Source organism: Collinsella sp. AM29-10AC, from assembly GCF_003469085.1.
In the GTDB taxonomy this organism is placed as follows: Bacteria; Actinomycetota; Coriobacteriia; order Coriobacteriales; family Coriobacteriaceae; genus Collinsella.
Window position 1 is genome coordinate 57672 of the sequence record NZ_QSKB01000002.1, and the last position, 57671, is coordinate 115342.

Here is a 57671-nt window from a genome sequence, read left to right on the forward strand (position 1 = left end):
ATGGCGTCGTCGTCGGCGACGATGAGCCAGTAGCCACAGGGCAGCTCGGCCGCCGTGCCCGCGTTGAGGGCCACGGACACGGCGCCAGAGCTCCGGAGGGAACGAGCGAGCTGTGCGCTCAGCGCGCTCGTAAGGTGGGAATCGGTGTTGAGCCGCTCGGCAGCTTCCTGCGCGGTGGTCTGGGAATTGGGCATACCAGCGCTATGCAGCACAGGCAGCACGGCGTCGCGCACGGCGTCGCTTGCCCAGACAAGGTCGGTGGCGATTTTGGCATCGTTGTCGTCATCGATGACGTTGGCGCTAAAGATCTGGTAGGCGTTGTAGCTGCGCGCCACGGTACCGCCCACCGTGATGGATCCGGTCGTACTCGGCGCGGCCTGCGCGGATGCGGGGAACACAACCGCGCAGATGCCGATCAGGAGGGCAAGCAGCGCAAACAAGATCGGGAAGGAGCAAACTTTCTTATTCACGACGCTCACCTCCCTTCGCGCTCGCCTTGCGACGAACGTGCATCCAGGCCGCAGCGACGCAAAGCATCGCCGCGCCGGCAAGGTACGTCAGAGTGACGCCCGACATACCAGAAAGGGGCAAAGAGGTGGAGTAGGTGTTGATGAAGGTGGGGATGGAGGTCGGCTTAGAAGTATCGGATCCGTCGTTGTATTTCACCGGAGTTTGAACGGCTTCGTCGATGGGGTTGCCGTCAGCGTCCTTGGTCTGGGTGTAGGTCACATTCGTGGCAGCGATCGTGCCATCTTTCTGATCCGTCATCGTTACGTCAAGCTTATAGACCGACTGATCGAACTTGTAATGCGAGAAAATCGAACTTTCATTCTTCTCGCACACGTAGTACGTAAAGGTCTTGGAAGCGCCACGGCCCGTAGGATCACCGGCAGTGAAGGGATTCTTCGTGATATCAGAGAGCGAGTACTTAATCCCCTCACCAGACGCATTTAAGAACGAAAGCGTCTGGGACTTGTCGCCATCGACCCAAGTCTTAACCGTCTGAGCGTTGTTGAAGTCCGGGTTATTCGCAAACTCGAGCGTAAACTCCTTCATCTCGCCACCCTTAACGACCTTAGTCGCCTTAGGAGTCCAGGAGCCGCTGGAGGTGTACGGAGTGTACTTGTTGGTGAAGGTCTTTTCCGCGTTGGAGTCGATAATCGAATAATAGCCTTCGCCGTCTCTTTCCATAATGCCCAGCGCTTTTGTTGAACCTCCGGAGCGCCTGGTCGCACTCACGCTTGTAATCGTATAGTTATGGACGTAAAGCGGAACGTTCTGACTTGAATCATCCTTCTTCGGCACATTCATGAGCAAAGTTTCGTTGTCCGTGAGCTGCACCTCGATCTCGTACACAGTGTGGTCGTACTCAATGTCAGAGTCTCCACCGGTCTGTTCGACCAAGTAGTATGTAATCTTGTTAGCCACAACAGTCTTATCTACGAACTGTTCACCAAGGTCAAACGTGATGTTACCTTCAGCGTCATTCTTGGCAGACCCGACTAAGGTGCAGTCACCATCGCTGAAAGAGTCATTTTTCCAAGAAGGCGCCGTCGCAGTATCCGAATCCTTGCGATAAACCGCGAAAGAAAACTGATCTTTTGTGAGCATTTCTTCTTTTTCGGTTTGCTTATTTTTCAGCGCCTTTGACGCCTTTAGCTTAAGGCTTGGGTAGACGTACGTATCCGCAGGCACGCCTAGGTACAGGTCGCCGTTCGACATGATGCCGCCGCCATGGTCCCAGGAATAGTTGCCCGTGATGAAGGTTGTAGCAGCCGCCTGTGCATTATTTGCTTCAGCGTCGCCAACATGAACATCCGAAGTCAATCCGATACTCCGATAAATCTGCACGCCGCCATCGGCAGGAATTTTTATAGCTTCTTTGAGCTCTTTGCTTCCCGAATACTTGGCGTCTCCGCCGCCGAGCATCTTGCCGATTATTGCCGCAAGCGGTTCCTTATGGCCATCCTTTGCCGCAAGGAAGAAATCGGCATGGCCGTTCTCGCGGAACTTCTCCGAGTTGTATGCATCTTGATCTTGATTCTTTTCGCTACCGCCACTTGAAAGATGGGGCTTGCCTTCATTACCACTGTTAGTTGCCGGATCGTAACCGTTGGCATTGTGCTCATCGCCAGCAGCATTGTGCTCAACGCCAGCAGATATATTGCCAAAGATTGCAGTGCCGTCAGTGTTCGTCACCAGCGTCTTGCCCGTCGGGCAGACTGCAACGCCACCACCATAGCCACCGGCGGTATTGCTGCTAATGTACGAGTTGTATACAAATAATCTACCAGCAGTATATTCCTTACCCGCATTCGAGTTTCCCTGGACAAAGATGCCGCCGCCGCCCCAGTCAAAGCGAGACATGCAATGGTTATTCGTAATGTAGACCTTGCTGCTCGTAGTTCCGTTAATCATCGCGTCAACCATCTGGCCCACACGAATGCCGGCACCCTCGGATCGGTTGCTCACATTAGAGGCAATAATTCCTCCCGTGATATTCAGCCACGCCATTCCAGAACGAGAAGACTCCTCATTTCGATCCACATCGGTAACGTAAACGCCGCCACCGGCTTCCTCGGAATAGTTGCCAGTAATCTGGCCGCCGGAAATGGTGACATGGGCGCCGTTATTGGCAGCAAGCCCAGCACCGCCATGGTCACCCCAGCCATCGTGGCCGCAGAACTTAGCCATTCTATTATTCGTGATATAGCCATCAGAAACGGTCACGATGCCGCCCTCGGCCATAATGCCGCCACCGAGTCCCGCGCCGAGTGTGCTATTACCGGAGATTATGCCATTAGTTATGGCAACCTCGGAATAACGGGCATACACACCACCGCCCCTATTAGCGCTGTTGCCGGCAATGACGCCGCCAGTCAGTTTAAGGGTCGAGACGTCGCCTTTCTCGTTGGATACCATAATGCCCGCGCCGTCACCCGAGCCGGAAGCGCCGCAAACGTATCCGCCGCTCATATTGACGGCAGAGCCGTTCTCGGCATAGATGAGGTTGCCGACGTTGCAGTCCTTTTTCTGCGTAATAGCGCCACTTTCGAGGTTAAACGTGCCATGTTGGTAAACGTTAATGAGCCTCATCTTGGAGTTCTTGGTGACTCCAACAATTGCACCCTTAATAGTCGCCTTGTACTCTTTGATCTTCTCAGTGGTACCTACACCACTTGCAGCCGATTCGGTTACGTAATAGGTAAGATCTTCCGGAACTTCATTACCGTCATAAGACATTATTGCCGTCTTGCCATAATTTTCAGGTGTCAGGTGCTCGTCCTTATCTTGCAGCTGCTGGCCGTCGGCAACTTTCTCCGGTACTTTCCCGGAATCCATGACCGTAAGCGTCGCATAATCTGCAACATCGAACAACGGACTGGCACTACTATCGTGCTTAATCTTGAAGCCATTTAAGTCCAAGGTGATCTTGGTGTTTGCCCCTTCAAGCCGAATCTCATCGTCGCACTCAATATCGGCAGTTAGCTTAAAAGTAGCAGCACCGTTTCCATCGCGTAGATCCTTGTTAAGGAGCTTTGACTTCAGATCTGTCCCGCTGCTAATTTCATGAGTCGGTTCATTCTCTGCAGCAAGTGAGATTGCGCCCTCGCCGTTAGCACCGTCATCCGCACCCTTGGCTTCCGCACCATCAGCAGCCGAGTCTGCGTCGACGGTATCCTCGCTCGCGTCATCCTCGGCATCATCACTATTCTGGTTTTCGGCATCCCCGTTAGTAGTGTTTTCTACATCAGTAGACTCACTTGAAGAACCCCCCCCCATCACAGTTTCCTCGGTAGGAGCTGCCTGGGCATCGTTGGCAATGGCCTGCGAGATCGGGGGCATGACGAGCGACAGTACCAGGCTCAAAACGGAGGCTCCGCACAAAACGCCTGCCAGTACACGGCGCGTCGCTTTTTTACTCTGCTTAGATTTGTCTGAATTCGCTTTCATCGATGTCTCCTCCCCAAGAGACCGCGATCTTGCTCTTTCCCTATCAAACGTATCTGCGCAATCTGTAATTGCGCTCGCTAAGTGATGCAATTATAACGATTGTTTAAACATCTGAGCAGCAAAACCGACATTTTTGTGCAAGTTCTTAATTCTCTTGACATTTACTCAGATTTACCTTCGTTTATTCGCTATCTATTTTTTGTTTCTACCGGTAATTAAGTTAGTTATCAGTTTTTTAATAGCATTTTATTTATTTGCACAACCTTTTGCTCAAGAGCAAACATCCTGTGAACGGTCGAAAATCGACCGTGAGCGGTAGGTCATTAACCGGAAGGAATATCCTACCAAACTGATGAGAATATCTTTAACCCACCGATGGTTAGAAGCATGATGTTCAGACAACTATATTTGAATTTTCGTGCAGATTCTAGGTAGCAATTCGCCCAAATCGCCTGAGGCCACCACAAAGATGCCTGCCACCTATTGTGGTGGTTCTTCCCCGGTGCTACAGCAGGTGCTCCTGGATAAAGATCGCGATGCCGTCTTCGTCGTTGCTCGCGGTTACAAAATCGGCGGCGGAGCGAGTGGCATCGCTGCCATTTGCCATGGCCACACCCACGCCGGCGTCAGCCACCATGCAGGTGTCGTTATCGGCATCGCCAAACACGCAGATGTTCTGGAGCTCCATGCCGTTGAGCTCTGCCACGCGCACCAGGCCGCGCGTCTTGGACACGCGCGGATCCATGAACTCGTAGAGCCGCTGCGTGGTCTGCAGAGCCGCCGCCTTAACGGTGTTATCGGCAAACGTCGACGCCCGCTCAATCACCCGCGGCATTACCTCAGGCGCCATGGTAAACATCACCTTGGGCTGTGGCTCGCGCAAAAACTCGGCAAAATCGACCACCTGGTAGGGCACGCCGTCGACGCGCGACAGGTGCTCGACGCACGCGTTGCTCTCGGGCACGTAGAACACGCCGTCTCGGGGGCAGACGGGCGTTGCCGGAAGGTCCGCCATGTGCTTGCAGATGCGCGCGATGGTCTCGCCCGACAGCGGATAGCTCAGCTCGTTGATGTCGTGCGCGCGGTCGATGACCTCGGCACCACCGCAGCCCACGAGCACGTCCACCAAGCCTTCGATGCCCCAGAGCTCGTACATGGCCTCGGTCGCGTGGGCGTCGCGCCCGGTGCACAGGCCAAAGAGCACGCCGCACTCGCGCAGGGCGCGGATCGCCGCCACGGTGCGCGGGGACACCGTGTGCCGGCTCGTGAGCAGCGTACCGTCGATATCGCAGAACACGGCTTTGATGTGGCTGAAGGTGGCGTCCATGGGGGCCTTTCTGAGTTGTGCGGCGGTGTGGGGTGTATTCGCAAACGGCGTACATGGTATACCAAGGCACAGGCGCGGCCCGTCAAAGCAAAAACCACCACAAAGGTGCCTGGCCCCCTTTGTGGGGGAAGTGGCGTTTGTGGGCCAAACCATCACAACATTCGATGTTTTTCGGCAAAATCGCGATTTTCATCGAATGTTGTGATGGTCTTTACTGCCTTGCGGCACGATCAAAATGCCGGCGCCCAAACAGCAGCAACGCCGCGGGGACTGCCGTCACGACCATGCCTGCTCCGATGAGCGTCTGCTGCACGCCAAACGTCGCCGCCAGCCACGGAGCAATCGCCAGCGGGGCCACGCCAGCGAACATATTGCCAAAGCCCATGACCGAATTGACGCGACCAAGCTGCTCGAGCGGCGCCGTCGTTTGCACGATGGTGTTGTGGAACGGGTTGACGACACCCCAAGCTATGCCCAGGGCGACCTGACCGACAAGGGCCACACCCACGTACGGCGTCCCCACATAGAGCAGGCTTCCCAGGCCCACGGACATAAGTGCCACGAGCAGCGTTTTTAGGTTGACCAAGTGCGGCGGCAAGCGGAGCGCGGCCACGGCGCCCAGCACCGCGCCCACACCGCTGGCCGACGAGAGCCAGCCCATCCATTCGACACCGACGTGCAGGACACCGCGGTAGAAGAACGACTCCAGCGGGTCGAAGGCACCGTAGCCAAAGTTTGAAAGGAAAATAATGCAGAACAGCAGGGCAAGGACGCTGTTGGTAAAGACTGTCTTGATGCTGGTCGCGAAGGTGACGCGGGAAGATGTGTTGGGGTCGGGGCTTTGGCTGGCAGTGATTGCCGTTGTACTGCTGTCCGCGGGAGTACTTTCACGCGCGGCGACGCGAACTGCTTGCGGTCTAAAGCCCCAGCCGGCAATAAACGCCAGCACGGTAAAGAGCATCATGAGAACAAACACCGCGCGCGACGACGCAGCAGCCGCGACAAAGCCACCCAGCGTGGGGCCAACGATGATACTCACGTTTGAAAACATGGCGATGGCGGAGTTGATGTCTTTGAGCTCGACAGGATCGTCGGTGAGGTAGGCCGGATAGGACGTGGCGATGGGCTGGGCGAATCCCATCACAAAGCCCAGAAACACCGCGCCGAGCAGGACGACGCCGGTCGCGCTACCAAAGGCGATGATTGCCGTGCCAGTTGCAAGAGCACCGACGATGCTCAGCAAGAAATGGCGGCGCGGACCCCATGCATCGAGCGCAGCACCGCCCGCAAAGGATCCCAGGATCACGAAAACGTTCATGAACAGGACGGCCAGCGATGTCGCGACGACCGAAGCGCCGTCCGCATAGGTGAGCGTTCCGATGACGCCGATAAAGTAGCTGGTCTGAAAACCGGTGTAGATGAGAAAGCGCATCGCCACCAGGCGCTTGGCCTGCGCGGACAGCGATGATTGAGGCTTTGAGAAAAGGGAGGCGAGCATGGAGACTCCTTGTTTCATACGAATGCGGACGGCGGGCATTCGCCACCGTCTGTCAAATCAATCAATCCGCATGAAACATTAAGGACGCATCAAGCCCCTTTTCTCCGTTTTTCGCCCGTCATGAACTACTTGGTAGATTGTAAGGCATGTCCCACACATCTACCAAAGCAAAAACCACCACAAAGGTGCCTGGCCCCTTTGTGGTGGAAGTGACGTCTGCCCAGATAAAACCTGCCAAAACAAACCTGTCCCTTTTTGGCAGGTTTTAGGCCAGATGATCTTGGATGAGGTCGCAGATGGCTCGGGCGTCGTTGATGTTGATGGCTCGGGTCGCAAAGCCGGCGTCGAAGGCCTGACGCGCCAGGGCCTCGTTGCAGGCAAGGGCCAGCGTGTGACCGTCGACCAGATCGAGCGAGCTCTTGCCGCGCAGACGGTCGACACCGGAGCGCGCCACCACGATGTTGTCGAAGCCCTCGGTCTTGTAGCCCTCGATGATCACCACGTCAACATCGTTGTAGCGCGACAGCAGCTCGCGCGCGAGCATCTCGTCCTCCTCGCGCGTATCGGCGTACTCCGCCCAGCGCGTGGCGCAGATGAGTCCCACGTGCTTGGATCCGGCCTGGTGATGGCGCCACGTATCCTTAGCGGGCACATCGATATCAAAGCCATGATGCCCATGATGCTTGAGCGAACCTACGCGCAGGCCGCGGCGTGTGAGCTCGGCGATGACCTTCTCGACGAGTGTGGTCTTGCCCGAGTTTTGGTAGCCGATAAACGCGATCGCGGGAACGGCCGGTGCCGGAGCTGCGGGCGCAACGGCGACGGGTGTGCCCGCGGGTGCATTGCCCGCGGCTCCCACGGCCTCAACAGTAGCGGCCTGGCGTTCGGCACGATCCCACACGCCCGAGCGACCGCCCTCCTTGTGCAGCAGGCGCACGTCGACGATCTCCATGCCGCGATCGACGGCCTTGCACATGTCATAGATGGTCAGACACGCGGCACTCGCGCCGGTCAGGGCCTCCATCTCGATGCCGGTCTTGCCCGTCACACCAGCTGTAACCAGTACGTGAAAGCCAACCTGCCCGTCCACGCGCGCCGGCGCCCAGCCCTCGGGCACGTCCTCGGCCGGCGTCCCCGCCGGAGCGATGGGCGCAATGTCGCACTTGCTCTTGGTAATGAGCAGCGGATGGCACATGGGGATGATGTCGCTCGTGCGCTTGATGGCCATGATGCCCGCCACGCGCGCACAAGCAAGCACATCGCCCTTTTTAGCGCGGTCCTGCAGCACCATGGCCTGCGTCTCGGGGTGCATGAGGATGGTGCCCTCGGCGATGGCAATGCGATGGGTCTCGGCCTTGTCGGACACGTCCACCATACGCACCTCGCCCTTGGCGTCCACGTGCGTGAGCTCGTCGCGACGGGCGTCACGGGCGGGCTCGGTGGCAGCACCGGCAGTCGGCTGCGCGGACGCGTCGGCGTTGCCAGCATTCGCCGCAGCCGTGACTTTGTGGGCAGACATCGCGGCCCTGCGAGCGGCCTTGGTGGCATCGGCGTACCTGCTCTTGGCCATATGATCACCCTCCGATTTGGGACATAAATCGTTGCGTGCCCTCAATTATCGCGTGTTCCTGCGGTTTGTGGGCCACAGCATCGCGCCAAATCGAAAGTACCTGCATATCATCACCACGGCGCAGCGCCTCACGCACCGAATACTCGGCATCGCTGAACAGGCACGGACGCACGTTGCCATCGGCCGTCAGGCGCAGACGGTTGCAGTTCGCACAAAAATGATTGGACATGGCGCTGATGAAGCCGACCGTTCCCGCCGCACCCGGAAAGCGCCAGTAGCGCGCAGGGCCCGCGCCGGCAGGAGCGTCGTTGATGTCGAGCGGCTCGAGGTCGCCCAGTCCCACCGCGGCGGCCCCGGCATTGATGCGCGCCCGCAGCTCGTCGCTCGGCACGGTATCGCTCGCGTCCCACAGCTCGGGATTGAGCGCGGGCGCATGCGGGTCCACAGCGCAATGCGAGCTCGTGCGCTCGTCGCCAATGGGCATGTATTCGATAAAGCGCAGGTGGATGGGGCGGTCGAGCGTGAGCCGCGCAAGGGCCGCCACATCCTGGTTGAGTCGGCGCACCACAACGCAGTTGACCTTAACGGGCTCAAAGCCCCAAGCCAGCGCCGCGTCGATGCCGGCCATGGTCTGCTCGAGCCGACCCAGGCGCGTGATCTTTCCAAACAGCAAGGGGTCGAGCGTGTCGAGCGAGATGTTGACGCGGTTAAGCCCCGCGTCTTTGAGCTGCGGCGCCAGCTTGGGCAGCAAGGCGCCGTTGGTGGTAAGCGAGATGTCCTCGATCTGCGGAATCGCGCGGATGTCGCGAATAAGCGGAATGATACGGCGGCTGACCAGCGGCTCGCCGCCCGTCAGGCGCACGCGGCGAATGCCCTCCCCCGCTACCAAGCGCACAAAGCGGGCGATTTCCTCGGCGCTGAGCAGCTCGTCGTGCGCGCGGGGCGCCACGCCATCGGCCGGCATGCAGTAAATGCAGCGGAAATTGCACTTGTCGGTAACGGCAATACGCAGGTAGTTGATATCGCGGCCAAAGCCGTCATGTTGCACGTGTCCGTCCACGCAGGCCTCCCCTCACGCGGCGTTTTATTCTTCGGAAAACATAATACCCCACGGGAGAATCACGCCGACACCCGTACGACAGGACAGGTCGCTTCGAGCAAAACGAACTTCCCAAGCCCATCCTCAGCACACAAACCATCACAACATTCGATGCTTTTCCCGATTTTGGCAAAAAACGTCGAATGTTGTGATGGTTTGCCTGCCCACGGCACCCCGTAGAAGGACCAAAACGCCCCTAGAGGCCGCCGTCCCAGTGCCGAATCACGAATTCTCGCAGGTCGTTCTGACGTTTCTGGAACGCTTCGCTTCGGTCGCACTTAAGGCCTATCGCAAGCGCGATGGCGTTCATCGCCCGGTGCAATTGCAGCTGATGGGCAAACTGAGTCCCGGTGAGGACGATCATCCTAAAGCCCAGCGCGCTCAGCACGGTCATGCGCTCCGCATCCGACGCGCTGCGCTGTTTATCAAGATGGTCCGAGCCGTTATATTCAATCCCCGTACCGCTCGCAGGTGCATATACGTCGATCTCGAAATACCCGGCCTTTGCGAGATACTTGAACTCGCTGGGAACATCAACCCGATGGTTGAGCTCGATCTTGGCGTATCCCAGCCCTCCCTGGGAACGTTTTGCTACGACCATGATTGCGGTGGCCGTCTCCATGGGCGATCGCGCGCCATCGTGCACGCGCCTGAGCACGGCGGCCGCGCGTATAGCCCCCTGACGAGATCGGTTCTCATTGCAATAGGCAATCAAGTCGGCAACGGTATACCTCTGCCCCATCTCGACATAATCGTCCGTCGACAGATGATTCAAATGGTATCGGGCGCAGATTTCGTAGCCATATTCCAGCTGCTCGGGCTCGCTCATCCACGAACCCGCTTGAACAAAGCACATGGCCTCATCAACCACTAGAAGGCCCTCTGCCACCTCGATAAGATGGCCTGGAGGTACCGGCGCCCCAAACACGTGGCACCTAAATCCAGCCGGCGTCGAGCGCTCAAAATCGAAGTTGACGAGCGTGTCGATATGATCGAGCTCTTCTCGTGGAATACCAAGCGAAACCAGATAGTCGGTAACGATCCCAACTGCCGTTGAAGCCCTCAGTCCCTTGGCATCGAGTCCCAATTTGGGCAGGCTCGCAGTCGGCTCCGCCTCGCTAGCAAGCGAGTCCTCATCGTATAGGCTGCTTGCTCGCGAGAGCGGCTCGGACGGGCGCGCCACGTTGTGGTACAGCCAGGCAGTCTTATGGGACAAGACGATCGGCAGGTCCATGAGCCCTCCAATGGAGTCGGATAACCAACCTTATTCCCCTGCCCACGGGTCCGCACACCTTCGTGCACAAGAAAGCGATTCCACCCGGCCGAGTGGCAGAAAAACCATCACAACATTCGATGCTTTTCTCGATTTTGGCGAAAAACGTCGAATGTTGTGATGGTTTGAGGCTAGGTGAGGGGGCACGGAGGGCTCAAAGCATCGTGCTCGAACGGGTTAATCCAGCTCTTTTAAGCCATGCGCGAGCTGCCAGTATTCGCCGTGCTGAGCGAGCAGCTCTTCGTGCGTGCCGCGCTCGATGATGCGGCCGTGTTCAAGGACCATGATGGCATCGGCGTCGCGGACGGTGGACAGGCGGTGCGCGATCATAAACGTGGTGCGTCCGCGCATGATGCGGTCCATACCGCGCTCGATGAGCTTTTCGGTACGCGTGTCGATGGAGCTCGTGGCCTCGTCCAAGATGAGCACCGGCGGGTCGGCAACGGCCACGCGCGCGATGGCGAGCAGTTGGCGCTGGCCCTGCGACAGGTTGGCGCCGTCGGCCGTGACCGGCGTGTCGTACCCTCTAGGCAGGCGGCGGATAAACGAATCCGCGCAGGCTGCCTCGGCAGCGGCGCGCACTTCCTCGTCGGTCGCGTCGAGCTTGCCAAAGCGGATGTTCTGCGCAATGGTGCCGCTAAACAGGTGCGTGTCCTGCAGCACAATGCCGAGCGACCCACGCAGACTGGCCTTGGCAATGTGCTTGACATCGATGCCGTCGTACGTGATCTCGCCGTCATCGACCTCGTAAAAGCGGTTGATGAGGTTGGTGATGGTCGTCTTTCCGGCGCCCGTCGAGCCCACAAACGCGATTTTTTGCCCCGGCTTGGCAAACAGGTTGAGGTCCGTGAGCACACGGGTGCCCGACACGTAGGAAAAGTCCACGGCATGGAAGCGCACGTCGCCGGCAAGCGGGACCAAGCCGCACGTGAGCTCGGTACCGTCGGCAGCCACCGCACGGCCCGACTCATCAACGGCAGCCACATCATGCAAGTGCCCGTACGCGCCCACGCCCTGGCCCTCGGGAATCTTCCACGCCCACGAGGCGTCGCCCGTCTGCACCAGCTCCACGCAGCCCTCGTCCACCTCAGGCTTAAGGTCCATAGCCGCAAACAGGCGCTCGGCACCGGCCAGCGCATTGAGCAAGAAGTTGCCCAGCTGCGTAAACTGGTTGATGGGCATGGCGGCCTGGCGTACGAAGACCAGATAGCTCGCAAGCGCACCTACGTCGGCGAGTCCCTTGATGCAGAGCATGCCGCCCGCCACGGCGACGACGGCGTAGTTGGCATAGCCGATCACCACGGTCATGGGCACCATCGAGTTGGCGTAGGCTTGCGCGGCGCCACCGGTGCGGCGCAGTTCTTGGTTGCGCACGTCAAAACCAGCCACGTTGGCCTGTTCGTGATTAAAGACCTTGATGACCTTTTGGCCCGAGACCATCTCTTCGATATATCCGTCCAAATCGCCCAGCGACGCCTGCTGAGCGGCAAAAAAGCGCTTGGAACGCATGCCCGAGTAGCGCGCGTACAGCACAATGGCCGCGTCGCACACGAGCGTGATAATCGTGAGCTGCCAGTTGAGGATGATGAGCATAGCCGTGGTGCCGACCATTTGGATGCTCGCCTGAATCACGTTGGCAAAGCTGTTGTTGAGCGCCTCGGAGACGGTGTCGACGTCGTTGGTAAAGAAGCTCATGATGTCGCCCGAGCGCGTGCTGTCAAAATAACTGAGCGGCAGCGTCTGGATGTGCGCGAACAGGTCGCGGCGGATATCGGATACCACGCGCTGGGCCGCACGCACCATAATTTGCGAGTAGCCCAGAGCGGAGAGTACGCCCACGGCGTAGATGATCGCCGTCAGGATGACCTGCTTGGCGAGCAGTTCCTCCCCGCCCGTGGCCAAACCGTTAACGATGGGGCGCACCATGTAGGTGCCGGCGAGGCTCGCGATGGCGGCGACGGAGGCGAGCACGCCCACCGCGAGCAACGAGAACTTGGCATGCCCCATGTAGGAGAGCAAGCGACGCACAGTGCGCTTGAGGTCGGCAGGGCGTGCTTGGGCTGCGGTCTTAGGCATGGCGCTCACCCCCTTCCAAGGGCGATTCGCTGGGGACGGAGGAAAACTGATCGTTCGCGCAGCGATCGTCGCAGCCGTCGCCGGTGTCTGCGTTCCCAGCGAACTCCATCTGCGAGGCATAAATCTCCTGGTAGATGTTGTCGCCCGCCAGCAGCTCCTCATGCGTGCCCACGCCGTGGACACGGCCGTCGTCCAACACAATAATGCGGGCGGCATCCATGACGCTCGCAATGCGCTGCGCAATGACAATCACCGTCGTGTTGGGAATCTGAGCGATATGCTCGCGGATCTTGGCGTCGGTCGCCATATCGACCGCGCTGGTCGAATCGTCAAAGATGAGCACACGCGGATGCTTGAGCAATGTACGCGCGATGCACAGGCGCTGCTTCTGCCCGCCCGAGACACCGGCACCGCCCGGGCCCAGATAGCCGTCAAGGCCGCCGATGCGATCCAGGAACTCGTCCACGCATGCCGCCCGGCAGGCACGCAGGAGCTCCTCGTCGGTGGCATCGGGCGCGCCCCACTGCAGGTTCTCGCGCACGGTACCCGTAAACAGCACGTTCTTTTGCAGCACAATGCCCACCGCGTCGCGCAGGGCAACCAGGTCGTAATCGCGCACATCGCGCCCGCCCACGAGTACGGCGCCTTCGGTGGCGTCGTACAGGCGCGCGATCAGCTGCACAAGCGAACTCTTGCCCGAGCCCGTGCCGCCGAGCACGCCCACCGTGGAGCCTGCCTCAATGCAAAGGTCAATATGCTCGAGCACATCCTCGGCAGCATCCGCGCGGTACTTAAACGACACGTCGCGAAACTCGATGCTTCCGTCGGCCACCCCGTGCACGGCAGCGGCAGCGTCGGGCGCTTGGATAAGCGAACGCTCGTCGAGCACCCGTGAGATGCGCTCCACGCTGGCAAGTGCGCGGGTGAGCAGCAAAAACACGTTGGAAATCATCATGAGCGAGTTCATGATCAGCAGCACATAGCTCATAAAGCCCGTGAGCGAGCCCACGCCGAGCTCGCCGGCAAGAATCATGCGCCCGCCGATCCACAGAATGGAAAGCGCTGCCACGTACATCGACAGCTGAAACACCGGCAGGTTGAGCACGGCGTTGCCAAAGGTCTTCGTCGCGGTGCGCGCAAGCTCGGTATTGACGGCATCGAACTTGGCCTCCTCGTGCTCGGCACGCACGTACGCCTTGACGGCGCGCACGGCGGTGAGGTCCTCCTGCACCACACCGTTGAGATGGTCCATCGAGGTCTGCAGCTGGCGGTAGAGCGGGCTCACGCGCACGGTAATGATACCGAGCACGATGGCGAGCATCGGCAGAATGACGGCAAAGACCGCCGCGAGCTCGCGCGAGAGCGCGAAAGCGTAGACGAGGCCCATGACCAGATTTACCGGCCCGCGCACCATGGGGCGGAAACCGTTACCTACGGCGTTTTGAATCACGGTGATGTCGGTGGTCATGCGAGTGACAAGCGAGCTGGCGTCGTAGTTGTCCAGATTGCCAAAAGCGAGCGTCTGGATCTTGCGATACTCGGCCTCGCGCAGGTTAGCGCCCAGCCCCGAGGCGACGCGAGCAGACGTGCGTGCATAGCCCAAGCCAAGTACCAGCGAACATGCGGCGCATACCAGCATATACGCGCCCTGCAACAGCATGTAGTTGATGTCGCCCGCGGGCACGCCCACGTCGATGATATTTGCCATGATGACCGGGATAAACAGCTCGAGCGCCGTCTCGGCCGTCACAAAGAACACGCCGAGAATGGCATCGCGGCGGTATGCCCCCAGATAGGAAAACAGAATCTTGAGATTGCGCACGCAGGTTCATCCCCCATCAAACGTTGTTCGCAAACCCACGTATTATGGCGCGCCATGCGGCGGTGTCAAGTGTTCCGAAATCGATTTCTGCAAGGCTAGTGCAGGCGCTAAGCTCGCAAGGTGCATCTCTGTATTCAATTGGAAATGAACGCGAGCGCGACTTTTTTCGCCCCGCTGCCAACATAAACCTTGACTCTACAATCGTTGCAGGGTTTTCACTACACTGGTAGCAAAACGAACCCAGCCAGAAAGCCCCGCCCATGGAACACGACCTCACACGCGGCAACGTCCTCAAGACCATCGCGGTCTTTGCCCTGCCTTATATGCTCTCGTACTTTTTGCAGATGCTCTACGGCATGGCCGACCTGTACATGATGGGGCAGTTTAGCGGCGCCGCCGGCATCACCGCCGTGGGCAATGGCGCGCAGACGCTCTATATCATCACTGTGACGCTCGTGGGTCTGGCCATGGGAACGACGGTCATCGTCGGCCACGCCGTGGGCTCGCGCCGCTTCGACCGCGCCGAGGCCGCCATCGGCAACACCATCACGCTCTTTATGGGTGTCTCGGTGGTGCTGGCCGCTGTCTTGCTCGCACTGTGCCCGCAGATCGTGGCGCTCATTGGCACGCCGGCCGAGGCGGTCGAAGGCACCGCCGCCTACCTGCGCATTTGCTTTATCGGCATTCCCTTTATCGCCGCGTACAACATCCTCTCGGCCATCTTTCGCGGGCTGGGCGATTCGCGCTCGCCCATGTACGTGATCGGCGTGGCGTGCATCATCAACATCGCGCTTGATTTTCTGTTTATCGGCCACATGGGGCTCGGCCCCGTGGGCGCCGCACTCGGCACGGTCATCGCACAGACGGCCAGCGTTGCCCTCGCGCTCGTGTGGCTCAAAAGCCGTCGCACGAACATCCACGTTAAGCGCAGCGACCTGCGCCCCCAGCCCGAGGTGCTCGGTAGCATTCTTAAGATCGGCGTGCCCGTGGCCGTGCAGGACGGCTGCATCCAGGTGGCGTTTATGTTCATCACCGTCATCGCCAACCACCGCGGCCTGGTCGACGCCGCCGCCGTGGGCCTAGTCGAGAAGATGATCAGCTTTTTGTTCATTGTGCCGAGTTCCATGGGCGCTACCGTCAGCGCGCTCACGGCGCAAAACGCCGGTGCGGGCAAGGGCGACCGCGCGCGTCAGGTGCTCAAGGATGCCATGACCATCTCGGTGGTGTACGGCTGCCTGGTCACGGTGCTCATGTGGCTGGTGGCACCAGCGTTTATCGGCTTTTTTGCCAAAGACGCCGCGGTGGTCGCCGCCGGTACTGGCTATATGCACAGTTATATTCTCGACGCGATTTTTGCCGGCATCCACATTTGCTTTAGCGGCTTTTTCGCTGCATACGGCAAGAGCTACATCGGCTTTGCGCACAACGTGCTGGCCGTGGCGCTCATTCGCGTGCCCGGTGCATGGCTGCTGTCGAACGCCTATTCCGACACGCTGTTCCCCATGGGTATCGCCTCGCCGTGCGGGTCGATTCTGTCGGCGGCCATCTGCGTGATTGCATTTACCGTGCTCAACCGCCGCGGAACTTTTGACAAGCTGATGGCGTAGCGGGGCAACGCGAGCCTGGCGCCCCTCCCCGGCTCTATTGAAAGGAGCGTTCCTATGGCCGACTCGCCAACTGAACATACCGAGGGCCTGCTCCGCATTGGCGAGGTGGCGCGCCTGCTCAATTTGAGCGTGGGCACACTGCGTCATTACGAGCAGATGGGGCTGTTGGAGCCGGCATATGTCGATCCGGCAAGTGGGTACCGCTACTACGGATCGCGGCAGCTCTCCACCCTCAACACCATCGGCAACCTGCGCGTTCTCGACTTGCCGCTGGCGCAGATTCGCGAGTTTGTCACTACGCGCGATATGGATTTGATACAACGGCAACTGACCAAGCAACAGGAGTTAATTGAGCACAGGCGGCGTGAGTTGGAGCGCATGTCGCGCAAGATTGACCAGCGGCTTGCCTTGCTTCATGGCGCTTTGAATGCTGATCTCGACACCATTAGCGAAATCGAGGAACCCGAACTTCGCTGCGCCACGCTGCACGAGCGCGTCAATCCCACCGACGCCTATTCGCTGGGATGGCATATCCGCCAGCTTCAGCAGGGGCAGCACGAAACCTTTGCCTATCTGGGCAATCTGGGTGTGGGCATCGCGCCCGAACGCCTCGCCGCCGGCGACTTTGATGGCTACGACGAGGTCTTCCTGCTGCTCGATGACACCGATGATTACTTGGGCGACGTTGAGACGCGACCTGCCGCGCGCTGCCTGACCATAAGCTTCCGCGGCACGCACGGGCAAGCAGCCCCGCGCTATAAGCAGCTGCTCGGCTATATGCGCGAGCACAACCTGGCGCCCACCGGGCCTTCGCGCGAGATCGCCCTTATCGATGACATCATCAGCGACGACCCGGCAACCTACGTAACGCAGATCACGGTGCCGGTTGCCCCAGCAAAGTAAGAACCGCTCGGAAGGCATCGTGCTTCCGGGCGGTTCTTCAATTTGGCTATCGATGCCTTACGCCTCAGGCACCTCGCCAGTAGCCAAAATCTGCTCGAGTGCGTCCTCATCCAATACAGGCACGCCCAGCTGCTCGGCTTTGGTGAGCTTGGAGCCCGCTTTGGGGCCGGCGACCAGATAGCTCGTCTTCTTCGACACGCTGCCCGAAACCTTGGCGCCGAGCACCTTGAGCGCCGCGCCTGCCTCGTCGCGCGTGCGGTTGACGAGCGTGCCGGTGAGCACGAAGGTCAGACCCGCAAGCGGCTGTGCGTCGGCGAGCTCGCCCGCCACGCCAGCTTCGGCCGCGGCTTGCGCATGAGCGGCGCCCAAGTCGACCTCGAGCGAAAGGCTCGCTTGGCGCAGACGTTCCAGCACGGCGAGGTTCTCGGGCACGGCCAGGAACTGCTTGACGCTCGCCGCAATCTTGGGACCGATGCCCTCGCACTCGGCGATATCCTCTTCGCTCGCCAAGATGAGCTTGTCGATCGACAGGAATCGCTCGGCGATGACCTCGCCCACGCTCTTGCCCACGTGGCGGATGCCCAGGGCAAACAGCACGCGACCGAGCGGCTGGCTCTTGGACTTGTTGAGCTCGGCGATGATTTTCTCGGCCGTCTTAAGGCCTACCGGAATGGGATCGCCCTTCTTAACGCCCTTTTTGCTGTTGGAGCTGGCGTACACGCGCCCCGTGTCCAGGCCGGCGATGTCGTCGACCGTGAGCTGGTAGAAGTCCGCAACATCGTGGATCAGGCCAGCGGCGATCATCTTGTCGACGATCTCGTCGCCCAGGCCGTCGACGTCCATGCAGCCGCGGCTCACCCAGTGGAGCAGGCGCTCCTTGAGCTGTGCGGGGCAGTCGATGGACACGCAGCGGTAGGCCACCTCGCCATCCTCGTGAACCACGGGGCTGCCGCACACGGGGCAGACCTCGGGCATGTGCCAGTCGACCGAATCGGCCGGGCGCTTGTCGAGCACCGGGCCCACGACCTCGGGGATTACGTCGCCCGCCTTGTGCACGATGATAGTGTCGCCCTCGCGCACGTTCTTGCGGCGGATCTCGTCGATGTTGTGCAGCGTGGCGCGCGCGATGGTGGAGCCGGCGACCGTCACCGGGTCGAACTCGGCGACCGGCGTGAGCACGCCGGTGCGACCCACCTGGATGCGAATCTCGCGCAGGACGGTCTGCTTTTCCTCGGGCGGGAACTTAAAGGCGATGGCCCAACGCGGCGCGCGGGCGGTAAAGCCCAGGTCGAGCTGCTGTTGGAAGCTGTCGACCTTTACGACTACGCCGTCGATGTCGTAGTCCAGGTCACCGCGGTGCTCGAGGGCCTGGGCGCAGAACTCGTGGACCTCGGCCGGCGTGGCGCAGCGGGCCACGTTGGGGTTGACGCTGAAGCCGGCGCTGCGCAGCCAGTCGAGAAATTCGCGCTGGCTGTGGACGTGCAGCGGATCGGTATCGGCAATGGCGTAGATAAAGGTGGCCAGGTCGCGGCGCGCCGTGACCTTGGGGTCCTTTTGGCGCAGGGATCCTGCAGCAGCGTTGCGCGGGTTGGCAAAGGGGTCGCGGCCCTCGGCATCGGCCTCTTCGTTTAGACGGACAAAGCTGCCCTTGGGCATGTAGACCTCACCACGCACTTCGATGGTACGCTCGCGATCGGCGCCCATGTGGGCGAGCGCCGGCTCGGACAGGTGCATGGGCACATCCTTGATGGTACGCACGTTAAGCGACACGTCCTCGCCCGTGGTGCCGTCGCCGCGCGTGGCGGCGCGTACGAAGGTGCCGTTTTGGTAGGTAAGCGCGACGCCCAAGCCGTCGATCTTAAGCTCGCAGGTATAGGTGACGCTGCCGGCACCGAGCGCATCCTCGGCGCGCTGGAGCCACGCGTCAAGTTCGTCCAGATCCATAGCATCGTCCATGGAATACATGCGCGCCATATGTGTGACCGGTGTAAACTGCTCGCTCACGTAGCCGCCCACGCGCTGGGTATAGCTGTCGGGCGTCACCAGGTCGGGGTAGGTCGCCTCGATCTGCTGCAGCTCAACGAGCATTTTGTCGAAGGCGGCGTCCGTGATCTCGGGCGCATCGAGCATGTAGTAGCGGTACGCGTGGTAATCGAGCTCGTGGCGCAGCTCGGCCGCGCGCGCGGCGGCCTGGGCATGGGCGTCGGCCGGCGCAGCGGCATCCGCGCCCGCGGGCGTTTCGGTATCGATGTCCACGCCGTCACCAAACAGGCTCGATTGCTCCATAGCGGCACTCCTTCGCTCGATTTCAAACGGATACTAGAGTACCACCGGTCACCATGGCGCCGAATAGCGGTCTCAAACCGCACCGAATCGGCAGCCGCCGAACCGGGATGGATCGCGCGATCAAACCATGCCCTTGCCATTTCCAAATGATTCGTTTTCCTCTGTCCCAACGGATCAATAGGAAAAGAGGGGGCTGTCCCGCGTTGGCGGAACAGCCCCCCCTCTGGCTCGATATGTGCGAAACGGCTCGTTAGAAACCCTGACCGTTGCCCTGACCCTGGCCCTGCTGGCCAAGCAGCTCCTCCAGATACTGGCGCAGCTGCTCGTCGGTAATACCGCCGTTGCCGGTATCGGTCGCGCTGTCGTTCTGCTGCTGGTTCTGCAGCTCCTCGTCGGAGCCCAGCTCGACCGTGACCTTCTTCTCTTCCTTGCCGCGCATGAGCGTGATCTCGACCTTCTCGCCCACCTCGTGGCTGCGCAGCGCGATGATCAGACCATCGGCGCTCGAAATCTCATCGTCGCCCAGCTTGGTGATGACGTCGCCCTCCTGGATGCCGGCCTTGGCGGCGGGACCGTCCTCGACGACGCTCGCCACGTACGCGCCGCTATCGGTGCTCAACTTGTTGGTGCGGGCGTTGAGCGCGTTGACGCTCGAAAGCGTAGCTCCCAGGTACGGGTGCACCGGCGTCTTACCGTCGATAATCTGGTCGGCAATGTTCTTGGCGTAGTTAACGGGAATAGCAAAGCCCACGCCCGAGCTGGAGCCCGAATAGCTCTCGATGAGCGAGTTGATACCCACAAGCTCGCCGTTATCGTTAACGAGCGCGCCGCCGGAGTTGCCCGGGTTGATGGCGGCATCGGTCTGGATCATGTTGGCATAGATGGTGTTACCGTTGGTAGAGCTCATGGCCGTGGAGCGATACAGCGCCGACACAATGCCCGTGGAGACAGACTGCTCGTTGCCGAACGGCGAGCCGATCGCCATGACCCACTCGCCCACGTTGAGCTTGGAGGAGTCACCGATCTCGATCGGCGTGAGCTTGGAGGCGTCGGCGTCCTTGAGCTTGATGACGGCCAGGTCGCTCGAGGCATCGTTGCCCACGAACTCGGCCTCGTAGGTGGTGCCGTCATCCATGGTAACCACGTACTGGTCATAGCCATCGACCACGTGGTTGTTGGTGAGGATATGGCCCTCGGTATCGAGCACCACGCCCGAACCGACGCTGCCCGAGTTGTCCGACTCGTCGGCAGACTGCGAAAGCGAGCCATTCTGGCTGCCGCTCGAAGTGGCGGTGATGGAAACCACGGAGGGCAGGGCCTTGGCAGAAACGGCCTCGGCCAGCGTGGTGTCCTCGGAATCAATCGTAATCTTTTGCGTCGATGAACCCGAAGCACCCGCCGTCACGGCATTCTTGCCGCCACCGATATTGAGCGTGCCACTCATAATGAGCGCGATGACCAGCAGGGCTCCGCAGGCGCAGCCGGCGAGCGCCGTAATAAAGATCGGCAGCTTTTTGGTCTTAGTCTTGACCACTGTGTGCTTGTTTACAACCTGTTGGCCGCCCAGCGGCTTGCCGGTCTGCGTGTCGTATGCCTGCACGTAGGGAATGTTGCTGTCGGCAGGCGTCGACTCCACCTGCACACGCGGCTGCTGCTGGGTCTCGCCGGCGTTGCCCGCATCCTGGGGACGCTGGGAATCGTTCTCGCTCATGGCTGCGATCCTTTCGTCAAATAACCAAAGGCCCGCCAAACACGTGGCGGGCCATCGTTGTTCACGTTGAGTTGTACCCCAATATGCGGGCGCAAGTGTATGAGAACGCAATCTTTTAGGAAGGCTTAAGTTCTGTTGCAGATTCGAGAGGAACCCGCATCTGCGTCAAAACCATCACAAAGGTGCCTGTCCCCTTTGTGGTGGAAATCTAGTCCTTAAACAGATAGCCCACGCCGCGGACGGTGGTGATGTGCGCCGCGATCTGCGGGCCCACCTTGGAGCGGATGCGTCGAATGTGCACGTCGACGGTGCGCGTGCCGCCGCAGTACTCAAAGCCCCACACGCGGTGCAGCAGCACCTCGCGGCTGTAGGCGCGGTTGGGGTGCGTCGCCAAAAAGCTCAGCAGTGAGTACTCCATCAGCGTCAGGTCGATGGGCTCGTTATCGAGCGTCACCTGGTAGGTAGCCAGGTTAATCTCGAGGTTATCGATATTGAGCACATCGTCGGCGGTAACGGTCTCCTCCTCGCCCATCAGGCGCTGCGCGCGAGCCTTGAGCTCGTTGGGCGTCGCCGTGGGGCATACAAAGTCGGCATGCGCGTGATTGGGCAGGCGCAAGGTACCGAGTGCCTCGTCGTCGACGATCACCAGCATGGGGACGCCGCCGCGATCGTCAAGCCACTTGGCAATCTGATCGATGCGGTCGCTGCGGATGCCATCTGAATCGAGAATCAGCAGGTCAAAGTCGTGCGCCGCAGTTGGCGAATCGGGAGTTGCCAGGCTCACCTCGACACCCAGGGTAGTCGTCAAGCTGCGGGCAAACTCGTGGAAGCGCGTCGTGCGCGCCATGAATAGGGCACTCTTTTCGGACATATCGGCCTCCAAAGAAATGAGCTCAATCGTACTGGAACAAGCCAGCGCGATTAGGAGTTCGCCAGGTAGTGCTTGATCTCCCACTCGGTGATCGTAGACTCAAACTTATGCCACTCGTCGCGCTTCTTTTTGAGGAAGAAGCTGTGAATGTGCTCGCCGAGGGCATCCTTCATAAACTGCGAGTCCTCAAACACGTCAAGCGCCTCTTTGAGCGAGCGCGGCAGCGGCGCGTAGCCGGCCTCGACCATCTGACGGTCGGTAAGCTTGAGCGTCTCGGCCGTTGCCTCGGGCGGGAGCTCCAGCTTGCGCTCGATGCCGTCCAGACCAGCCGCCAGCGTGACGGCGTTGACCAGGTACGGATTGGCCATGGGGTCGGGGCTGCGAAGCTCGATGCGCGTGGACAGCTGCTTGCCGGGCTTGTAAACCGGAATGCGGACCATACTCGCGCGGTTGCGCAGGCCCCACGTGGCGTACTGCGGCACGGAGTCGCCACCCGTGGTGATGCGCTTATACGAGTTGACCGTGGGATTGGTGATGGCGCTGATCTCGCGCGCGTGCGCCAAGATACCGGCCATATAGTGCTTGGCGACGTCGGAGAGATGGTACTTCTCGTCATCCTCGCCCCAAAAGACGTTGTTGCCGTCGTGGTCGAACAGCGACTGGCACAAGAACATAGCGCTGCCGTCCTCGCCCGCCAGCGGCTTGGGCATAAAGGAGGCGTGGCAACCGCTCTCGTAGGCCTGCTGCTTAATGATGAGTTTGGCCGTGGTGATGGCGTCGGACATGCTCAGGGCCTCGGCGTGGCGCAGGCTCATACCGCGCTGCGAGCGGCCGGCGGCGTGGAAGGTGTACTCCACGGGCACGGACATCTTCTCGAGCGTGAGGACCGTGTTGCGACGCAGGTCGCGGGCGGCATCGCTCACCGAAAGATCGAAGTAGCCCACGTTGTCGAGCGGCTCGGGGGTGTGCTCGTCGGGGAAGTAGTAATACTCCAGCTCGGCACCCACGTTGAGCAGATAGCCAGCCTTCTCGGCCTTGCGGAACATGCGGCGCAAGGCATCACGCGGGTCGCCGGCAAACGGCTTGCGATCGGGAGTACACACGTCGCAGAACACGCGCGCGACGCCGTTGTGGCTCGGACGCCACGGCAAAATCTGGAAGGTCGAAGCATCGGGGAACGCCAGCATGTCGGCTTCCTCGGGCGTGGCAAAGCCCTCGATGGCGGAGCCGTCAAAGCCAATACCCTCCTCAAAAGCGACCTCGAGGTCCTCGGGGCTAATGGCAAAGTTCTTGAGGCGGCCGAGAATGTCGACAAACCACAGACGCACAAAGCGGATATCACGCTGCTCTACGGAGCGGAGTACGTAATCGATGTTCTGCTGGTTCATGTCGCTCCCCTTTCTTTCGGGCGGGTTTCGACTGGTCTATATCGCAGATACTATCGCAGAAAAATGTTTCCGCAGGGTTAAAGCGTATCAAGCGCCCAAAAAACGTGCGCGAACAGGCAGTTGCGAACGAGTAGTTAGCGCGAGGTCGAGGCGCGGTGTTCGATGTGGCCGGGGACCTCGATGCGCTTGGGGGCGAGCTTTGCGGCATCGCCCACCGTAGTGGTAACGATGTCGATGCGCTCGGAGAGACGCTCGACTACGCGCTCGGCAATGGTAAGGGTATCTTGCGCGGCCGTGGTCACACCGCCAAAGAGCACGTGGTTCCAGGGGTAATCGTCAAACGTCGCGATCTTGAGACCCGCCGGCAGCGAGGGGCCCAGCTGCGCCAACGCCTCGGTCAGGCGCAGAAAGACCAAACCGTTGACGGCAATGAGGCCGAGCTTTTTACCCGCATAGTCACGGATAGCTCCGTCCAGGCGGCCGACACCCGCGACGCCACCATCGGCCAGGGTGACGACCTCACCCGCAAGGCCGCGGCGCGAAAGCTCGTCGACAAAGGCCTCGGCACGCTCGCGACGCACAGGGCTGTCGTCGCTTGCCTCGGTGAGCAGGCACAGGCGCTCGCTGCCCGCGACAGCCAAGGCATCTACCAGGCCGGCGACCAGCTCACGGTTGTTGGAGGTCACCAGATCGACACCGCCGGCGGCAATATCGCGGTCGAGCAGCACGACGGGCAAGCGTCCCGCTGCCGCGGCGATTGCCTCGTCATTGCCGCCACAGGTGTTGACGACCAGGCCGTCCACGCCGGCATCGATAAGTCTGGTGAGCGACTCTGCCTCCTTGGCGGGGTCGTTGCCACTAATGGCCGTCATGAGCGAGCAGCCGCGCGCGGCGGCACTGGCGGAAAGCCCTTCGAGCATGGCGCTCGAGAACGGGTTGGCGATGTCGGCCAAAATCACGCCGATGAGGTTGGTACGCGAGCTGCGCAGATTGCGCGCGGCGGCACGTGGACGATAGCCGGTGCGCTCGATAACTGCCGCGATGCGAGCGCGGGTTTCCTCGGTCATCTGCCCGGGGCGGTTGTTGAGATAGCGCGAGACCGTGGCCGGGCTCACGCCCGCCTCGGCAGCAATGTCCTTAATCCTCATCTGCGCCATAGCGCACCCCGTTTCCCAATTGTCGGCAGTCTGAGCCATTTTAGGCATTTTTTTAAAAATCCCGCTTGCAAAACGTTGTAGATGAGTATACTACAACTCGAAACGAAACCGATTTCGTAAACCGATTTCGGCAAGCGTTGGCACAGAGGTGCAAAGATGCACCCTACCGTCTTGGCACCTCCGTGCCAACGCCATATCAAAGGTGAACGCACGAGCAAGAAGGAGCTGCGCGACCATGGGTAAAACGGTTCTTACCTTCGGCGAGATCATGATGAGGCTCTCGCCCAAAGATCACCTGCGCATTGAGCAGGCCACCGAGTTTGATGTCCGCTACGGCGGCGCCGAGGCCAACACCGCCCTTTCCCTGGCCTACCAGGGTGACAAGGCCGCTTACGTCTCCGTTGTCCCGGCCAACCGTCTGGGCGAGTGCGCCCTGCGTTCGCTGAAGGTCTACGACGTCGATACCTCGCGCGTCGTGCGCCAGGGCGACCGTCTTGGCTCCTATGTGTTTGAGGTCGGCGCCTCGCAGCGCGGCAACGGCTGCGTCTACGACCGCAAGTACTCTGCCATCAACATGGCCAAGCGCGACGTCTTTGACTGGGACGAGATCCTCAAGGGCATCGACGTCTTCTACTTCTCCGGCGTGACGCCCGCCGTCTCCGACGAGATGGCCGCCGCCAGCAAGGATGCCCTCACCGCCTGCCGCGCCAAAGGCATCACCACCGTGTGCGACGTGAACTATCGCGGCAAGATGTGGTCGCCCGAGAAGTCGCAGGCCACCATGAAGGAACTCCTGCCGCTCGTTGACATCTGCATTGCCAACGACGAGGACGCTCCTGCCGGTCTCGGTATGACCTGCGTCTCCGGCTCCCTTGCCCACGGCATCGAGGAGCGCGACACCTACGTCGAGATGGCCCGTCAGATCTGCGCCGAGTACGGTTGCAAGAAGGTTGCCTCGGTCGTCCGCAACATCTCCTGCGTCGAGCGCTCCATCTGGATGGGCATGCTCTTTGACGCCGAGAGCGGCGAGCACTGGTTCTCCCCTGCTCACGATGTGCACGTGCTCGAGGGCGTTGCCGCCGGCGACGCTTTTAACGCCGGCCTCGTCCATGCCCTCATCAACGACTTCGACCCGCAGGACGCCGTCAACTACGCGATTGCGGCCTCGATCCTCAAGCTCACCATCAAGGGCGATTCCAACCTGGTGACCGCAGACGAGATCGCAGCCGTGGCATCCGCCGCCGACGGTGGCACTCGCGTCGCGCGCTAAGCCGTCCCCATTCCGCGGGCCGCAGCTTTCCATACCCATACCTCTGCGGCCCGCTCCCCGATTCCTCCGGTCGGGCAAAACCACCAGTCCCATTCCGGTTTTGCCTGGCATTTCCTACACGACTGGTCGCGCAGCCGGTTTTGGAATTGCTTGTGACCCCAAGCAGTGCCTCCGATAACCAATCCGGAACCGGCTCATGGCCAATCTTCTTTGGCAATCACGCGCCCGTGCGCGACTCACATCGAAAGGAACACTATGTTCGATCAGTTCTACACCACGCTTGAATCCCTGGGCATCGTGCCGGTCGTCGTGCTCGACAAGGTCGAAGACGCCGCACCGCTCGCCCATGCCCTTATGGCAGCCGGCATGAAGTCCGCCGAGGTCACCTTCCGCACTGCCTGCGCCGCCGAGTGCATCGCCGCCATGGCCGAGGCCGAGCCCGAGATGTGCGTCGGCGCCGGCACTGTCCTGACCGTCGAGCAGGTTGAGCAGGCCCGCACCGCCGGTGCCAAGTTCATCGTCTCGCCGGGTTACAACGAGGACGTCGTGAAGCACTGCATCGACATCGACCTGCCCGTCCTTCCCGGCACCGTGACCCCCTCCGAGGTCACTGCTGCCGAGAATCTGGGCCTCAAGGTCACCAAATTCTTCCCCGCGGCTCAGTATGGCGGCCTCAACACCATCAAGGCCCTCGCTGCTCCGTTTGTCGGTCATCGCTTTATGCCCACCGGCGGCGTGAACACTGCCAACGTCGAGGAGTACCTGAGCTCCTCCGCCATCATCGCCTGCGGTGGCACCTGGATGGTCAAGCCCGCCCTGTTCGCCGACGGCGACCTCTCCAAGGTCGAGCAGATTGCCCGCGAGGCCATGGACGTCGTCAAGAAGGTCCGCGGCTAGGTTTAGCTCTCTATCGTGAAAGGGGGCGTGCCCTAGACCTCGCCCCCTTTCTCTTAAAGCGGCTCGGAAGCGCGCCGTTTCCGTCACGAACAAGAACCAAAACCGTCTTGTATGCTGATAGAACGTGACGGAAGCGACACGCCCCCGAGCCGCTTTGCTTTCCCGGCCAATCAGCCGGCTCAACATAATCCAGTCCACCAAAACAGCTGCGGCACCGTCTGGAGGAATGGACCCTTGCTTCCGGTCTTTTCCTCCAAGCGGCGCCGCAGCCTTTTCATGCCCCGATTGCACCCCCGCACTTGCGGTGAAATACGGACTGCTTACGCCGCCAAAGCCGCAAAACAGTCCCTATTTCACCGCAACTAATAAAGAGGACGAATTAGATTGCCGAGTCTTTGGACAGCTCGAAATAGTCGGGATGCAAGGCGATAACCGGGCCCTGCTCCTCGGGCATTAGATGCAGGTGCGTCTCTGCCAGGTAGCTCGCCGTGTCGGTATCGCCCTTTTTAATGGCCTCGAGAATCCGGCGATGCTGCCGACGAATCGGCTCCCAATCCAGATCCTGCGACACCATACGCAACCAGTTGTATCGCTCAAAATGCGTGTTGACGCTCTTCATCCAATCCCACAACATGTGGCGGCCGGCAATCTCAAAACATGTCTCATGGAACAGGTTGTCCAGATCGAAAAAGCGACGCGTTTCACGATGATCGAGTGACTCGGACTCGGCAAGAATCTGCTCGAGCCGATGCTTTTGCTCGGGCGTGGCGGCAGAGCAGCATTTAATGAGCACGCTTCTCTCGAGTTTCTCGCGCAAGAAACAGGCGTTCTCGGCGCGTTCCATGCTGATCTTAGAGACGTAGGTGCCGCTTTTGGGACGCGTTTCCACCAGCTCCTGCTCACGCAGGCGCACAAAGGACTCGCGAATGGGCGTGCGCCCGATTCCCGTCTCCTTTTCCAGACCAATCGCCGAAAGACGTGTGCCGGGTTTGAGCTCGGCATAGATGATCTTGGAGCGCAACGCGTTGTATGCCTGATCTTGCAGGCTCTGATAAAGCTGATGTTGTTCCATAAAGCCCTCGGATGAAGCTCACGGTTTGTCGAATAACTCCACGTAATACTATCGCATCCCCCATCCCACGGCGATGTTTGAGGGGTAGGGCCGGGATTCGGCTTTTGACCGATAAGTTGTTGCAATTAGGTGAACGTTCACCTAATTTCTTCTATTTCGCTTTGCAAATGGATTCCCATGCGTATACTTAATCTCAACGAAACCGATTTCGTCAAGCCTGGGCAATAGGATGCTAAGACGCACCCTACCATCTTGGCATCCTATTGCCCATGCCATGCCATTTGCTTTCTTCCCGTCTCGTTGAGCCCTTCAGTCCCATTCTGGCACAACGAGACATTCCTAGACGACTGACCATGGGGCCGGCTTTTCTGCCGTTGAGGCAGTGCCTCCGATAACCCTCTTTTTGCCGGCCCAGGTCAGACATTTCTCTTTAAATATCCTTCAATCGAAAGGATGCAGCAGCATGCGACCGCTCATCATCATGCATGGCGAGAAGATCGACTGGCGTCATACCGTCATAAGAATGCTGATGTATCTGGCGGGCGTTGCCGTGCTGGCACTCGGTATGAGCCTCCAGACGGCATCTGGCCTGGGCGTCGCCGCGCTCACGTGCTTTGCCACGACCCTATCCATGCTCACGGGCAAGACGCTCGGCTTTTGGATTACAACTACCTATGTCGCTTACATCGCGGCGCAGCTCGCCATCTTGCGACGCGAATTTCAACCGCGCATTTTGCTCGAGCTTTGCTTTTCAACGCTAATGGGCGGCTTCACCGATCTGTTCATGGCGTTCAACCCGCTGCATCCCACGGCGCTCCCCGCGCAGGTTGCGACCATGCTGCTCTCCCTCGCTATCACCGCATTTGGCGTCAGTCTCGTCGTCAACATGGGCGTTGTCCCCAACGCACCCGACGGCTTGGTGCAGGTCATTGCGGAAAAGCTCAAGCGCCGTTTTGGAGACGTAAAGGTCATGTTCGATTGCTCGCATGTCGCCGCCTCGCTCACGCTGTCGCTGGTATGCATGCACAACTTAGGCGGCTTTGGCGTAACCACCGCCATCTCGGCACTGTTCTTGGGCCACATCATCAACTTCGCCAACAAGCTGTTTGCCCAGCGATTCGTCCGCATGGCGTTTGGCGCCAAATAGCGAACAGCCGCGGAGCAAACGAGGCTCGAGTGCCCGGCATATCGATGTCGCAAATAACGACGCACGCGCTATACGGACGATGAGGAATAGCCCGTCGCAAACCCCGCAAGCGGAGCTATATGTTGCTATAACTTGACATAAATTGGTCCATTGCCAGCCGGCATGCAAAAGGCCCCAAGCCATTCGCGGCTTGGGGCCTGCCTGGTAACACAGGTCTTTCGGACTACGCTCGCTCGTATTTCGTGGCGCGGCCTGTCCCCTGTTTCATGATCGCGTTTCGGCTGAGCAGAGATTCGAGTGCGGACAATGTTCGCGCACGGCTCAGCCCCGTCTGTTTCTCAATCTCACTTCGCGACATAATTCGTCCGCCCGACAAGGCCTTAAGAACCTGAGCCTCTTCTCCAGACCCTTCAAAGGCATCGGTAACGGGCAACGCGACAGCTACCACGCCGCCACGAATATCAAAGACCGGCTGATTAATCGAATCGCGATAGGCACGCCTAATGCGCGCAATTCCCGTTCCAAACTTCTCGATATAGTCCAACTTTAAGAAGACCTCGGCAACGATGGGATTTCTGAGCACGGATATCTGTCCATACAGGTATTGCTCCGTCGTCAAGCCAGCGGGCAACGACCCGGGTGAAGTCACAACGACGCGATCATCATACAGAGCAACCTGAACATTCGCTTGCACGTCCCACGTCCGATGCACTAGAGCGTTTGCAACTGCCTCGCGGAATGCCTCGAGGGGAATCCGGTCGGTCTGAACACGCTCGACACCTTCGATGCGCTCATAACGATAGTAGCGCGCGAACATGGCAACTGCTCTATCAACCTGCTCAATTGCAGACAGGCCCGTCGTCGTCTCACGATCTAAAAGCACGTCCTCGGTGTCGCCAAAACGAACGCAGTCGATGCCCGGAAATTCGTTGTTATCCGCCAATATCGCCGCGGCATTGGTATAGCCATCCTTGCCGAGCAGGCGAAGCGTTCGCATGATATCCGACGTGAGCTCAGAAATGCCTAGATGCTCGATGCACTTGTGTTCGAGCGTATGAAAACTCAGGTCCTGGCGAGCCGAGGTGAGCGCATCGAACGTCAGATTGCTGCCTTCGAGCGTCAGCCTGCCGTACTCAAAACGGTCGACCTCTACCGTCGCCGAATCATTTCGCCTGTAGGCCTTCCCCTTGCTTCGATAGGGCTTGTCCTGCCCCTCGTAAACCGTAAGCGTTACAGTTCCGCGGTTCTCGTCGAGCTCGAGCGTGTAACGAGGCGCAGGATCCAGACTGTCATTAATCATGTTCTCGATGCGCAGACACTCCGCAACCGGGTCAGAAAGACCGACTGCAACACCACCGTCGTCAACGCCAAACTCTATCTTGCCCGTCCCGTAGTTTGCATAGGCGCTCACCGTTTTAAGAAACGTCGGCGTTACGCTTTCCTTGTATTCGACGGTAGGACTCTCTCTGACAACCATACGTACGGTCCTTCTCCTTTTCATGCTCATCTGAACCGTATTATAAGACGAAAAACATTTGCGTACGGCTTAGAATCAGACGCAAACTGTTTTCGTCTTATTTGCGTACGGAAACTAGATACAAATTTCACGTTCATACGACTATTTACCAAACGCATAGTGTTTTCGTCCGGCAATGCGTCCGTAATCCAAACAAAAAGGCCCCGAGCTCGTGTTGAACTCGGGACCTCTTGCGCCGCGCATCTATGAGAGGAGAAATGCGATGCGCACGGGCGCTACTCCATGTAGCAGATATCGCGACGAGCGGCTGCAACCGTTCACCTTTTAAAAGTGAACGTTCACCTGATTCTAGGAAAACCTGACTTTTAATTCCTCCGCTTCTCCTATACTGAACTTGTAATAGAAGCAAGACTTATATAGATGAACGTTTCTTTTGGAAGGATTGTAATGTCTAACCTTATGGACAGCTTCCGCCTAGACGGCAAGGTCGCGCTCGTGACCGGCGCCACTTATGGCATCGGCATGGCCATGGCCGAGGCACTCGGCGAAGCCGGCGCCAGAATCGCCTTTAACGCCCGTCACGCCGACAAAGTCGCCGAGGCCGAGAAGCACTACCGCGAGCTGGGCTTTGATGCTCACGGCTATGTTGCCGACGTCACCGACGAGGCCGTCGTCGCCGAGCTCATCGCCAAGATCGAGGCCGATTTTGGCACCACGCCCGACATCCTGGTCAACAACGCCGGCGTCATCCAGCGCACGCCGATGCTCGACATGAGTGCCGAGGACTTCCGTCGCGTCGTCGATATCGACCTCAACGCCCCGTTTATCGTGTCCAAGGCCTGTCTGCCGGGCATGATCGCCAAGGGTCACGGCAAGATCATCAACATCTGCTCCATGATGAGCGAGCTCGGCCGCGAGACCATCGCCGGCTATGCCGCCGCCAAGGGCGGACTCAAGATGCTCACCAAAAACATCTGCTCCGAGTTTGGCGAGGCCAATATCCAGTGCAACGGCATTGGGCCGGGCTACATCGCCACGCCGCAGACCGCACCGCTGCGCGAGACGCAGCCCGACGGCAGCCGCCACCCGTTTGACCAGTTCATCATTGCCAAGACACCGGCAGCCCGTTGGGGCACGCCCGAGGACCTGAAGGGGCCCGCCGTGTTCCTGGCTTCCGATGCATCGAACTTCGTCAACGGGCACATTCTGTACGTGGACGGCGGCATCCTCGCCTACATCGGCAAACAGCCGCAATAGGCTGCGGCCGCGCGGAGCACGGCACCTTGGCGCTCAAACCGTCGCTCGCGTACCGAAGTACGCTTCGCTCCTCTTTCACGCCAATCTGCCGCACTCCGCGCGCCCTCGCCACCGTCACGCACCAGCCAACACAGGCGCTTCGGTTTGTGCGGAACTCGCGACAGACTTAACTGCCGACCGCCCGTATAGCTCATCGCGGGTTGGCTTTGCCGCCGCCCGCGCACAGAAACAAAAAACTGGAAGATTTAGTTGAAAGGTTAACTCAAATGAAGATCGCTCTAATCAACGAGAATTCTCAGAACTCCAAGAACCCTATGATCGAGGCTGCCCTTAAGAAGGTTGTCGAGCCCATGGGGCACACCGTCTTTAACTATGGCATGTATGCCGACGCCGACTCCAAGCCCCTCACCTACGTGCAGAACGGCATCCTTGCCGCCGTGCTGCTCAACTCCGGCGCCGCCGACTACGTCGTGACCGGCTGCGGCACCGGCGAGGGCGCTATGCTCGCCTGCAACTCCTTCCCCGGCGTGCTGTGCGGCCATGTTGCCGACCCGCTCGACGCCTACACCTTTGCCCAGGTCAACGATGGCAACGCCGTCGCCATGCCCTTCGCCCTCAAGAACGGCTGGGGCCAGGAGCTCAACCTCGAGTACACCTTCGAGAAGCTCTTTGGCTTTGGCTCGGGCAACGGCTACCCCGCCGAGCGCGTTGAGCCCGAGCAGCGCAACAAGAAGATCCTCGACGGCGTGCGCGCTGTGACCATGCGTCCGCTCGTCGACGTCCTGGGCGAGATCGATCAGGATCTGGTGAAGGGCGCCCTCGCTGGTGAGCACTTCCAGGAGTACTTCTTTGCCAACGCCACCGACGAGGCCATCATCGCCAAGGTCAAGGAGATCTTGGGCCTGTAATAAGGCCCACGGGGCGCACCGACCCCCAACAAACCGCCAAGCAAAAGGCGCCGCGACAATCCATGTGTCGCGGCGCCTTTTTTGATTGCTATCGCTTGAGCCACCGCAAGGCGGCCGCTCCCCTATTTGCCAAGAGCCTACAGCTCGCAGGCGACCTTGTAGCCGTCGCCGATGGCGTCGCGGATGTTACCGCACTTTTGGGCATCGCCCAGCACGTGGGTGGCAACGCCGGCAGCGGCAAGGTCATCGGCAAGCTTGGTGTTGGGGCGATAGCCCATGGCAAGCACCAGCGTGTCGGCATCGGCGATAGTGTGGACCTCGCCGTCCTTTTCGTAACTGATGGTGTCCTCGGTGATCTCGGTCACCTTGGCCTCGGTCAGCACGTGAACGCCCTTGGAGAGCATGCGCGTGATGAGCACCGCGCGACCGGCACCGCCCTCGTTGGCGGCGAGCGTCTTGGTCATCTCGATAACGGTGACATCGCGGTTGGCCGGCGACAGGTCGTTGACCAACGGGGCCAGGTAATCGGCCGTCTCGCAGCCAACGGTACCGCCGCCCACGATGACGATCTTCTTGCCCGGGAAAGCCTTGCCGCCCAGCAGGTCGTCGGCCGTCATAACCTGCTTAAAGCCCTGCATGAAGGCCGGAGCGATGGGTTCGGCGCCGTAGGCCAGGACAACCTCGTAGCCCGCGTAGTCGCGCTGAATGTCCTCGGCCGAAAGCTCGGTACCAAAGACGCACGTGACGCCTGCCTCGGCCAAGCGACGGTACTGATACTTGATCACGCGGGTGAGTTCCTGCTTTGCCGGCGGAACGGCCGCGATGCGCATCTCGCCGCCCGGTTCGTCCTGCTTATCCACGAGCACCACGTTGTGGCCGCGCTTGGCGGCAATGTAGGCTGCCTCCATGCCCGCGGGACCGGCGCCCACAACGAGCACGTTCTTGGCCTCGGCGGCAGGCTCATAGCCGGCCTCATCGCGCTCCACGTCCGGGTTGACGGTGCAGGAGATGCGCTTGCCGAACATAATGCCGTTCAGGCAGCGCAGGCAGCCAATGCAGGGGCGGATGTCGTCGGCGTTGCCGGCGGCTGCCTTGTTGCAGAACTCGGCATCGCACAGATTGGCGCGGCCCATCATGCAGATGTCGGCGGCGCCGTCCTCGATCAGCTCCTCGGCGATCCAGGCCTCGTTGATGCGGCCGACGGTGGCGACAGGAATGTTCACGTGCTTTTTGATCTCGCGCGAGCATGCGGCATGCGAGGCCTGCTGGGTACCGGCGGCGGGAATCGCAGAGCCGCGCTTGATAGTGGTGCCGCCCGACACGTGGATCATGTCGACACCAGCCTTCTCCAGGCGACGCGAGACATAGATCATGTCGTTGAGGGTCAGGCCGCCATCGGTGTACTCATCGCCCGAGATACGGACGTCGATGATAAAGTCCTTGCCGCAGCGCTCGCGAATCTCGGCGACGACCTCGAGCAAGAAGCGCATGCGGGCGTCGAGCGAGCCGCCGTACTCGTCGGTACGCTTGTTGTAGAGCGGGGTCAAAAAGCCGCCGAGCATGCCGTGGGCGTGCGCCGCATGGACCTCAACGCCGTCGACGCCGGCCTTCTGCATACGCACGGCTGCGTCGCCGAACTGATGCGTGAGCTCGTGGATCTCATCAACCGTGATGGGGCGCGGCGCCTCGCGGGCATAGGACGGGCCCACAAAGGACGGGGCGATGAGGCGCGGCGTGCCCGGAATGTTAAAGGCCATGTAGGCGGGGTGGAAGAGCTGCGGCATGATCTTGCAGCCGTACTCGTGGACGGCGGCGGCGAGCTTTTCCCAGCCGGGGATAAACGTGTCGTCGTAGCAGCACATGTCACCCGGCAGATAGGTATAGGTGGGCTCGACCGTCACGACCTCGGTGATGATCAGGCCCACGCCGCCCTTGGCACGGGCGCGGTAATGATCGACCAAATCGTCGGTCACATAGCCGTGATCGGCCAGGTTGGTGGACACCGGCGGCATAAAGACGCGGTTCTTGACCTCGGTCGTACCGACCTTGATCGGGCTAAAGAGCATCGGGTAGGAGGAGGACTCCATGCAGGCTTCCTTTCGTTTGAGCCGCTCGGCGGCAGTTGCTGACCTACCTATCGTAGCAGTAACCGCGCAATGCCCGACCGTGAGCGCTCCCCCGGCTTTTACTCGACCCACAAAAAAGTTGCGGTGGAATACGGAGTAGATGAGGCTTCTGACAGCCAAAACAGTCCGTATTTCACCGCAACTGATGGGTGGGATGAGTTAGAGGCCCAGGTAGCTGGTCATGCCTTCGACGGCAAGCTTGGCGCCGGCCACGGCATGGACCACGGTGAGCGGACCGTTGACCACGTCCCCGGCGGCAAAGACACCCGGCACGGTGGTCATACCGCACTCATCGACCGAAAGAAGACCGCGATGGTCGGTCTCCAGACCACCCGTTGTAAGCACGAGCTTGTCTTTGGGCACCTGCGAAGCCGCAATCACAACCGTGTCGGCGGGCACATGGTCAAGCTCTTCCTCGTAGCCCACCACGTTGTTGTCCTCGTCAAAGATAGCGGTCTCGAACACCGGACCGTTATCGTCGATGGCGCAGATTGCCTTGCCGCACACGATCTCGGCACCGTCGAGCTCGGTCAGCTCGACCTCGTCATCGATAGCCGAGATATGGCGCGAACGAGCATACACGGTAACCTTGCGAGCGCCCGAGCGCAGGGCCGTGCGGGCGACATCCATGGCCACGTTGCCGGCGCCGATGACTGCCACGTTCTGCCCGATCGCCACACTCGTGGGATCGACCAGGTAATCGATACCAAACAGCACGTTGCCACGCGACTCGCCGGGAATACCCAGCTTGCGGGCGCGCCAGGTACCGGTACCCACAAAGACCGCATCGTAGCCGTCGCGCAGCAGATCGTCGATATGCAGCGCGCCGCCGATGGTGGTCGAGGGGCGAACGCGCACGCCGAGCGAGCACATCACGTGACGGTACTTTTGCACCAGCGAACGCGGCAGGCGGAATTCGGGGATACCGTACTCCAGCACACCGCCGATCTCGGGGCGCTGCTCAAACACCGTAACGGCACAGCCCAGCTGGGCCATCTTAATGGCTACGGTAATGCCGGCAGGACCGGAGCCGACCACGGCAATCTGCTTGCCGCACGACGGCGCGGGCTTCCACTCCTTGCGGTCCAAATACGCGGTCGAGATATAGTTCTCGATGCTCGAGAAATGCACCGGCGTGCCCTTGCGGCCCTGGATGCACGAGCCCTCGCACTGGCCCGAATGGTTGCAGACCATGGAGCAGACCGCGCTCATGGGATTGTTCTGGAACAGCAGCTCGCCCGCCTCTTCCAGACGACGCTGCTTAAACAGGTCGATAACCTGCGGAATAGGCGTCTGAACCGGGCAGCCCTTAATCTGGCAGAACGCCCTTTTGCAACCTAGGCAACGATTTGCCTCTTCGACAATGTGGATAGCCACGCAACTCCCCTTTTTGATGTAATCCGATAGGGCGACGATAAAGACCCTTCATCGTCGCCCCCAGTCAGGCAAACTCAATTGGCCGCCATGGCAAAAGCCAATGCTATATCTCGCGATGTGAAGCCCCGCAACAAGCAGACATGCGCTCGAGTGTCGTCAGGCAGCCGGCCGCTGTCGCCGGCACGCTGTTCTCGACCACGCAGGGAATCCCCGGGCAAGCGGCAGCGGCCCAGGCCACCACGGGCTCAAAGTCATATCGTCCCGTCTCGCCCACACCGCGACACACCAGGCGCGAACCCGTACCGTCGCACCAACCGGCCTCGTCCTCGTTGTCAACGACCTCAAAATCCTTGGCGTGCAGCACGCGGATCTTGCTGCCGCATAAGTAGAGCATACGCGCTGTGATTTCGGACGCCTCGCCAACAACACTGGGGTGCAGCAACGACACCGGGTCGTAGATTACACCGAGCGCCGGGCTCGAGACGCGCTCCAGCACCTCACGGCAGCGATCTGGCGTGTTGACCGTCTCGTTCCAGCCGGGCTCAATCAGAATTTGCCCACCCACGGCCTCGGCACGCTCACAGACGTGCGCGAGTCCGTCCATGAAAGCATCGAGTGCCTCGTCGGTCATGCGATCGTCTGCGACGCGGTTCTGCGCGTTGGGACGGCCGGTCTCGGTGCCAACAGGGCATCCGCCGAGCATCTGGGCAAAGTTCAAGCACGCCTCGTACTCGGCAAAGTTATCCATGAGCTGTTGGCGGTCGGGCGTCGCCAGGTTCTTGTAGCAGCCAAGCACCGCCACCGTAATGCCCGCTTCGTCGAGCACCGCACGCAAGTGATCGGCAAGCTCGCGAGTCAGGCCGCCCCGATCGATGCCCATCGATGCGTAGAGCACCTTGCTCGGCAGCTGAATGCACGAAAAGCCCAGCTCTCCTGCCATGCGAATGCGCTCCTCGACGGTTCCCTGCGGAAGGTCGTGCAAACGTACGCCCGGAGTAATGGCCCCCACGCTATTCACATCCCTTACGAGCGTTGATGCCCGGGGTGTATCCGCCAAACGGGTCTTCGATGGAGCACACACCCGAGGGGGCGAGCGGGTCGCGCTTGCCGGCCAGCTTGTCGTGGTGCATGGTCTCGATATAGGCGAGCACCAGCGGGGCCACGCCCTTCGCGTCGTTTTTGACGACGGGCTCGCTCATGTAGTAGCCAAACGTGCCCTCGCGGTGTGCGGTGTTGCCAAGACCCGCAACCAGGCAGATGTTGTCGAGCGCGAGCTGCCCGTCATGCTCGGACAGGCATGTGTCGCAGATGCCGTCGAAGGCGCGGCGGCCGTACTGGTAGTAGCGCTCGCCCAGCACGCCCAGGCGCACGCCCTTCATGATGGCGTTGGCAAAGATGGCGCTGCCCGACTCCTCCAGATAGTTGGGGGCGATATTGGGCAGGTTGATGACCTGGTGCCACATGCCGGTCTTCTCGTCCTGATACGGCAGCATGGCGTCGATCAGGTCGTGGAACATCTTGCGGATCTCGTCCTTCTCGGCCGACATCGAGGGCGGCATGAGCTCCCAGGTATCGATGAGCGCCATGGCGAACCAGCCCTCGGCGCGCAGCCAGAAGTTGGCCGAAAGGCCGGTGACGGGATCGCACCAGAACTGCTTGCGGCTCGCGTCGTAGGCGTGATAGTACAGGCCGTTGAGGGGGTTGCGCATCAAATCGTGCACCACTTGGAACATATGGAAGCTATCCGAGCAGGCACGGCGGTTGTGGAAGCTCAGCTCGTACTGCATGTAGAACGGCTGCGCCATGTACATGCCGTCGAGCCAGATCTGGTTGGGGTAGACGGCCTTGTGCCAAAACACACCCTCTTTGGTACGCGGCTGGGTTTCGAGCTGACGATAGATGGTATCCATGGCGGCACGGTACTTGGGCTTGCCCACCAGGTCATAGAGTTTGTAGAGGGTTTTGCCCGCGTTGACGTTGTCGAGGTTGTACTCCTGGGGATCGTAATGCTTGATGGTGCCGTCATCCTGGACAAAGAAGTCGATATAGTCGTCGGCGAAGGTCAGGTAACGCTGCTCGCCGGTGATCTCGTACAGCTCGATGAGTGCCTTGATCATGCAGCCGTCAATGTAATTCCAGGTGTTCTCCTTGCCGGCGCGAAGCTTTTCGATATTCCAGGCCGGCGCCTGAGGCGTAGAGGTCTCGATCAACTGCTCGATATAACGGTCCAGAATCTGATTGCAACCCATTGCTGTCCCCTCTGACGTTATTGATGGGTGAACGTTTCCCCTAGTGTAACGCGAACGGGGATTATAGGGTGAACGTTAACCCTATAATCCCCGTGAACGGCAAACTTTTAACGGCAAACGGCGGTGAGGCCCGCAGCGATGCGATGCGCCAGGCGCTCATAGCCGGCAGGGCTGTAATGCAGACCGTCCGGCATGTAGAGCTCGCGGTGCTCCGGCAAAAACGGGCTGATACCGCTTTGCGCATAGAGGTCGATCACCGGCACCGAGTAGCGGTCGCAAACCTCCAGCATCGCCTGCACATAGGCGTCTTGCGTCAGGCCCAGATGGTTGGCCTCGTTGCTTGCCGGAATATCCTTCTCGTGCTTGCCGCTCGTCTTGCACGGCGTCATAAACACGAGCCTTGACCGGGGCGAGCGCTCCGTGATGGTACGGATCAGGTAATCGAGCGCGCCGTAGAACTCATGCACGTCGGTGCTACCCGGCTCTCCCAGCGGCACGTTGCGGCTAAAGTCGTTGACGCCGCCAAAGACAACGTAGATATCGGCCGCATCGTCGATGCCGTCCAGACGCTCGACAAACGAGTCGTTACGGTCGGCCTTAACGGCGATGCGCGAGCCCTTGATGCCGTAGTTCTCGACGATGGCACCGCCCAGTAGCGCGCCCAGATGCGCAGTCCACGAGATTTCGTTGCCTCCCCCACCGCAGCCGTTATCGCCCCAGGTGGTCGAGTCGCCAAAAGCGCAGATGGTGGATTCGTTCAGACGTTTGATGTCCATGTTGTTCTCCCTAGACGCTGCCGCGGCAGCGTTGTTGTCGGTCTGTTGTCTATGCGCAAGTCCCGTCTCCTGCACCCCCGTCAACAAGAACGTGCGCATCGAGCCACGCAATGTCATCTGCAAGGTGCGTGACGCCCAGATGGTGTCCGCCCGGGCAAACCTCGTGCGAGAGGTTGTCGGCCTTACCCAGCAGCGCGTAGGCGTCGCGGACGATATCGAGCTGCTCGTCTACGTTCGCAAGTCCGCGGGCGCCGTTGAGATGGTCTTTCTCGCAGCTTTGAACCAAGAGCGGACGCGGCGCGATCAACGAGGCGATGTCCCCCATATCGAGCAGGCGCCAAAGCCCCGGCACATAATTGCAGCTGCAGTTTCCGTTGAGATGCAGCAGTGAGTCGTCGACGCCATACAGATAGCCCGAGACAAACGCCTTGCGCACGCGTGGGTCGAGCGCAGCCAGATAGAGCGTCATGTACCCGCCGCCCGAGAAGCCAAAGCAGCCCAAGTCGTTCATGGCGATGTCGCCGCGTGTCTCGAGATAGTCGATCAGGCGCATGTTGTCCCAAGCGTTTAGGCCGGCAACCGTCAGGCCCAGCGGCTCGGCCATACGCGCCTGGTTAAGGCAGGTGCCGCGCAGGTAGCTCGTCTCATCGTCACCCTGGCCCTTCCAATCGCGGCGATGCCCCCAACCGCGGGCATCGGGGCAGACGGTCACATAGCCCATCTGCGCCAGGCGCAGGCCGTAGTCATAGTTGAACTTGCGCACGGCGTCATCGACCGCCGGCACGCCCATAACGCCCGCGACGCTCGCCGCGCCCGCGCCCTGATGGCCGTGCGGGCAGATATAGCACCGCTTGCGCCCGTTTTCGTTGCACTTGGGCCCGGCGGGCTCCAGCAGGTACAGCGGCATCCAAACATCGGTCTCAACGCGCAAGAGCATATGGGTGCGCACGATATCCCCAGCCACACGCACCCGCTCGAGCTCGCGCACGTCGGGCGCCACGCGCTCCATGAGCGAAAGGCCTAAGACATCGTGGAGGCGTGTGCGGGTCGTGCGCTCCCACGCCTTAAAGTCGGCAGATGTCGCGCCCGCAAACGCGGCAGAACGGCCCTCTTTCTTGAGCCGCTCGCGCAACGCGGGCTCGTCCTCGTAGTAGTGCTCGATATGCACCGTTCGGCCACCGTCCGCAAGCCGGGCGGTTTCGACGGCATCGTCTGACCCACCCTGAGGGTCCCATCCGTCCTCGCCACCCAACACGAGCGCGCGGCTATAGCGCGCGGCACCGGAAGGATCGAGTTTGTGGGCCCAAGCAGCCCAGCCATCGGCGCTGCCGGCGGGTCCATGCAGCCGAGCGCCGGCATACAGCGCCCGGTCGTGCGCGGCCGGTTTATCCCAGTCCCACCAGCCCTCGGTCTTGATATGTGAGCCCAGCCAGCAGTCGATCATCACGGTCTGGGCCCACTCGCGCCAAGGACGGCCCAGATAAACCGAGCCGGACGCCACATCGTCCGACGCCGTGAAGGAGCAACCGTGAAACACAAAGCCATAGGGCTCGCCCTGGGGCGTCGAGGCCGCTGTAACGTAGCCATTCACATCCAGGGAGCGGTTGAGCGAACGGATCTCGCAGCCCTCAAAATAGGCTCGCGCACCACCAAAGATAACGTCGACGTCGCCGGCAATGAGGCAGCGGCGGTAGTACTGCCGCCCCACGCGGCGCGGGGCGAACTGCTTGGGGCCTATAAAGCCGCCCGGCTTGGCCTCGCGCGGCGGCAGCGGCCCCAAAAAGAGCGTGTCCTGGTGTCCCTTAATGCAGCAGACATCGACAACCAGGCGGTCACCATCGGCATACAGGGCAATCGCCTGGCCGACCTCGCGCCCATCACCGGCGTTGTTTTCGATTGTTAGACCCGCAAGCGTCACGTCGTCGGCATCGACCAGCACCGTGTACGTACGGAAGGTGCCGAGTCTTCCATCCTGGCAGCTACCATCTTCCGAAGGCATCTTGGCACCCAGGCCTCCCACGATACGCACGCTGTCGGCCGTCTCGCCCTCGAGCGTCACATGCGGACGACGAATTTCGACCCGTTCGCGGTACTCACCCGGCGCCACCAGCACGCGCACCGGCACGGTCGCATCGGGCACACACCGCTCCGCCGCCTCGAGCGCCGCCGAAATGCTGCGATACGCGCCTTCGCGTTCGAGCGATACCTCAAAGAGCTGTTCTTTACCACTCATCTGTCATTACGCTTTCTGTCACAGAACACCCACCGTGCAATACCGGCACCTATAGATTGCGTGCGACAGCCGGGCAGACCCGACCGTCGCACGCCTCAACATGCCGTATTCACTTGTGCAGGAGCACTACCCTACGCGCGGATAACCTTGTCGACGTTTTGCAGCTGCAGCTCGTCGCCATCCTGACCCTCGATGCGCACGTTCTGCAGGTCGAGGACTTTCACGTTCTGCGCGATGATGCCCTGGCGCACCATGGGCTCCACGCCGCAGGCCATGGCCGGCACAAAGGGCTCGGCATCGGCGGCAAAGGTCACATGGACATCCTGGAACGTCAGGCGCGTCACCTTGCTCTCGGGAAGGCCCGTGATATAGGCCGCGGCCGCATGGCAGTTGGTGGCCTCGATATCGCAAAACGTCGTGGCGCCAAAGCCGGGCGTACGGTCGTCGACGGGCAGCGCCTCGCGAGACTGAACGTAGTCGGTCTTACCGTCCTTGTCGCAGAAGTAGAACGAGTTGACCACGAAGGGCGTGAGCACCTTATCCATGCGAATGTGCTCGAAGGTGATGCCCTCGTTGACGGCGTCCTTGCCGCGTCCGCGGCGTGTCTTGACGCGCAGGCCGCGGTCGGTGCGCTCAAAGAGGCACTTGCTCACGGTGAGGTCCTTGATGCCGCCGGCGGCCTCGGATCCCAGCACCACGGCGCCGTGGCCGTCGTGCATGTAGCAGTGCGAGATCAGCACGTCGTGCGTGGCGGGACGGAGCTCGGGTTCAATGCCCAGTTTGCCGCTCTTGATGGCGATGCAGTCGTCGCCCACCGAGAACTGACATCCAAGGATGCGGACAAAACCGCAGCTCTCGGGATCGAAACCGTCGGTGTTGTGGGAGTTCTTGGGACCCTCGATGGACAGGCACAGGGCATCGACGTGCTCGCACAGAATGGGATGGATATTCCACGCCGGGCTGTTGCGCACGGTAAAGCCGGCAAGACTCACGTTTTCGCACTCGGACAGGAAGATCATGCGCGGGCGGGCGACCTCGCGGCCCTCCTCGGGACGGAAGATGTTCTTAAAGTCCTTGTTCCACCAGTTGTCCTCGGCAAAATCGGTCTGGCCGTCGATGGCGCCGCGGCCATAGATGCACACGTCGTGCACGCTCAGGCCCGTAAAGGTCGAACAGTAGGTCGAAAAGCTCTCGCCTTCCCAGCGGCCCAGGGGCAGCATGTCGGTGCCGGCATACCCGGCGCCCTCGTCGCCCGTGACCGTGCCCGGAATGTAGGCAAGCGCCGCGCGGTCGTGACGGGCCAGCAGCACCGCGCCCTCGGCAAGCTCGATGTTGATATTGCTCTTAAGGAAGAGGGACTTGATGCGGTAGTTGCCGGCGGGGATCAGCACGCGCCCGCCCTTGGGGCAGGCCATGATGGCAGCCTGAATGTTGGTGGTGTCATCGTGCTCGGCATCGCCCTTGGCTCCGCAGTCGCGAACGTTGATGGTAAAGGGCTCCGCCGGCGTGGTGACGCCTACGCTCAACTCGCGCTCGCCGCAGACAAAGCGGATCAGGTTGCGCTTGCCGGGGGTCAGGCCATCGACATAGGTCTCGACCGTATTCGTGGTACCGGCGGGCTCATCGTTGACAAAGATCTCCCACGTATCGGCACAGGTAAAGTAGCCGCCATCGTCGAGCTCGATAACAGCCGCGCGGGCATTGCGCCAGATAACGTTCGTCTCCATGGGTCTCTCCCTCAAATGTAATCAGAAGTTCATACTACTCGTTTTTAAAAAAGGGCCGTACCCGCCGGTGGATCTCCGGTGGCACGGCCCTGTGGTTTGGACGATGCGCCTGCCCTACTCGGCGGGAATTACGCTGCCGTCCTGGAAGCCAACATTGTTGTGGGCGAAGCAGTCCTCGTACTTAAAGCCGGAGAGCTCCTCGCAAAGCGCCTTGACCTCGGGCTTGACGTCGGCCATCTTGCCACCCTCCTTGACACGGTGGATCTCGTCGCAAAGGATGTCGCACTGCTCCTTGTCAATCTTGATGCCGCGGGCAAGGACGGCCGCGAGCAGGAAGAAGCCGGCGCAGCCGATGAGCATGTAGCCGCAGATGTACAGAGGCACGGTGGCGGGCTGGGTCACGGCGTCGCTGTTGCCGGCGGTCTGAATGAAGCCGGAGGCAGCAAGGACGATAGCCCATACGTTGACGGCAACAGCCTGGGCGATCTGCTGGCAGAGCTGCTGTGCGGAGCTGTAGATGCCCTCGCGACGACGCAGGGTGATGAGCTCATCGACATCGGGGATGTAGTTGAGCAGAACATCGGGCAGATACTGGAAGCCAACGTAGAAGAACTTCCAGATGGCGAAGATGATGGGGTAGGCGATCATGGCGATGGCGACCGTGGAGGTGCCGTTAATCTGACCAAAGGCGAAGTAGTTGTAGGCGATGATGCACGCCGCAACCGACGTTTGCCAGGTACCAAGACTTGTGGAAGCCCTTCTTGGCCATGAGGGCAACCCAGATGGCGGTGCAGACGATAGCGACAACCTTGCCGGGCATCTCCATCACGGACTCGTAGGACTTAGGAATCTGCAGACAGTAGACGATGAAGAAGGACAGGCACGCAGACCAGCAGGCAGCGGCGAGCTTCGTGGAGACCTGCGCATACAGGACCTTGCGGAAGGACTTGTTGCGGAAGGTAGAGATAACGTCGATGAAAAACTTCTTGATACCCTCGCCGACGCTCTCGATCTTCTCCTGAGCGACCTCCTCGGGGGTGTGCTCCCACGTGGACAGGTACACGCACAGCAGCGAGATTGCCATGACCGAAGCGTTAATCGTAGCAATAATGAAGTAGCTGAACGGGTTGGTCTCGCCGAAGGTGCCAAAGCCAAAGCCGACGAGTGCTGCCATCAGGAAGCCGGCGGCGTTACCAAAGAGGTGCTTGTAGCCGGTGAGGTACGTACGCTCCTTGAAGTCATCGGTCATCTCGATGGTAAGCGGCGACAGGTTGGCGGTGCAGAACGTGTACGCGACGTTGTAGATCAGGTACAACACAAAGTAGTACGGGAAACCAAACGGCGTAGCCACAAAGATGAGCGGCTCGGCGACCATCATCGGGATAGCCAGCAAAATCCAGAAACGGCGGCGGCCAAAGATGCGGCCGATCTTGGTAGCGTAGAAGTTATCGGCCACAAAGCCCATGAGCGGGCACAGAATGGCGTTGAGATAGATGGCGAACGAGCTGATCAGCGCAGCCTCGCCTGCGGACAGACCGCACTCCGTGGACAGGAACAGCACCATGTAGCTGTGCGTAAAGCTCAGGGCACCGGAGTTGAGCATGCCGCCCATACCAAAGCCCAAGCGCGTCCAGAATGTGATCTTGCGCTTTTTACCGATCTTGTTAGTCATCGAGCTCCCTCTCTTTTCTCGATTGTCTTGTAACAAGACATTGGAGTCCATACCGATGTCTGTCTGCATATCGCCCACTCGTAGGGTGAACGTTTAGCTAGATTATGCGCGATTGCGTATGATAGGTGAACGTTCACTTGTATATTATCCTTGAACGGTCGTTTTTTGCCGTTAAACGGACATCTGACTTGAAAAAAATCACGATTACATGGGTATTGAGTGGGTTTAAATTTGAGGTCGATTAGGTGAACGTTTATTGTTTTCGCCGCTCCCGTACCCTCAGGAAGACACGCCCGAACAGACAGAACAAACATGGCCCCGCCGGGAACACTCCCGACGGGGCCATGGTCAATAGCGCCCTATGCGAACCCATTTACCGCTACAGGCAGACGCCGTCCTTCCAGATGCTGATCTCGTGACAGCCGCGGCGCTCGGCACTCGTAAGCTTGCCGCTCGCCGTCTCTAGCACCAGCTGGTACAGGTCGTGGGCAGCCTCGTCGAGCGTACGCTCGCCCGTGGCGACCACGCCGGCGTTAAAGTCCATCCAGTTGGCCTTGTGGTCGCACAGACGCTGGTTGGTGAACACCTTGAGTGTAGGCGCCGGTGCGCCAAACGGCGTGCCGCGGCCGGTCGAGAACAGGATTACGTGGCAGCCGGCAGCCGTCAGGGCCGTGGTGGATACCATGTCGTTACCCGGGCCGCACAGCATGTTCAGGCCATGCTTGGTAGCCTGACCGGCATACGGCAGCACGTCGACGATGGGGGCAGATCCGCCCTTTTGCACGCAGCCGCAGCTCTTGTCCTCGAGCGTGGTAATGCCGCCATCCTTGTTGCCGGGGCTCGGGTTCTCATAGACGACCTCGCCGTGGCTGATAAAGTAGTCCTTAAAGCCGTTGAGCATGTCGGCAGCTGCGTTAAAGACGTCCTGGCTCTCACAGCGATCGAGCAGAATGCTCTCCGCGCCAAACATCTCGGGAACCTCGGTGAGCACCGACGTGCCGCCGCGGGCGACAACCATATCGCTCACGCGACCGATCGTGGGGTTGGCGGTAATGCCCGAAAGACCGTCAGAGCCGCCGCACTTAAGGCCAATGACCAGCTCGGAGGCAGGAATGGGCTCACGCTTGGCCTGCTTGGCCAGGTCGGCAAGCTCGGACAGGATCTTGTGACCCTCGACCTGCTCGTCGGCTACATCCTGGCAGGCGAGGAATCGAACGCGCTCGCGATCGAAGTCACCGAGCTCGTCGAGTACCTGCTGGTGCGTGCAGTTTTCGCAACCGAGGGACAGGAACAGCACACCCGCAGCGTTTGCGTGACGCGAGAGCGCCACCAGCAGACGGCGCGTCTGGGCATGGTCGGCACCGGTCTGCGAGCAGCCAAAGGGATGCGGGAAGTAGTAAACGCCCTCCAGCGAGCCCTCGACCAGATCCTGAGCCTGCTCGCACATGGCACGTGCGACCTCGTTGACGCAGCCGACCGTGGGAATGATCAACAGCTCGTTGCGCGTGGCGGCGCGGCCGTCAGCGCGGCGGAAGCCCATAAAGGTCTCGGGCTCAACCAGTTCAACGACCGGATGCGTCGGGTTGTAAGCGTACTCGACCTCGCCCGAAAGGTTGGTCTTGACGTTATGCGTATGAAGCCACTGACCGGGCTGGATGTCGCCCGTCACGTGACCGATAGGAAGACCGTACTTGACGACGTCTTCCCCCGCCGCAATGGCACGCACGGCCATCTTGTGGCCCTGCGGAATATCCTCCGCGGCAACGACCTCGCCCACCCCGGGAACCGCGACGGCGGTGCCCTTGGCAAGCGGCGACAGCGCGACGATCACGTTATCGGCCGGATTGATCTGGATAGTGTTCATTACAAATGGTCCTAACCCTACAGGTTGAGCAGAAGTCAGCGGGCGCCCGCCAGTTGCCCGGCGCGCGCACAGAAGGATTTAGGCCTGGGCGATGGCGAAGGCCTGCTTGGCGCCCTCGGCGCGCACAACGGCAAGCGCGTTGACGACAAACTCCTCAAGGCCGGCGATCTGCGTAAGGTCCTCGCCCCACATCTGCTCGTTGCTGAGCACGTCGTGCACCAGCTCGGCATCGTCTGCACCGGCGTGGGCGGCGTAGAAGTCGAGCACGAAGGCATCGTCCTGAGCGGTGTACTCGGTGCCGTCGGCGCGGCGCAGGTGCAGGCCGTCACCCTCGCGAGCAACGAGCTCCTGCGTATAGAAGGCAATGAGCGTAGCGAGGCTCGTCGCCAGGCACTTGGGCAGGTTGCCGGTCTCGGCAACATAGTCCTTGAGCGTGGGCAGGTCGCGAGCACGCCATTTGGCGGTTGAGTTGAGGCAAATGGAGAGCAGCGCGTGGTCGATAAACGGGTTGTCGAAGCGGTTCTCGACGGCGGCAGCAAAGGCCTTGCAGTCCTCGACGTCCAGGTCGGCGGCAAGCGTCGGGATGACCTCGTCGTAGAGCATGGTGTTCATGAAGCCACGGACGGTCTCGTCGTGCATGCAATCGCGCACGATGTCAAAGCCGGCAACCCAGGAGCCCGGAACAAAGGCGGTGTGGGCGCCGTTGAGGATGCGGACCTTGCGCTTCTTGTACGGGGTGACATCGGGGGTCACAAAGACACCCGGCAGGCCGGCCTTCACGAAGGGAAGCTTCTCGGCAAGCGACTCGTCGCCCTGGATGCCCCACATCTGGAAGGGCTCGCGCACGGCCAGGAAGGGATCCTCGTAGCCCAGGCGTTCGGCCACGGCAGCGACCTCCTTGGGGTCGCGGATGCGGCCGGGGACGATAGTGTCGACGAGCGTGGTGCAGACGGTGCAGTCGTTGGCCATCCACTGCGCAAACTCGTCCTCCCAGCCCCAGTCGCTCACGTACTGGTTCATGATGCGCAGCAGCTCCTCGCCATTATGGTCGATGAGCTCGCAGGCGAGCACGATGACGCCCGGCTTGCCGGCGGCCCAGCGGGTGTGGAGCACCTGGGCAAGCTTGGCGGGGAAGCTCGCGGGCGGCATGTCGTCGGCCTTGCAAGACGGATCGTAGGCAATGCCGGCCTCGGTGGTGTTGGAGACGATAATCTCCAAATCGTCGGAGACGGCGACCTCCATCATGGCGCGGTAGTCGTCCTCGCGATACGGATTGAGGCAGCGGCTGCAGGCGCTGATCACACGAGACTCGTCGACCGTGTTGCCGTTCTCCTTGCCGCGCACCAGCACGGTGTACAGGTCGTCCTGGGCATTGATGCCATCGGCAAAGCCAAAGGCGCCACTGATGGGCTGCACCATGACAACCTTGCCGTTCCAGCCGCTTGCCTCGTTGCCCATGTCAAAGAAGCGGTCGACAAAGGCGCGCAGGAAATTGCCCTCGCCAAACTGCAAAACCTTCTCGGGCGCGTCCTTGGGCAGCAGGTAGCCCTTGTAGCCGATCTTCTCGAGCGTCTCGTAGCTGATGTTCTCCATCTATGTCTCTCCTTAGATAGCCGTTAGCGTGCAGGCAAAACGGGGGCGCCGCGTGTGGCAACGGCGCTCCCGAGTTCGGTGTGATTCGATGCGGGTTTAGGCCTCGACGGTATCCAGGTCAAAGCCAAAGTAGCGGACCGCGTTGTTGTAGCTGATGTCGCGCACGATGGCTCCCAGCAGCTCCATGTCGGCCGGATACTTGCCCTGCTCGACCCACTCGCCGATCACGCCGCACAGCACGCGACGGAAGTACTCGTGACGCGGGTAGGACAGGAAGGAGCGGGAATCGGTAAGCATGCCCACAAAGTTGCCCAGCACGCCCTCGTTAGCCAGAGCCGTGAGCTGCTCGCGCATACCGATCTCGTTGTCGTTGAACCACCAGGCAGAGCCGTTCTGGATCTTACCGGCGGTCGGAGCCTCCTGGAAGCAGCCCATCACGGTATCGATCATGGTGTTGTCGATGGGGTTCAGGCTGTACAGAATGGTCTTGGGCAGACCCGTGGCCTCCTGGATGGAGTTGAGGAAATCGGCCAGCTGGTCGGACGGCGTGTAGTTGGAGATGCAGTCGTAGCCGGTATCGGGACCGAGCTTGGCGAACATAGCGCGGTTGTTGTCACGCTTGCAGCCAAAGTGCAGCTGCATGGCCCAGCCAAGGCGGACATACTCGCCGGCGACGAACTGCATAAAGGCCGTCTTGTACTTGAGGACCTCGTCCTCGGTAAGCGGCTCGGCGGCAAGGCCCTTGGCAAAGATGGCCTCGATCTCGTCGGCGGTAGCCGGAGCGTACATAACGTAGTCGAGCGCGTGGTCGGAAGCGCGGCAGCCCAGCTCATGGGCGACGTCGTAGCGCTTGGAGATGGCGGCCTTCATGCCCTCGAAGTCGCTGATCTCAATGCCGGCAACCTCGGAGAGATGCTTGCAGTAGTCGGCGAACTCCTGGCCACGCTCGATGCGCAGGGCGGCATCGGGGCGCATGGCGGGAACGACCTGAACGTCAAAACTGTCGTCGGCGGCAATCTTCTTGTGCCACTCAAAGCTGTCGGCGGGGTCGTCGGTAGTGCAAATCATGCGGACGTTGGACTGCTTGATGAGGTTGCGGCAGGTAAAGCTGGCCTCGGCGAGCTTGGCGTTGGCAAGGTCCCAGACCTCCTGAGCGGTTTTGCCGTTCAGGACGCCCTCGTAGCCAAAGTAACGCTTAAGCTCCAGGTGGCTCCACTCAAAGACGGGGTTGCCCACGCAACGGCCCAGGGTCTCGGCCCACTTCTGAAACTTCTCGCGAGCAGGGGCATCGCCGGTAATGAAGCGCTCGTCGACGCCGTTGGCACGCATCAGGCGCCACTTGTAGTGGTCACCGCCCAGCCAAACCTCGGTGATGTTCTCAAAACGCTTGTCGTCCCAGATCTCCTTGGGAGAAATGTGGCAGTGGTAGTCGACGATGGGCATGCCCTCGGCAAAGTTGTGGAACAGCTCCTCGCCGGTCTTGGTGCTCAGCAGGAAATCCTGATCGTCCATGAAGTTTTTCATCAAACAACCCCTTTGTTGGCGGAGCGGGCGCACGATGCGCTCGTTATCCTCTAGGTGAACGTTCACTATACTAATTCATTGCGACTTAAAAGGTGAACGTTCACCTAACCACCATGGGGTGAACGGTCGATTTTGTCCGTTCAACGGTTGTTGGAGCCGTGACACGCATGCATTGCGGATGGACTAACGTCCCCGAACACCGAACCTGGGCGTTTTTGCTCAGGTGGGTCATGTCTCGGCGTACATTTTTGGGAATATTCAGCATCGGGGCGTACTGCGCACCGTCCTCGACGCCCTATTTGATGCGCATATCGCGCCCGATCGGCATAAAAAAGTGCCTCCGATGGCGATTTACGCCATCGGAGGCACTTAAAACAGTCGTTCTGAGCCTCTTTCGGAACACGCCATTGCTGAATACTCCAAAAAATGCACGTCGCAAGAGGGGGTACCTGACCAAACGGCTAAATTCCCGCAAGCTCGCAGTAGCGGTCGACGTTGCTGGCAAACACCATCTCCACAGCACCCTTCTGCACGGGCTCCGCCGGAGTTTTACCCCACAGCAAATACTCGCCCAAGGTCTTGGCACCACGGTAGGCCAAGCTCACCGGGTCCTTATAGACGATATTGGTAAAAATGCCACGGCGTAAGGCCAGGGCGCTCTCGGGGAACAGGTCGTTGCCGATCACCATGACCTTGCCGGCCTTGCCGCTCGAAACAAGCGCGTCAGCGACCACCTCGGAACCAACGGCAAAAACGCTACAGATGAGCTCGGGAGCATCCGGCGCACTCAAGCGCTGCTCAAGCTCGCGCTCGAGCTGTTTGACTTGCGCATGGGCACCGGCAAGGTCCTCAACCCGCCATGGAATATCGTGCTCGCGCAGGTAATTATGAAAGGCGCGGGCGGTCAGATAGTGCGAGTCGGTATAAGGGTCGCCCGCCAACAGGAGCACGCGGGCGTCAGCCCCAGAAGCGTGGACCAGGTTAGCCGCCTGCTCTGCCATAAGACTGCCCGCCGCGGAATAGTCCGCCAGACTGGCACCCAGGCGATCGAGGTGCGGTCGGTCGCCGTCGACGAGCTCGATCGCCACACCCGCCTCGGCAATCTGCCTCAAGAGTTCGGTTGCACGGTCATCGCCCGGAACATAGGCAAGCAGACCGTCAATCTTCTCGCCTACCTGCAGACGCTCATCAATCTGCTCGAGCGCATCGGCGTAGCCGCCCACGCCAAATTCTACGCGCTCAACCGTAATGCCCTGATCGATGACCTCCTGCTCAAAGCGGTTGCAGCCTTCCCAAAGGTAACGGAAAAAGTACGCCCCCTCGCGCGATGCGCGGGGCAGGCAAAACACCAGGTTGATATCCTTGCGCCGCAGGCTTGAGGCACTTGTGTTGCGATGGTAGCCCATGGCCTCGGCCTTGGCATTCACCTTGGCACGCACGGATTCGCTCACGCCGGCCTTGCCCGTCAGGGCCTTATGCACGGTATTGATGGAAACGCCAAGCTCGGCGGCTATGTCCTTCATGGTTACGCGAGCGCTCATGGGGTTACTCCGTTATAGATAAGTTGCCAATTAACAGTACAGGTAACGATACCCCAAAATCACTCTTCAACTCGCCGCGCTCTCCCCCAAATGTGCAAAGCGCCCCGCGAACGGATGCTCGCGGGACGCTTGGGTGCCTGGACCTTTATTTGATACCGCGGCCCAAGTCTTCGGCGATTTTGTCTACGCCCTTAAGTGCGGCGCAGGTCTTTTTGTTGGAGCAATGTCCTGTGCAAACGCCACCTTGAGCGCAGTCGGCGCAGGTGCCCTTGCGATAAATGCGCACGCACACGGCGACAAACGCAATGCCGATAACAGCCAGTACAACAATATCGATAGGTGCCATAGCAAGCCTCCTCTAGTTAACCACCACTTACTTTACCCCATTCTCCACCTGCCAAAAAGGGACAGGTATATTTTGGTCGGTTTTATCTGCGGAAACGCCACATCTCCCTCACCAAAAAGCCCGAGTGTCGCTGGGACACCCGGGCTCGTGGAAAGGGGCTAATCCTTATTCGGACTTAAGCGGAAACTGCGGCGGAAGCAGTGTTGGTCTCGTCCTCGTCGGTCCATGCATGCTTGGGCATGGGACGGAAGATCTGGAAGAGCATCGCAACCAGCAGCACGATGGCTACAATCGTCCAAATACCAAACTGGCCCAACACAAACAGGTTGTAGAACTGGTTGATGAACAGGCCGATCACCCAAGCGAAGGCGCACTCGTAGCCGATGGCAATCGCGGTCCACTTGCCGGAGTCCATCTGGTTGCGGATAGTGCCCATGGCGGCAAAGCACGGAGCGCACAGCAGGTTGAAGGCACCAAAGGCCACGCAAGCACCCATGGTGGGGAACATGCCCGCAAACGCGGTCCACAGGCTCGGGTCGGTCTCGCCAGCATCGGCGACGGAGAGCAGCGAGCCGGCGGTAGCGACGACATTCTCCTTAGCCACGAGGCCGGAGACGGTCAGCGCGGTGGCCTGCCAGGTGCTAAAGCCGAGCGGGGCGAAGATCCAAGCGACCAGGTTGCCGAGCATGGCGAGCACGGAGTAATCCATGAACTCCTCGGGGATGCCGTCCATCGCAGGCAGGAAGCCAAAGGAACCGTTGTAGCTGCCAAAGTTGGAGAGGAACCAAACGACGACGGTGGACGCGAAGATGACCGTACCGGCCTTCTTGATAAAGGCCCAGCAGCGCTCCCACACGTGCAGCGCCCAAGAACGGATCGCCGGGAAGTGGTAGGCAGGAAGCTCCATAACAAACGGCGTCGGGCGACCGGCGAAGAGCTTGGTCTTCTTGAGCATGAGGCCCGAAGCAATGACGGCAAAGACGCCCAGGAAGTAGAAGAGCGGGCTGATCCACGCGGCGGTGGTGGAAGAATCGCCGATGATGGAACCCATGAGCAGGGCAATGATCGGCAGCTTAGCGCCACAGGGAATAAACGTGGTGGTCATGACCGTCATACGGCGGTCCTTCTCGTTCTCGATGGTCTTGGTGGCCATGACGCCGGGGACGCCGCAACCCGAGGACACGAGCATCGGGATGAACGACTTACCGGACAGGCCAAAGCGGCGGAACACGCGGTCCATGATGAAGGCGACGCGCGCCATGTAGCCGCAGTCCTCCAGGAAAGACAGCATCACAAAGAGCAGGAACATCTGCGGCACAAAGCCAAAGATGGCGCCCAGGCCGCCGACGATACCATCGCAGACCAGCGAATCGACCAGGCCACCGTCCTCGGTGCCGCCCGCCACGAGGGCGTCGTGCACCACGGTGGTGATACCCGGGACATAGGGGCCGTACTCCGCCGGGTCAATCGAATCGGCAGCGTCCTCACCCACAGCCTCGACAGCCGCATCATACGCATCGCGACCCTGACCGAGCACGTACCAACCGTCGGTGCCGAAGAGCTGGTCGTTGGTGAAGTCGGTCACCGTGCCGCCCAGGGTAGAAACGGCGATGTAGTACACGCAGAACATGATGACCACAAAGATCGGCAGGCCCAGGATACGGTTGGTAACCACGCGGTCGATCTTCTCGGAGGTGCTCATCTTGGCAGGAGCCTTGGTCATGCACTCGTCGATGATGTGGGCAATGACGCCATAGCGCTCGCCGGTGATGATGGACTCGGCGTCGTCGTCGCAATCCTGCTCGCACTGGGCAACCAGCTGCTCAACGCGAGCGGCCTTCTCCTTGGTGAGGTTGATAAGCTTGCAGGCGTCCGCGTCACGCTCAAACAGCTTGACAGCGTAGTAGCGACGCTTGTTGGCGGGAACGCTCGCCGGCAGGTTGTTCTCGATGTGCGTCAGGACATCCTCAATGGAGGAATCGAACTTGTGCTCCGGCACCTGGCCCTTGGAAGCAGCAGACTTCTTAACCTGCTCGAACAGCTCCTTGATACCCTTGTTCTTAAGGGCCGAGATCATCATGACCGGGCAGCCGAGCTTCTTGGAGAGCCTGTCCGTGTCGATCTTGTCGCCGTTCTTCTCGACCAAGTCGGCCATGTTGAGGGCGACGACCACAGGCAGGCCGGTCTCGATGACCTGAAGCGCCAGGTATAGGTTGCGCTCGAGGTTGGTGGCATCGACAACCTGGACGACCACATCGGGCTCGCCGCTCATGAGGTAGTCGCGCGAGCACTGCTCCTCGGGGCTGTAGGGGGAAAGCGAGTAGATGCCGGGGAGGTCCGTAATCGTGACGTTCTTGTCACTCAGGAGCTTGGCTTCCTTTTTCTCAACCGTGACGCCGGGCCAGTTGCCAACGTAGCCGTTGGCGCCGGTGATCAGGTTGAAAAGCGTGGTCTTGCCGCAGTTGGGGTTACCCGCCAGCGCGACATGGATCTGAGAATCCGCCATTCAATCCTTCTTCCTTGTGTGCCCGCGCTGCTTTCTCCGCACGGGCTGGATAATGTGCTTCAACATTGCAAATTTAAGTTAGAAAAACCTAACTTTATCTGCATAAATAGTTGCCGCGGGCCCTTACTGGACCTCGACGACGGCAGCCTCCTCCTTGCGGATGGAAAGCTCGTAGCCGCGCACGTTGATCTCGACCGGATCTCCGAGCGGTGCAACCTTAACGACCTTGAACGAAGTGCCCTTGATGAGGCCCAGGTCCATAAGGTGACGGCGAAGCGCGCCCTCGCCGTGAAGCTTGACGATGGTAGAGCTCTCGCCCACCTTAACGTCACCCAACGTCTTCATCCTCTTGTCCCCCTTTCGGTTTTAATGAAATGCTGCGGACTAACCGACGGTCATGATGTGCATGGCGACCTTGGTATCGATACCAAAGCGTGCGCCCAGCACGGTGACGATGATATTGGCGCCACTCGAGCTCACCACGTGAACCTCACTGCCCTCGACAAAGCCGAGGTCCTTGAGGTGGTGCTTCATGTCCTCATTGCCCTTTACACGAGACACGTGCACGGTTTCGCCCGCTTTCACCATCGAAAGCGGCATGGCCGGCATCTGCGGTCCGCAAGACATGAGTGTGCTCCTAACGTCAGTTCGTCCTCAACATCGACGCAGCAAAAGTTAACCACGTCTATGTTCGCTACAGTAAACTAGCACGTGGTTAACTTTTTGGAAAGGGTCCCTATTCAGTTTTCGAAAAAGTTTCCCATATGAAACAGGTGTGACAAGGGGACAGCCCCTTTGTCACATTGTTGCGTTTAGAGGGAGAGGTTTCTGATCGACGTGACGCAGGAGGCCTCATCCACGCCCGAAACGCGGAAGATGATGTCCTCGCCGCACTCGCCGTAGAGAGCCATGAGGCCCATCACGTCGCGACCGTCGGTATGGCGGTCGCCGATGCTGACCGACACGTCGCTACGATGTTTGGCAATGATGTCGTAGAGCAGCGCAACCGGGCGGGCATGCAGTCCCAACGGATCTTTAATCGTCTTTGTAAACTCGACCATGTCCCCTCCCGCGGTATCGCTCATTCGGCTGGCAAACCCAGCCACGTGGTAGTTATTGTACCGTTAGATGCTTGTCGAGAGCCCCTCCGGATACCCCGTGGTCAAAAAGTGGCAAATATGAGTACTGTCACCAATTTAGTAGCAGCAAAATCGAGAGCAAATTGCCTACTTTGAGCGATTCGAAGAGGCTGAAAGCCATCAAACTCCCTTCAAGGGGGTTAGATAAATTGATTTTGAGCCCATTTTTGCTCAAAACCGGCCGATAGATATGGCACTCATTTTGCAACAGTACTCATATTTGGCATTTTTTGCCCACAGGATCCAAAACCGTGCCCCAAAACACAAAAGGAGGAGCCTCGTAAGGCCCCTCCTTAGGAAAGGGAATCGATTTATTCCACAGCCGTAGATTAATCCTAGCCGCTACTCCATCATGTCGAGGACGGAGGGGCGCAGCTCGCTCTCGGCGGCCTCGGGATCGGTCTCGCGCAGACGGTTGATGTAGCGGTTGTACCAGATCACGGCAAGACCCAGGAAGACAACCACGCCGCCAACGTTGTAAACCAGCGTCAGCCACAGCGGCTGATCGAGCGGAATGGTGCCGCAGATAAGCACGAAGCAGAAGACTACGAGCAGGAACGCAGCGACGACCAGGCCAAAGGGACGCGAACCCATGCGGAAGCCACGGGGAGCAGCGTCGAAGTTCTTGCGCAGCATAAAGTAGGCAAGCAGAATCAGCAGCGGCGGGAGCAGAGCGGTGGCAGCCGTCATGTTGGTGACGATCATGAGCAGGTCGTCGAGGTTGCCAGAGCCCAGGGCTGGGATGATCAGGATGGGGACGACGATGGCGAACTGCAGCCAAGCGGCGCGGGCGGGAATGCCATGCTCGTTAAGCTCGACAATCTTACTACCAAAGACGCCCTTGGGGATCTCGGTGAAGAACACCTTGATGGGAGCGGAGGTCCACATCATGAGGGAGCCCAGCGTAGCGGCGAGAAGGATCAAGCCGATGACGCGCGTGGACACTTCCATGGGAATGCCAAAGTGGGCAAAGACAGCGCCGAATACGTCGAAGATACCGGTGGAGATGGCAACGCTGCCCTCGGGGATGAACAGGTTAACCAGCAGCGAAGCGCCTGCATACAGAAGGCCGATGGTGAGGCCTGCAACAACGACGGTACGCACGAAGGCCTTGACGCCGCCCTTAAGGTCGTTAAGGAACACGCCGACGGACTCAGCACCGCCCACGCCCTGGATGATCCAGACAAGCGTGCCGAAGAAACCCCACGTAGTGGCGAAGCTGCTCGTGTCGGGAGCCATGTTAGCCGGAGTAGGAGCCGTAGCGAACTCGACGCCGCCAAATGCAGCGGCCAGGGACAGCAGGATGAACACAGCGGTCAGGCCGAGAGCCGCAGTCGAACCAAAGGACGAAATGGAGCCGATCCACTTAGCGCCCTTAGTCGACACCCACGTGGCGATAGCAAAGACGACGATCTCGATAATGGTGATCCACAGCTGCGAAAGCTCGGCATTGGCACCAAAGAACACGTAGCTCGCGTAGATGATGACATTGGGCAGGACGGACGCGAAGTAGAACAGGTTGACGAACCAGTAGCTAAACGCCGTCAGAAACGCCCAGCGACCACCCATCGAGGTCTTAACCCATGCGTACACGCCAGACTCGGAGTCCTTGTTGAGGCCGACGAACTCGGCGGTAACCAGGGTATAGGGGACAAAGTACAAAAGCGTGGCGAAGAAGAACGACGGCGCAGCTGCCAAGCCGATGGCCGCGTTGTTGTTGATGATGTTCTTGATACCGAACACGGCGGCGACCGTCATGCCCAGCAGAGCGAACGAACCGATCGTTCCTCGTTTTTCAGAGCTCATAAGCCCTCCCAATCATCTATTAAATGTCATCTAAACCCGTCCGAGCTGCAAGTGCGAACACGGACGGCGCACCTGCTAAGGGGAATGGGGAAAAGGGAGTCAACAAAGCCATCCCCCTTAACGGCGCAAAGCAAACGTCCAAACGGACGAATACTACTTGTTGGGGAAGGAATAACCTTCGACCGTCACGTGCAGTACCACGACGCGGGAATCCGCGGCATCGGCCACGACACGGTAGGCCTCGTCAATTTCGACGACGGCAACGCCGCCGGCGGGAATCGTCACGGTCTCCCCCGCCCCCTCAAAGCGCTCGCGATCATCGATATCGCTGTAAGCGCGGGTGCAGGTGAGGCCTGCCTTGGGGGCGACCTCGACGGTCAGGCCGCCGTCGAGCGGAGCGAGCACGGCATGGTAGCGACGGTGACCGACCAGGTCGGCGGTTGCGGCCTCGCGGGAATAGACCCACCAGTAAACCAACGAGTCGCCGATGGAGTAAGCCACGTCGTGCTGTAGGTCGGCAACGCCATCGAGCGCCTGGCCGGTGCGCATCCACTTCTTGACGGACTTCATCTGAGCGTCGAAATCGGCGCGCGAGTTAAAGACATGCATGGCTTATGCCTCC

General features: G+C 60.2%; 44 protein-coding genes (2 of these 44 cut by a window edge). 7 read left to right on the forward strand and 37 right to left on the reverse strand.

Annotated features, from left to right (window positions below):
• The 9 genes from DW754_RS01270 to DW754_RS01310 form a co-directional block, all read right to left on the reverse strand.
• Window positions 1-470 carry the 5' end (the start) of an isopeptide-forming domain-containing fimbrial protein gene (locus DW754_RS01270; protein WP_117758191.1) on the reverse strand. It extends 1189 nt beyond the left edge of the window, so only the first 470 of its 1659 coding nucleotides appear in the window; it begins with the start codon at window positions 468-470; its stop codon lies beyond the left edge, outside the window.
• The gene (locus DW754_RS01275; protein ID WP_117758192.1) at window positions 463-3954 is read right to left on the reverse strand and encodes a Spy0128 family protein; all 3492 of its coding nucleotides are present in this window, start codon (window positions 3952-3954) and stop codon (window positions 463-465) included. The genes DW754_RS01270 and DW754_RS01275 overlap by 8 nt, the downstream gene beginning before the upstream one ends.
• 505 nt (window positions 3955-4459) lie before the next feature.
• Window positions 4460-5281, reverse strand: coding sequence for an HAD family hydrolase (locus DW754_RS01280; protein WP_117758193.1), 822 nt, complete (start codon window positions 5279-5281; stop codon window positions 4460-4462).
• A 211-nt stretch (window positions 5282-5492) separates the two neighbouring features.
• Entirely contained in the window at window positions 5493-6779 is a 1287-nt protein-coding gene (locus DW754_RS01285; protein WP_158561597.1) for an MFS transporter, read from the reverse strand.
• Between the two features lie 265 nt (window positions 6780-7044).
• Window positions 7045-8349, reverse strand: coding sequence for a molybdopterin-guanine dinucleotide biosynthesis protein B (gene mobB / locus DW754_RS11225; protein WP_117758195.1), 1305 nt, complete (start codon window positions 8347-8349; stop codon window positions 7045-7047).
• A gap of 4 nt (window positions 8350-8353) precedes the next feature.
• The gene (gene moaA / locus DW754_RS01295) at window positions 8354-9409 is read right to left on the reverse strand and encodes a GTP 3',8-cyclase MoaA (protein ID WP_233508830.1); all 1056 of its coding nucleotides are present in this window, start codon (window positions 9407-9409) and stop codon (window positions 8354-8356) included.
• 235 nt (window positions 9410-9644) lie between these two features.
• Window positions 9645-10682 carry a hypothetical protein gene (locus tag DW754_RS01300; RefSeq protein WP_117758196.1) on the reverse strand — a complete coding sequence of 346 codons (1038 nt, stop codon included), beginning with the start codon at window positions 10680-10682 and terminating at the stop codon, window positions 9645-9647.
• 216 nt (window positions 10683-10898) lie between these two features.
• Entirely contained in the window at window positions 10899-12797 is a 1899-nt protein-coding gene (locus DW754_RS01305) for an ABC transporter ATP-binding protein (RefSeq protein ID WP_117758197.1), read from the reverse strand.
• Entirely contained in the window at window positions 12790-14619 is a 1830-nt protein-coding gene (locus DW754_RS01310; RefSeq protein WP_117758198.1) for an ABC transporter ATP-binding protein, read from the reverse strand. Before DW754_RS01310 ends, DW754_RS01305 begins: the two co-directional genes overlap by 8 nt.
• A gap of 260 nt (window positions 14620-14879) precedes the next feature.
• Here DW754_RS01310 and DW754_RS01315 point away from each other — a divergent pair, with 260 nt between their 5' ends.
• Window positions 14880-16226, forward strand: a complete 1347-nt coding sequence (locus tag DW754_RS01315; RefSeq protein WP_117758199.1) for an MATE family efflux transporter — start codon at window positions 14880-14882, stop codon at window positions 16224-16226.
• Window positions 16227-16280: 54 nt separating this feature from the next.
• Window positions 16281-17129, forward strand: coding sequence for a MerR family transcriptional regulator (locus tag DW754_RS01320; RefSeq protein ID WP_117758200.1), 849 nt, complete (start codon window positions 16281-16283; stop codon window positions 17127-17129).
• A gap of 57 nt (window positions 17130-17186) precedes the next feature.
• Here the strand turns inward: DW754_RS01320 and ligA are convergent, their stop codons facing one another.
• From ligA to DW754_RS01345, 5 genes are all read right to left on the reverse strand, one after another.
• Entirely contained in the window at window positions 17187-19415 is a 2229-nt protein-coding gene (gene ligA, locus DW754_RS01325; protein WP_117758201.1) for an NAD-dependent DNA ligase LigA, read from the reverse strand.
• Between the two features lie 250 nt (window positions 19416-19665).
• Window positions 19666-21126: a S1C family serine protease gene (locus DW754_RS01330; RefSeq protein ID WP_117758202.1), complete on the reverse strand. Its 1461-nt coding sequence runs from the start codon at window positions 21124-21126 to the stop codon at window positions 19666-19668.
• Window positions 21127-21334: 208 nt separating this feature from the next.
• Window positions 21335-21997 (reverse strand): response regulator transcription factor, encoded by a 663-nt coding sequence (locus DW754_RS01335; RefSeq protein WP_006234733.1) that lies wholly within the window; start codon window positions 21995-21997, stop codon window positions 21335-21337.
• Window positions 21998-22047: 50 nt separating this feature from the next.
• Window positions 22048-23385 (reverse strand): glutamine synthetase family protein, encoded by a 1338-nt coding sequence (locus DW754_RS01340; protein ID WP_117758203.1) that lies wholly within the window; start codon window positions 23383-23385, stop codon window positions 22048-22050.
• 134 nt (window positions 23386-23519) lie between these two features.
• Entirely contained in the window at window positions 23520-24542 is a 1023-nt protein-coding gene (locus DW754_RS01345; RefSeq protein WP_158561598.1) for a LacI family DNA-binding transcriptional regulator, read from the reverse strand.
• A 235-nt stretch (window positions 24543-24777) separates the two neighbouring features.
• Here DW754_RS01345 and DW754_RS01350 point away from each other — a divergent pair, with 235 nt between their 5' ends.
• Together DW754_RS01350 and eda are read left to right on the forward strand one after the other, a co-directional pair.
• Entirely contained in the window at window positions 24778-25812 is a 1035-nt protein-coding gene (locus DW754_RS01350) for a sugar kinase (RefSeq protein ID WP_117758205.1), read from the forward strand.
• A gap of 255 nt (window positions 25813-26067) precedes the next feature.
• Window positions 26068-26709, forward strand: coding sequence for a bifunctional 4-hydroxy-2-oxoglutarate aldolase/2-dehydro-3-deoxy-phosphogluconate aldolase (eda, locus tag DW754_RS01355; protein ID WP_117758206.1), 642 nt, complete (start codon window positions 26068-26070; stop codon window positions 26707-26709).
• A gap of 379 nt (window positions 26710-27088) precedes the next feature.
• On the opposite strand, the gene DW754_RS01360 is transcribed toward eda, so the two are convergent.
• Window positions 27089-27781, reverse strand: coding sequence for a GntR family transcriptional regulator (locus DW754_RS01360; RefSeq protein WP_117758207.1), 693 nt, complete (start codon window positions 27779-27781; stop codon window positions 27089-27091).
• 463 nt (window positions 27782-28244) lie between these two features.
• On the opposite strand from DW754_RS01360, the gene DW754_RS01365 reads away from it, so the two are divergent.
• Window positions 28245-28928: a YitT family protein gene (locus tag DW754_RS01365; protein WP_117758208.1), complete on the forward strand. Its 684-nt coding sequence runs from the start codon at window positions 28245-28247 to the stop codon at window positions 28926-28928.
• A 223-nt stretch (window positions 28929-29151) separates the two neighbouring features.
• On the opposite strand, the gene DW754_RS01370 is transcribed toward DW754_RS01365, so the two are convergent.
• On the reverse strand, window positions 29152-30405 hold the full coding sequence (locus DW754_RS01370) for an ATP-binding protein (protein ID WP_158548901.1): 1254 nt from the start codon (window positions 30403-30405) through the stop codon (window positions 29152-29154).
• 447 nt (window positions 30406-30852) lie between these two features.
• Here DW754_RS01370 and DW754_RS01375 point away from each other — a divergent pair, with 447 nt between their 5' ends.
• Complete coding sequence (locus DW754_RS01375; RefSeq protein ID WP_117758209.1) at window positions 30853-31662, forward strand: gluconate 5-dehydrogenase; 810 nt, start codon at window positions 30853-30855, stop codon at window positions 31660-31662.
• A gap of 266 nt (window positions 31663-31928) precedes the next feature.
• Window positions 31929-32570, forward strand: coding sequence for an RpiB/LacA/LacB family sugar-phosphate isomerase (locus DW754_RS01380; protein ID WP_055309683.1), 642 nt, complete (start codon window positions 31929-31931; stop codon window positions 32568-32570).
• Between the two features lie 137 nt (window positions 32571-32707).
• On the opposite strand, the gene DW754_RS01385 is transcribed toward DW754_RS01380, so the two are convergent.
• The 21 genes from DW754_RS01385 to DW754_RS01485 form a co-directional block, all read right to left on the reverse strand.
• Complete coding sequence (locus tag DW754_RS01385; RefSeq protein WP_117758210.1) at window positions 32708-34657, reverse strand: NAD(P)/FAD-dependent oxidoreductase; 1950 nt, start codon at window positions 34655-34657, stop codon at window positions 32708-32710.
• 198 nt (window positions 34658-34855) lie between these two features.
• Window positions 34856-36073: an FAD-dependent oxidoreductase gene (locus tag DW754_RS01390; protein WP_117758211.1), complete on the reverse strand. Its 1218-nt coding sequence runs from the start codon at window positions 36071-36073 to the stop codon at window positions 34856-34858.
• A 103-nt stretch (window positions 36074-36176) separates the two neighbouring features.
• Window positions 36177-37082, reverse strand: a complete 906-nt coding sequence (locus DW754_RS01395; protein ID WP_117758212.1) for a sugar phosphate isomerase/epimerase — start codon at window positions 37080-37082, stop codon at window positions 36177-36179.
• 1 nt (window position 37083) lies between these two features.
• Window positions 37084-38322, reverse strand: a complete 1239-nt coding sequence (locus tag DW754_RS01400) for a glycoside hydrolase family 105 protein (protein ID WP_117758213.1) — start codon at window positions 38320-38322, stop codon at window positions 37084-37086.
• 107 nt (window positions 38323-38429) lie between these two features.
• A complete protein-coding gene (locus tag DW754_RS01405) occupies window positions 38430-39098 on the reverse strand; it encodes an SGNH/GDSL hydrolase family protein (protein WP_117758214.1) in 669 nt (222 codons plus the stop codon).
• A 49-nt stretch (window positions 39099-39147) separates the two neighbouring features.
• Window positions 39148-41331 carry a pectinesterase family protein gene (locus tag DW754_RS01410; protein WP_117758215.1) on the reverse strand — a complete coding sequence of 728 codons (2184 nt, stop codon included), beginning with the start codon at window positions 41329-41331 and terminating at the stop codon, window positions 39148-39150.
• 131 nt (window positions 41332-41462) lie between these two features.
• Window positions 41463-43058: a glycoside hydrolase family 28 protein gene (locus DW754_RS01415; RefSeq protein WP_117758216.1), complete on the reverse strand. Its 1596-nt coding sequence runs from the start codon at window positions 43056-43058 to the stop codon at window positions 41463-41465.
• 114 nt (window positions 43059-43172) lie between these two features.
• Complete coding sequence (locus DW754_RS01420) at window positions 43173-43835, reverse strand: MFS transporter (protein ID WP_117758217.1); 663 nt, start codon at window positions 43833-43835, stop codon at window positions 43173-43175.
• On the reverse strand, window positions 43732-44730 hold the full coding sequence (locus tag DW754_RS01425; protein WP_158561599.1) for an MFS transporter: 999 nt from the start codon (window positions 44728-44730) through the stop codon (window positions 43732-43734). Before DW754_RS01425 ends, DW754_RS01420 begins: the two co-directional genes overlap by 104 nt.
• Window positions 44731-45109: 379 nt before the next feature.
• Window positions 45110-46594: a UxaA family hydrolase gene (locus DW754_RS01430; protein ID WP_117758219.1), complete on the reverse strand. Its 1485-nt coding sequence runs from the start codon at window positions 46592-46594 to the stop codon at window positions 45110-45112.
• 78 nt (window positions 46595-46672) lie between these two features.
• The gene (locus DW754_RS01435; RefSeq protein WP_117758220.1) at window positions 46673-48187 is read right to left on the reverse strand and encodes a tagaturonate reductase; all 1515 of its coding nucleotides are present in this window, start codon (window positions 48185-48187) and stop codon (window positions 46673-46675) included.
• Window positions 48188-48283: 96 nt separating this feature from the next.
• On the reverse strand, window positions 48284-49711 hold the full coding sequence (gene uxaC, locus DW754_RS01440; protein ID WP_117758221.1) for a glucuronate isomerase: 1428 nt from the start codon (window positions 49709-49711) through the stop codon (window positions 48284-48286).
• 461 nt (window positions 49712-50172) lie between these two features.
• A complete protein-coding gene (locus tag DW754_RS01445; protein ID WP_117563666.1) occupies window positions 50173-51252 on the reverse strand; it encodes a LacI family DNA-binding transcriptional regulator in 1080 nt (359 codons plus the stop codon).
• Between the two features lie 145 nt (window positions 51253-51397).
• The gene (locus DW754_RS01450; RefSeq protein ID WP_035136858.1) at window positions 51398-51598 is read right to left on the reverse strand and encodes a hypothetical protein; all 201 of its coding nucleotides are present in this window, start codon (window positions 51596-51598) and stop codon (window positions 51398-51400) included.
• Window positions 51599-51773: 175 nt separating this feature from the next.
• Window positions 51774-54104, reverse strand: a complete 2331-nt coding sequence (locus tag DW754_RS01455; protein WP_117758222.1) for a ferrous iron transporter B — start codon at window positions 54102-54104, stop codon at window positions 51774-51776.
• 123 nt (window positions 54105-54227) lie between these two features.
• Window positions 54228-54449, reverse strand: a complete 222-nt coding sequence (locus DW754_RS01460) for a FeoA family protein (RefSeq protein WP_006234774.1) — start codon at window positions 54447-54449, stop codon at window positions 54228-54230.
• 39 nt (window positions 54450-54488) lie between these two features.
• A complete protein-coding gene (locus DW754_RS01465; RefSeq protein ID WP_231500839.1) occupies window positions 54489-54731 on the reverse strand; it encodes a FeoA family protein in 243 nt (80 codons plus the stop codon).
• 185 nt (window positions 54732-54916) lie between these two features.
• Window positions 54917-55165 (reverse strand): HPr family phosphocarrier protein, encoded by a 249-nt coding sequence (locus DW754_RS01470; RefSeq protein ID WP_022094361.1) that lies wholly within the window; start codon window positions 55163-55165, stop codon window positions 54917-54919.
• Window positions 55166-55585: 420 nt separating this feature from the next.
• Window positions 55586-57049, reverse strand: coding sequence for an amino acid permease (locus DW754_RS01475; protein WP_117758224.1), 1464 nt, complete (start codon window positions 57047-57049; stop codon window positions 55586-55588).
• A gap of 153 nt (window positions 57050-57202) precedes the next feature.
• Window positions 57203-57658: a hypothetical protein gene (locus DW754_RS01480; protein WP_117758225.1), complete on the reverse strand. Its 456-nt coding sequence runs from the start codon at window positions 57656-57658 to the stop codon at window positions 57203-57205.
• 3 nt (window positions 57659-57661) lie between these two features.
• Window positions 57662-57671 carry the end of a glycoside hydrolase family 2 TIM barrel-domain containing protein gene (locus DW754_RS01485; protein ID WP_117758226.1) on the reverse strand. It continues 2999 nt past the right edge of the window, so 10 of the gene's 3009 nt are visible here — the last part of the coding sequence; its start codon lies off the right edge, out of view — the gene reads right to left on this strand; it ends in the stop codon at window positions 57662-57664.

Bases quoted from the DNA above. Each gene is read 5' to 3' on its own strand.
- DW754_RS01305 (WP_117758197.1), bottom strand. From the start codon at position 12,797: ATGCCTAAGACCGCAGCCCAAGCACGCCCTGCCGACCTCAAGCGCACT.
- mobB (WP_117758195.1), bottom strand. From the start codon at position 8,349: ATGGCCAAGAGCAGGTACGCCGATGCCACCAAGGCCGCTCGCAGGGCC.
- uxaC (WP_117758221.1), bottom strand. From the start codon at position 49,711: ATGAAAAACTTCATGGACGATCAGGATTTCCTGCTGAGCACCAAGACC.
- eda (WP_117758206.1), top strand. From the start codon at position 26,068: ATGTTCGATCAGTTCTACACCACGCTTGAATCCCTGGGCATCGTGCCG.
- DW754_RS01480 (WP_117758225.1), bottom strand. From the start codon at position 57,658: ATGCATGTCTTTAACTCGCGCGCCGATTTCGACGCTCAGATGAAGTCC.
- DW754_RS01350 (WP_117758205.1), top strand. From the start codon at position 24,778: ATGGGTAAAACGGTTCTTACCTTCGGCGAGATCATGATGAGGCTCTCG.
- DW754_RS01455 (WP_117758222.1), bottom strand. From the start codon at position 54,104: ATGGCGGATTCTCAGATCCATGTCGCGCTGGCGGGTAACCCCAACTGC.
- DW754_RS01330 (WP_117758202.1), bottom strand. From the start codon at position 21,126: ATGAGCGAGAACGATTCCCAGCGTCCCCAGGATGCGGGCAACGCCGGC.
- DW754_RS01475 (WP_117758224.1), bottom strand. From the start codon at position 57,049: ATGAGCTCTGAAAAACGAGGAACGATCGGTTCGTTCGCTCTGCTGGGC.
- DW754_RS01425 (WP_158561599.1), bottom strand. From the start codon at position 44,730: ATGACTAACAAGATCGGTAAAAAGCGCAAGATCACATTCTGGACGCGC.
- DW754_RS01400 (WP_117758213.1), bottom strand. From the start codon at position 38,322: ATGGGTTGCAATCAGATTCTGGACCGTTATATCGAGCAGTTGATCGAG.
- DW754_RS01450 (WP_035136858.1), bottom strand. From the start codon at position 51,598: ATGGCACCTATCGATATTGTTGTACTGGCTGTTATCGGCATTGCGTTT.
- DW754_RS01435 (WP_117758220.1), bottom strand. From the start codon at position 48,187: ATGGAGAACATCAGCTACGAGACGCTCGAGAAGATCGGCTACAAGGGC.
- ligA (WP_117758201.1), bottom strand. From the start codon at position 19,415: ATGGAGCAATCGAGCCTGTTTGGTGACGGCGTGGACATCGATACCGAA.
- DW754_RS01410 (WP_117758215.1), bottom strand. From the start codon at position 41,331: ATGAGTGGTAAAGAACAGCTCTTTGAGGTATCGCTCGAACGCGAAGGC.
- DW754_RS01280 (WP_117758193.1), bottom strand. From the start codon at position 5,281: ATGGACGCCACCTTCAGCCACATCAAAGCCGTGTTCTGCGATATCGAC.
- DW754_RS01315 (WP_117758199.1), top strand. From the start codon at position 14,880: ATGGAACACGACCTCACACGCGGCAACGTCCTCAAGACCATCGCGGTC.
- DW754_RS01415 (WP_117758216.1), bottom strand. From the start codon at position 43,058: ATGGAGACGAACGTTATCTGGCGCAATGCCCGCGCGGCTGTTATCGAG.
- DW754_RS01345 (WP_158561598.1), bottom strand. From the start codon at position 24,542: ATGGCGCAGATGAGGATTAAGGACATTGCTGCCGAGGCGGGCGTGAGC.
- DW754_RS01320 (WP_117758200.1), top strand. From the start codon at position 16,281: ATGGCCGACTCGCCAACTGAACATACCGAGGGCCTGCTCCGCATTGGC.
- DW754_RS01430 (WP_117758219.1), bottom strand. From the start codon at position 46,594: ATGAACACTATCCAGATCAATCCGGCCGATAACGTGATCGTCGCGCTG.
- DW754_RS01335 (WP_006234733.1), bottom strand. From the start codon at position 21,997: ATGTCCGAAAAGAGTGCCCTATTCATGGCGCGCACGACGCGCTTCCAC.
- DW754_RS01445 (WP_117563666.1), bottom strand. From the start codon at position 51,252: ATGAGCGCTCGCGTAACCATGAAGGACATAGCCGCCGAGCTTGGCGTT.
- DW754_RS01365 (WP_117758208.1), top strand. From the start codon at position 28,245: ATGCGACCGCTCATCATCATGCATGGCGAGAAGATCGACTGGCGTCAT.
- DW754_RS01285 (WP_158561597.1), bottom strand. From the start codon at position 6,779: ATGCTCGCCTCCCTTTTCTCAAAGCCTCAATCATCGCTGTCCGCGCAG.
- DW754_RS01465 (WP_231500839.1), bottom strand. From the start codon at position 54,731: ATGTCTTGCGGACCGCAGATGCCGGCCATGCCGCTTTCGATGGTGAAA.
- DW754_RS01470 (WP_022094361.1), bottom strand. From the start codon at position 55,165: ATGGTCGAGTTTACAAAGACGATTAAAGATCCGTTGGGACTGCATGCC.
- DW754_RS01275 (WP_117758192.1), bottom strand. From the start codon at position 3,954: ATGAAAGCGAATTCAGACAAATCTAAGCAGAGTAAAAAAGCGACGCGC.
- DW754_RS01375 (WP_117758209.1), top strand. From the start codon at position 30,853: ATGTCTAACCTTATGGACAGCTTCCGCCTAGACGGCAAGGTCGCGCTC.
- DW754_RS01380 (WP_055309683.1), top strand. From the start codon at position 31,929: ATGAAGATCGCTCTAATCAACGAGAATTCTCAGAACTCCAAGAACCCT.
- DW754_RS01340 (WP_117758203.1), bottom strand. From the start codon at position 23,385: ATGAACCAGCAGAACATCGATTACGTACTCCGCTCCGTAGAGCAGCGT.
- DW754_RS01370 (WP_158548901.1), bottom strand. From the start codon at position 30,405: ATGGTTGTCAGAGAGAGTCCTACCGTCGAATACAAGGAAAGCGTAACG.
- DW754_RS01300 (WP_117758196.1), bottom strand. From the start codon at position 10,682: ATGGACCTGCCGATCGTCTTGTCCCATAAGACTGCCTGGCTGTACCAC.
- DW754_RS01360 (WP_117758207.1), bottom strand. From the start codon at position 27,781: ATGGAACAACATCAGCTTTATCAGAGCCTGCAAGATCAGGCATACAAC.
- DW754_RS01460 (WP_006234774.1), bottom strand. From the start codon at position 54,449: ATGAAGACGTTGGGTGACGTTAAGGTGGGCGAGAGCTCTACCATCGTC.
- DW754_RS01405 (WP_117758214.1), bottom strand. From the start codon at position 39,098: ATGGACATCAAACGTCTGAACGAATCCACCATCTGCGCTTTTGGCGAC.
- DW754_RS01385 (WP_117758210.1), bottom strand. From the start codon at position 34,657: ATGGAGTCCTCCTCCTACCCGATGCTCTTTAGCCCGATCAAGGTCGGT.